This window comes from Megasphaera sp. DISK 18 (genome assembly GCF_001682955.1).
Classification (GTDB): domain Bacteria; phylum Bacillota; class Negativicutes; order Veillonellales; family Megasphaeraceae; genus Megasphaera; species Megasphaera massiliensis.
In genome coordinates, this window is the sequence record NZ_LUGJ01000024.1 from 1 (window position 1) to 57,671 (window position 57,671).

Consider the following 57,671-nt stretch of genomic DNA (forward strand, 5'->3'; position numbering starts at 1 on the left):
CACTGAGCTACTTCCGCATGAAATTTGACTTATCTCACCGAAACGGGGAGACTTGTCGGCACCTTTTGTAAATATTTTTTACAAATCACAAGTGCTTAATCAGTTTAACACAGAGCCAAAGGATTGTCAAGAACGTTTTCGATTCTAAAAAATCTGACGCCCTGCAAAAGGCGGCTCAAAAAGCAGCCCTTTACAGGAACAATCAGAAAGTTTCTCGGTTACAACGGTGACGCTTCACCAATAAACCCGCGCAGGACATTGGGCGTTGCCAAGTTTTTGGTTCCGGCACCATAGGCTACGGTATGGTAGATGAAGTCAGCCGGTCTTTTCCCTGCATGAGCTAAGACCTTCACCAAGGCAGCTCCCGTCGGCGTAACCAATTCACCTTTGATATCCGTCGAATACCAGGGAATACCGGACAAAAGTTCCGCTGTGGCCGGCGCCGGCACAGGCATGATGCCGTGGGCGCAGCGGACAAAGCCGCTTCCTGCATGAAGAGACGAGGTACTGATCTGTTCGATGCCCAAGTAGTTCAGACACCAAACGGTACCGACGATGTCCAAGATGCAGTCGATGGCGCCAACTTCATGAAAATGAATTTCCTCTACCGATACGCCGTGTACCTTGGCTTCCGCTTCAGCTAAGGCCTGAAAGACGGCCAGGCTCTTGGTTTTTATCCCTTCTGCCAAGGGCGACCCTTCGATAATCTGCGTAATCTCTGCCAGGCCGCGATGGTGGTGGTGATGATGGTGACCGGTCATATCGACGAGGTGGCCGGAAGCGTCGTGATGGTGTTCATGGCCGTGATCATCATGATCATGGTGGTCATGATGGTCATGGTGGTCATGATCATCGTGATTGTGATGTTCGTGATCATGGTGGCCATCGTGCTTTTCATCATCTAATATTACATTATAATAAACGGCCTGCACGCCGCCCTTATTCTCACTGCGGCACAGGAGTTCATATCCCGTGAGCTGAAGCGAGGCCATGGCCTTTTGAAAGGCTTCAAATGGGACCCCTGCCTGGACGAGCATGCCAACGAACATATTGCCGCTGATACCTGAAAAACAGTCGAGATGTAGAGTTTTCATCGTGGGACTCCTTACTTCAAATTATCGTTCATCATTTGGACAGCGGCATCGAGCATGGTCAGCCCCATGGCTGAGCCCATTCCCTGGTCGAGATTCTGTTCGAGTTCAACGAAGGGTTTCAGTCCTAGTTTCTTCATCTGCATCTGATGGACCGGTTCCTGGTATTGAGCCGACGGGCAAACATAGTCCTCAACCGTCGGGCACAAGGCGCGAGCCAAGAGGACGGCCGCCCCGGTCACGGCATTGTCAAAGACGACGAGCATTTTACACCGAGCTGCCGATAAAATGCACCCTACCATGGCCGCAATGTCGGGCGATCCGGCGCGGCGCAGCAAATCCAAAGGATTTTCCGGGTCGAAATTCATTTCCTCCATGACGCGTTTCAGCGAATCCAACTTTTTGCCGGACGTCATAGACGCCGGAAGGTCTTCCAATTGACCGCGGAAAAAGGCCGCCGTTATGATAAAAGCTGTGAGGAGAGCCCGTTCGCCGATATTGCCGAGGCCGACGGCCGTATATCCTTCTTCAGCCAGGTTCTCGCCAAGCTGCAGACCGCTGAACAGGGCATCCATCATTTCATCTTCACTCATAGCGTCCCGGCGAGCCCAAAAATGGCTGCCGTGCATGACTTTCAGATTTTGGACCCCCTGCGATTCGGCCAAGTCATCTTCAAGGCCCATGTCGAGGAGCATGACACCGGCTCCGATACGGTGAGCCACCTTATTGATAGCCCCGCGGCCTCCTGCAATTTCTAAAGCATCGGCCTTACTGGTCTTGCCCTGGGTCTTATTTTCCCCGCCGTCGACGGCATGGTCGGCAGCAAAGATTGCAATGGCCTTCTGCAGCGTTTCCGGATGAAGGGTCTGCTGCACGCCGGCAATGCGGCCCGCCAGGTACGATAATTTGCTGTCCTGGCGAATTGTCAGGCTGGCCAAGCGCTGGTAGCACTCCGCAGCCTTAGCCAGATCCATCGGCTCAATGGCCTTAATAATTTGTTCTAATACAGGATCCATACTTCCTCCATAAAAGACAGTCATCGTCTCACCATGCCGGAATATCTCCTATGACAAACGATGTGCATATACGAAATGTTGCTTATAATGACTTACCGAATTCATCGGTATCGAGAATAGCCTGTTTAAAAGCATCCTTGGTCATCGGCGTGGGAACGCAGGTCCATTCGCGCAGAGCCGGAGCGGCATCGACGACGGCGTCGATTTCATCGGCCTTGATGTCTAAGGCTGCCAGGGTCGTCGGGTAATTGCATTTTTTATAGAAAGCAGCGACCTTATCCCGCAGTTCAAACTGTTTATCGTAGGTCAAGAGGACTAAGACACCGAAGGAAACGGTTTCGCCGTGAAGATGGCCTTCGACAACCTGGGGAAGGACCGTCGAGGCATTGTAGAACATGTGCGCCAAGGACGAATTATAATAGTATTCTTCACCGCCTGTCGTGCAGTTGGAAACGAGGCCCGTGCTGATAATGATGTCTAAGACGACCTGCTGCAGTTCATACGTAATCTGGCTGGCCTTGAAGTCTGCCAGTGCCTTTTCCCCATACTGGAGAAGCGGTTCCGTACAAGTCTTTCCGATAGCCCGGCCCAAGAGAACGGTATGGAAGTGTTCTGCAGCCCGGCTGGCCAGTTCCGATTCACATTCCTTACTCATAGCATCGCCAATGCCGGCCCAGAAGAATTTAAAGGGAGAATCAGCAATGACAGCCATATTGATGAAGGTGTGAACCGGCGGCTGATCGAGGTAATAATAGCCGGCGAAGGACTTATCTTCCTTGTACATGACGGAAATAGCCGTCGACGGAGCGCAGTTAGACGCCAGGGTCGGGAAAGCAAAAAAGGCTTTATCGGCCTTATCGGCAACGACCTTCCCCGTATCGATGGCCCGGCCGCCGCCGACACCGAAAACGAGATCTGCATCTTGAACGGCTTTTTCTTTCAGCAGGCGATCGACGTGTTCAAAGGTGGCATCGTCGCCATACCACAATACGTCGAGGACTTCGAGATCCGTTTTGGCAATGGCATCGAGGAGCGGCTGTTTAGCCTTGGACAGAGCCGTCTTACCGCCGATGATGACGACTTTTTTCCCAAAGTGTTTGGTGATCTTACCGATGGCATCATAGGCATGTATCCCGATGGTAAAAGCCGGCAAAACCAGGGTGTATTCAGATTTAGACATTCTAAAACCTCCTATAATATATGATAATAAGTTCAAAAACTATGGTTATTATAGCATTGTCCCTTGCTTATGAAAAGTCCACTCCCACTGGCCGATTTGGTTCGCAATACATATGAAAAATACATATGTAGGTTTCGTCACAAATCACTTTTAGTAAATTTAATCAATATATAGTTTATCGATCCAAATAGAAATCAATATATGGTATAAAAAATTCAAATATACGATATCGTAATTTCATCATGTCTTTTAGGTCATCAAGAATAGTTATTTATTCCCAAGGAGAATCTTGTTTTTAATCCAAAAGGATATATAATGAGAGAGCTACAGAGATAGCAAAAAATTTCAACGTGCCATTTACTTTTTTCCAATTCATCAAATTCGGCATTATGTTGCTTTATAACGGATAAAAATATAGGCACACAAAATTCAAAGGAGGTTCTTTTTGTATGAACGGTTTATATCTCGTCATTATTTCTGCCTTAGTGTTCGTACTGGCTTACCGTTTTTACGGCGCTTTCATCGCCGCCAAGGTATTGACCCTGAACCAGTACAAAGTCACACCGGCCTTCCGTTTCGAAGACGGTCACGACTATGTACCGACGAACAAATACGTCGTCTTCGGCCACCATTTCGCAGCCATCGCCGGTGCCGGCCCGCTGGTCGGTCCGGTCATCGCAGCCCAGTTCGGCTACCTGCCCGGTGCCTTATGGATTCTCATCGGCGGCGTCCTCGCCGGTGCCGTCCACGATATGGTCATCCTCTTCTGCTCCATGCGGTACGACGGCAAGTCCATTGCCGAAATCGCCAAAGCCCAGATCGGTGACAAAACAGGCTTGGCAACGTCCTTTGCCGTCTTGTTCCTCAATATCCTCTGCATGGCCGGCATGGCCGTCGTCATCGCCAACGCCCTGCACGACAGCCCTTGGGGTACATTCACCATCGGCATGACCATTCCTATCGCCATCTTCGTCGGTATCTACATGCAGTTCCTGCGTCCCGGCAAAATTAAGGAAGGCACCATCATCGGCGTCGTCTTGACCTTGCTGGCCGTCGTCGCCGGCCCTGCCGTCCAGGCTTCGCCGACCTTGGCTCCCCTCTTTACCATCAATGCTACGGGCATCTCCATCGCCCTCATCATCTACGGCTTCATCGCAGCTGCCCTTCCGGTATGGCTGCTCCTGGCACCGCGTGACTACCTCTCGACGTACATGAAAATCGGTACCATCGGCGCCTTGGCCCTGGGCATCATCATCGTCGGGCCGAACATTCAGATGCCGGCTATGACCCAGTTTACGGCTGGCGGCGGCCCGGTCATCACCGGTGCTGTCTTACCGTATATCTTCGTTACCATCGCCTGCGGCGCTATCTCCGGTTTCCACTGCATGATTGCAACGGGCACGACGCCGAAAATGCTGATGAACGAACGCTCCATCCTGCCCGTCGGCTATGGCGCTATGGTTACGGAATCGTTCGTTGCCATGATGGCTTTAATCGCAGCCTGCTCGCTGGTACCGAATGATTACTTTGCCATCAACTCTTCGGCCGCTCATTTCCAGGCCCTGGGCATTCAAGTCGTCGACCTGCCGCACCTGAGCAACATGGTCGGTGAAGATGTCGCCCATCGTCCGGGCGGCGCCGTTTCCCTGGCTGTCGGCATGGCTTATATCTTCTCTAACCTGCCCGGCCTCGATCACCTCATGAACTACTGGTACCACTTCTGCATCATGTTCGAAGCCTTATTCATCATGACCATCATCGATGCCGGTACTCGTGTCGGCCGTTATATGCTTCAGGAACTCGTCGGCCGCGTATGGCCTAAGTTCGGCGATCCGAACTGGAAACCCGGCGCCATCATCGCTTCCGCTTTGATCTGCGGGGCTTGGGGTTATTTAGTCCTCAACGGCAACCTGTCCACCATCTGGCCGATCTTCGGCGTATCGAACCAGCTCCTCGCTATCATCGCCCTTTCGATTTCGTCGGTCGTCCTCTGCTCCATGGGCAAAGCTCGTTACCTTTGGGTTACGGCCATCCCCTGGGCTTTCCTGATGGTCATGATCTTCTGGGCTGACTATCTCAACATCTTCGAAATTTACCTTCCGAAGGGTGAATGGACGATGTTCACCGTTTCCATCATCATGGCCCTGTTGGTCATCATCGTTGCCGTCGGCGCCGTTCGCAAGTGCATCTACTTAGCAAAGACGGTCCCTGCCAACTATGACACTTCGGAAATCGTTGAAACGGAAGAACTGAAACACCTCCAGGAACTGGTAAAAACTGATAAAGCAGCTCAGCGTTTCCAAGAAATGTCTGTCGCTCATCATTAATCAACTGCATCAAAGGCACTATCTTCATAGATAGTGCCTTTTTTATTTAACAATTTCCGTTATATATTAAGGAAATACCCCTCCACAAATTATTTTATTCAGTACGTCATGAGTTTTTTTCATATATATATCGTAAACTTTACCATAAGTAACTTGCTATTTTTACTTCTTTAAACTATAGTAGGTGTATAGTAAAATCGTTATGTGATATTTATAAACGACAAAAAGTCAACAGAATTGTAACAAAAACGTTTTACTTGGATGGACTGAGGATGTGGCGTTGCATCCGATTATAATATTCCTCATCAAAGCACCTGCGGCAAAAGTGATGAGATCCATACCCCCATCAAAAGCATGGCATCAGCTTTATATTTCGTACCTATACAACGCCTGTTTTGTAAGCGTCCAGCGCTTCACGAAATAAATATGATAAGGAGGGAATTTTTTATGAATGGTTTGTTTTTAGTTATCATTTCTGCATTAATATTTGTGCTGGCTTACCGTTTCTATGGTGCTTTTATTGCCGCAAAAGTACTGACCGTTAACCAGTATAAGGTTACACCGGCTTTCCGTTTTGAAGACGGTCATGACTACGTGCCGACCAATAAGTACGTCGTCTTCGGCCATCACTTCGCGGCTATCGCCGGCGCCGGCCCCCTCGTAGGCCCGGTCATCGCAGCTCAGTTCGGTTACTTACCGGGCGCCCTGTGGATTCTCATCGGCGGTGTCCTCGCCGGTGCCGTCCATGACATGGTCATCCTCTTTGCGTCCATGCGCTATGACGGCAAATCCATTGCCGAAATCGCCAAAGCTCAGATTGGTGACAAAGTCGGCCTGGCAACATCCTTTGCCGTCTTGTTCCTCAACATCCTGGCTATGGCCGGCATGGCCGTCGTCATCGTCAATGCCCTTCACGACAGCCCTTGGGGTACTTTCACGATCGGCATGACCATTCCTATCGCTATTTTCGTCGGCGTCTACATGCAGTTCCTGCGCCCGGGCCACATCAAAGAAGGTACGGTCATCGGCGTAGCATTGACACTTCTCGCCGTCATTCTCGGCCCGTCCGTATCGGCTTCGCCGACACTGGCTCCCCTGTTCACGATCAATGCTAAGGGCATTTCCATCGCCCTCATCATCTACGGCTTCGTAGCTGCTGCTCTTCCCGTATGGCTGCTCCTGGCTCCGCGTGACTACCTCTCGACGTACATGAAAATCGGTACCATCGGTGCTCTGGCCCTCGGTATCATCATCGTCGGACCTACGATTCAGATGCCGGCTATGACTCAGTTTGTCGCCGGCGGCGGCCCGGTCATCACCGGTCCGGTCCTTCCGTATATCTTCATCACCATCGCCTGCGGTGCCATCTCCGGCTTCCACTGCATGATTTCGACCGGTACGACGCCGAAGATGCTGATGAACGAACGCTCCATTCTCCCCGTAGGCTACGGCGCCATGCTGACCGAATCCTTCGTCGGCATGATGGCCCTTATCGCAGCCTGCTCCCTCATCCCGAACGACTACTTCGCCATCAACTCGACAGCTGAACACTTCCAGGCCCTGGGCATCCAGGTCGTCGACCTGCCTCAGTTGAACGCCATGGTCGGCGAAGACGTAGCTCATCGTCCCGGCGGCGCCGTTTCGCTGGCTGTCGGCATGGCTTTCATCTTCTCCAACATCCCCGGTCTTGACCACCTGATGAACTACTGGTATCACTTCTGCATCATGTTTGAAGCCCTGTTCATCATGACCATCATCGACGCCGGTACTCGTGTCGGCCGTTACATGCTCCAGGAACTCATCGGCCGCGTATGGCCGAAGTTCGGCGATCCCCATTGGCTCCCCGGCGGCATCGTCGCCTCGGCTCTGATCTCCGGCGCATGGGGTTACATCGTACTCCAAGGCAACCTGTCTACGATTTGGCCGATATTCGGTGTATCGAACCAGCTCTTGGCCATCATCACCCTGGCTATCTCGACCGTTGTCATCTGTGCTATGGGTAAGGCCCGCTTCGCCTGGGTCACGGTCATCCCCTGGGTTTTCCTGACCGTCGTCATCTTCTGGGCTGATTACCTCAATATGTTCAACATCTACCTGCCCAAGCAGGAATGGCTCCTCTTCGGCGTATCGGCTATCATGGCCATCTTGGTCATCATCGTCAGCGTAGCCTCTGCACGGAAATGCCTTGAATTGGCAAAGACCGTACCGCCCAGCTACGATACGTCTGAAACGGTAGAAGCTGAAGAATTGAAACACCTCGAAGAATTAGTTAAATCCGATCCGATTGCCAAACGCTTTAAAGAATTGACCGTCGATCAACACTAAGACCATATAAAAAGACTGCCCCTGTGACAGCGCCTGAGATGTACATGCTCTCAGGCAGCTGCCGGGACAGTCTTTTTTATATACATTTTTATCGATACCGAGATCGTCAGATAACGCCGGTTCCGTCAAAATCGGGAATGAAGTCATCGCTGGCGCTCTCTTTTTCCTGAACAAATCCGTCTTCAATACCGCTGTCAAAGAGATACTGTTCCGCCTCATCGTACTCTTCATCGGTCAAGGGACGGTTGATTTCCGGATAGTCTCCCGCCCGGCCGCAAGGCACGTATTGGCGCATCAAACTGAATAAGACCTGGCCGTCGTCGAAATGGTTCCGCACCCAATCGATGACGGCTTTCGTATTGTCGACACAGCCGGGAAGGATGAGGTGGCGGATGATGACGCCTTTTTTCAAAATTCCGTCGTCATCGAGTTCGTAAGGACCTACCTGGTCATACATGCGAAGAATGGCTTCGGCTGCGACCTGCGGGTAGTCCGCAGCACCGCTGTAGCGTCCGGCTAAGGCTGAATCGAGGTATTTAAAGTCCGGCAAATAAATCTGCACCTTATCTTTAAATCGATCGATGGTATCTATCGATTCATAACCGCCGCAGTTATAGACGACGGGCACCGGCAAGGGATCTGCCAAGCTCTCTAAAATGGCAGAGGTATATGGCGTCGGCGTCACCAGGTTGATGTTATGGGCCCCCTTTTCAATGAGCTCACCATAGATTTCCCGAAGCCTTCCGGGCGTAATCGGAACTCCCTTTCGTCCCATGGAGATGATGGAATTTTGGCAGAAGCAGCAGCGCAGATTACAGCTCGTAAAAAAGACCGTTCCCGACCCGCGTGTCCCGCTGATGCACGGTTCCTCCCATCGATGCAGGGCCGCTCTGGCCACGACGGGCTGGAGAGGCGAATGGCAAAAGCCGGGCATTCCCTTCTCATTCCAAAGGAGGCTGCGGACGACACCGCAGCGCCGAGGACAGTCATTACATATCGATTCCATAGTCACGCACCTCAATCAAAAATCTTTCCGGGATTTAAAATCCCCTTCGGGTCCCAAGCCTGTTTCAAGGCTTTCATCAATTCCAACTCGACGGGGTCAGTATATTTTGCAAATAAAGCTTTCCGGGCCTGACCGATACCGTGTTCGCCGGAAACAGCGCCGCCCAGACGATAGGCTGCTTCACAGGCCTTATCTTCAAAAGCCGCAATACGACCTCCTTCATCGGCCTCATCTGCAAAGCTCCGACGCAGGAGGTCCAAGTGAATATTGCCGTCTCCGGCATGGCTGACACCGCGGAATACGACGCCCGTCGCTTCACCGATGGCCTTCAACTCGTTCATGAAGGACAATAGTTTATCCGGCGGTACGACGAAGTCTTCCATAGCGGCGACCGGGCAGTCCGCAGCCGACGCTTCGGTAAAGGCCTTGCGGGCCTTCCAAACTTTTTCGGCATCGGCCATGAAGACTTCGACAGCCCCGAGAGATCGGCAGATGTCATCGAGATTCATACAGTCATCGTCAAGGCCGTCTTCACTTTGACTGTCAAGCTGGATAATCATATAGGCTCCGCCTTCAGGGCAGTTCTGTTTTTCATCGAGCCATGCCCCGACGACTTCGATGACATCGTAATCCATAAATTCCAAACACGTCGGCGTAATACCGGCCTTGGGGAGCGCCGTCACCAGCGATAAGGCCTGTTCGGCCGATGGAAAGACGGCCAGGACGTGTGCCGTCGCCCTTGGCAAGGGCACAAGCTTTAAGGTCAGTTTCGTAATAATGCCCAGCGTCCCTTCAGAACCGACGACGATTTTTTCCAAGGGGTAGCCGGCCGTCATCTTATGGAGGCGCTTACCGAGATTAGCAATTTTCCCGGTCGGCGTGACGACTTCAAGAGCATAGATTTGGTCTCTCGTCGTCCCATACTTCACGGCCCGGTTACCGCCGGCATTGGTGGCCCCGTTGCCGCCGATGCAGCAGCTGTCACCGCTGCACGGGTCACCGGCATAGAGAAGGCCCCTTTTACCGGCTTCCTTTTGTATCGTCTCGGTAATGACGCCGGCTTCTACTACCATGTACATAGCCTCTTCATTGATTTCCAAAATGCGGTTCATCCGCTCCGTACTGACTATAATGCCGCCGCGGCCGTCGACAAGGGCGCCGCCTTCAAGGCCCGTCCCGGTCCCTCTGGGAATGACGGGAATGACGGCCTCATTGGCCAAAGTGACAACAGCAGCCAGTTCCTCCGCCGTTGCCGGTAAGATGACGGCATCGGGCAGAAAAGGCACCGCAAAGGTGCCTTCATCGCGACCGTAGGGAATCCGTTTATCTTCATCGGTCCAAACATATTTTTCACCTACAATGGCCTGTAAGGCCGTTATGACTGCAGGGGTTATCTGATTATACTCCATGTATTCATCCTCATAAGACAGCCCGTCCTGTTAAAAGGACGGGCACAACGCAAAACGAGCAATTCCAGAGAACCTGATTACAGAAAGAGGCCCCGCAGGAACGGCACGAGGGTAAACTGATAGATTTTCAAGATGCCAAAGACGCAAAGACCGATGGAGGCGCCGACGATGGCACCATTGATACGAATCCAAGCCAGGTCTTCGCCGACCTTACTTTCCAAGAACTGGTTGAACCGATTTTTATCGAAACCGGACAAGACGTCTCGGACAGCAACGGCAATGAGGGAATGTTCATGTTCCAAGATGACGTTGAAGGCCCGGCGGATCTGTTCATCAAGCCATTCTTTAATTTCCGGATAGGACCGGCAGTATTCGAGGTAGTGGATGAACTGTTCTTCCAGTAAATCTTTCAATTCTTCCCGGCCCTGTTCGCCGGTCATGAAATAGTCTTTCGTCGAATGTTCGATGTCTGTCAGCCACTGCTCGATAGGCAGGGCATCGACGAATTCATTCTGCCAATTCTGTACCCCAAAGGATAGCTGACCATTCATCGAATAGAGCAGGATTTCCACTTTTCGGCACAGCCATTCCCGCTGTTCGCCTTCAGCATGTTCCCATTGGTCGAGCCAGTTGACGATACCCAGTTTTATATCCTTGGCGATCCGCTGAGTATCGACGATACCGAGAACCTTAGTCAAGGTAATGCTGGACATCGAGGAGTGCTGCGATTCTTCGCGCCACTGGATGATGAGCCGTTCCAACAGTTTGTCAAAATCTTCGCTGTTGACGACGCGGCGAACGAGATTGATCAGGTCCTGGAACATGGGGCTCGTCGGATCTTCGAGCAGCGAAACGAGGCGGTCTTCCAAGAAGCTTACCAAAGGCTGGCGCTTCAAATACATGCGCAGGTGCCCGGCTATGGCCGTCTGCGTTTCGCCGCGCTGAATATGCTGATGGGCCCGTTGAGCGACTTCATAGAGCCCCGTACGGAGTTTTTCCCGCCCCTGAGGGCCGCGCAGCCAGTCGACGGCTTTATCCATAAAGGAAATTTGATAGAGCTTATCCTTCCACATGTCGGGCTGGAGCAGCTTTTCCGATATCAATCGGGCAATCCCGTCAATGATGCGGTCGCGATGGCGATACAAGAGCTCTGTATGATAGGGAAATCCCAAGGGTTTTTCAAAGAGGGCCGTAACGGCAAACCAGTCAGCAATACTGCCGATGAGGGCTGATTGGATAACGAAGAACAAGAGCTCTTCCCAAACCGATACGTCGTGGGTGTACCACCAAAAGAAGATGGCAATGAAGGCGACGAACGACAAGCCTAAAATGAGATTGGCACGCTGTCGGTAAGTCATAAGATAGCCCCTCCTTTCATGGCGTACATAGCAAGGTATATGACGGCCCCTAAGACGGCGCCGACGAGGGAGCCGTTGACGCGAATCATCTGCAAGTCATACCAGACACTGTTTTCCAGTTGTTCTGCAAGATAAGTTCCGTCATATTTAAGGATTTCAGCTTCAGCCGTCTTACCGAACCAAACCTGGAGCCGCTTCAGTTCGCGGGCAGCAAAAGCCAGGGCCTGGCGGTTGATCTGTTCGACCTGCTCCGGATTTTGGTGCCAGCCTTCCAGTTTTTGGACGACAAATTCTGCCGCTGCCGTACAGAAGCGCTTCTGATTGTCCGGATTCTGGACGTAACGCTGCCAAGCTTCCTCGGTATCCGGCCGCAGCATCAAATGATTATACATCTTATCTTTATAGGCATCGATGCGCTGACTCCATTCTTCATTGATTTCGATGTGTTCAGCCTGCTTCCACAAGTAGTGGAGAGCCTGCTGGCGCTGAAGGGAGTTTTCCTCTTTGGTTTCTTCCAAAAGAGCCAGGCATTTTTCCTGCAGCAAACCGGCAACATGGCTCGGCTGAAAGACTTCCATTTTAATGGCCGCTTTAATAGCCCATCCCAATAAGATGTTGTGCTTGGCATACTGCCGCAGGGACTCTTCATAGATTTCGCCGATATAGCCTTTTGTCGTATCACTCTTCACGACTTGTTCCAAGGCAAAGATCATAAAATCGAGAAAATCCTTGCCCGATTCACCGCGAAGGCTGGCTTGAATCGCCTTGCTCATGACCGGCGCCAAATCGATTTTTTCGACGGCCGATCCGCCGATGCCGGCAAAGGCCTTGACGACGGTCTTCATGTCGACGGTGTATAAAAAGGTGTTTAAAATTTGGCCGAAGATGCGCTCTGCCGATTGGAATCCCTTTTCCGTATGGAGATAGTCCAGCGTCGCCCCTAAAATAGGATGGCGTTTGAGGACATTATACATATTGGAAACGGTCAAAATCTCCGATTCAATCATGTGCCGCGCCATTTCGGCAATCCGTTCCTTACTATTGGGAATCAAAGCGGTCTTAAAGGAAATGCCCAAGGGGCGCCGAAACAGCGCCGTAACCGCATACCAGTCGGCAAGGCCCCCGATAAGGGCCGCTCCCGCTAAATGAGTCAAGAGGCCGCCTGCAAAAAAGTCTTGGAACGGATAGGACAATAAGAGAACGATTGCGGCTATAATCAGGATATAATTGGCAATCTGGCTCCGTCTTCCGCCATTTGTGTTACTCGCCATAATACCTCCTATTTATCGATGATGAGGTCATCCCCATCGTGCTTGGGAATCCATAAGGGCACGTCGTAAGCCTTTTTAAATTCATCAGACGGCGTCCACGGCGTTCCAAAATAATGCATGGGAATGAGACACTTGGTTACGGAAACATCCTTTAAAAATGCTTTGACGCCCCATTCACGAGCCCCTTCTAAGCGGGCGTCAACAGGGAAAAAGGTGATGTCGAAGGTCCGACCCACTAAATGCTTCATTTCTCGTTCGAAATTGGCTTTGGCTTCAGCATTGTTTTCATCGGTGTCGCCAAGCCAGTGCCACCAATTCAAGTCCCCGGCATGGAAAATCTTCAAGCCGTCTGTTTCGACGAGGAACGATCCTCCTTCGTCGGTCGATCCGAATTGGGTGATCTTCGTATCGCCAAGGGTCAGCGTATCATAGAGCTTCATGGCATGAACCGCCTTGAGGCCGTCTCGTTTCAAAGGCACGTCTTCATTGATAATGTACTGGTCGCCGTCGAAGTCGGCAATGCGGCCGTTAAAGTGGTCGTCATGCCAGTGCGTAACGAAAAACCAGACCGGTTTCCGACGGATTTGGCTGTAAGCCTTGACCGTTCCTGACGGATCTTTGTAATAATCAAAGACCAGAACCTTGGAATCAGTCTCAACAGAAAAGCCACTATGATTTAAATAGGTAATCTGCGTGCTCATATAATATAACCTCCTTTATCGGTTGATAAATCATTATGCATAGTCTTTATTATACCATATATGCGCTCTCGATGTACATCGTGCCAGCCGTCCTTCCCCGCAGCGAGGCCATTTTTCTCCTCCCTAAACGGAGAAAAAAACAGGTTCATCATCGTCATTTTTAATAAATCACCAAATTTGTCATCTTTTTACAAAAATTCTATTGACAAACGGAAAGCGAAGGCGTATTATGTTCTCAAACCAAAGACATAAATGCAATGATTGAAACAAGTACACACAGGAAACGGTACAGAGAGTAGGGGTCATTGGCTGAAAGCCCTTATCAAAGTCAACTGTGATGGAATGCCTTCAAGAGCAGGATGATTGAACTTAACAGTAGGTCATCTCGGTTGCCGCCGTTATGGGTATTGAGTGGCAGTCTTCGTACTGCAATCAGAGGGGAACCACGGACCATCGTCTCTGTATGACGAGGTCTTTTTTTTATTCATTTTTTCAGACTACAGGAGGGCGCCCAGCCATGTTCAAATCACTTCGCAACGACATTCGCGTCATTAAGGACCGCGACCCGGCGGCCAAAAATACGCTCGAAGTCTTGCTCTGTTATTCCGGCCTTCATGCCATTTGGGCTTACCGCCTGGCTCACTTCTTTTACCGCCGCCAATGGTTCGTCACGGCCCGAATTATTTCCACCATCTCCCGCTTCTTTACGGGAATCGAAATTCATCCCGGTGCTCAAATCGGTGAAGGACTTTTTATCGACCATGGCATGGGAATTGTCATCGGCGAGACGACGATCATCGGCAACAACGTATCCCTCTATCAGGGCGTAACCCTCGGCGGTACCGGTAAAGAAAAAGGAAAACGCCATCCGACCATCGGCGACTACGTCGTCGTCGCCTGCGGGGCCAAAGTCCTCGGTTCTTTTACCGTCGGTGAAGGCGCAAAAATCGGGGCCGGCTCCGTCGTCCTCAAAGCCGTTCCACCGCACTCGACCGTCGTTGGTATTCCCGGACGGGTCGTCGTTCAAAAGGGCAAGCACCTCAAAGCCAGCCACAGCGAACGCGACGTCGACCTCAATCACAATCGCCTGCCTGACCCCATCGAAGATCAGATTGTAGCCCTCAAGCGCCAGGTCATGCTCTTAGAGCATCGCCTCGAACTGATCGACCAGCGGCAGGATGAGCGATGTCCCAACCAAATGAGGCCTCTTAAATAGTCCTCTGTCTTTGTTGTTCCCCTGTACAGGAAATTTTTCCCGGCACAGGCTTACATATAATATATACCCATTCGGTATAGCTTATCATTTACTGTTTATACAATTGCATTCATCGGGGGATGAATCCATACGAAAAGGAGAGATGTATCATGAGTAAAATTTACACGTCTATGTTACAGTTAGTCGGCAACACACCGATTTTGAAACCGGAACGCTACAACAGTGCCGCCGGCATTTCCGCCAATCTGCTCGTTAAACTCGATGCCTTTAACCCGGCCGGTTCTGCCAAAGACCGTATCGCCAAAGCCATGATCGAAGACGCTGAAAAGAAAGGCGTCCTTAAGAAAGGTTCGGTCATCATCGAACCGACCAGCGGCAATACCGGTATCGGTCTGGCTGCCGTCGCCGCCGCCAAAGGCTATCGTGCCATCTTCACCATGCCGGAAACGATGTCCGTCGAACGCCGCAACCTCATCTCCGCTTATGGTGCTGAAATCGTCTTGACTCCGGGGAAAACGGGCATGCAGGGTGCCGTTGACAAAGCCAACGAATTAGCCAAAGAAATTCCCGACTCCTTCATTCCCAGCCAGTTCACGAACCCCGTCAATCCGGAAATTCATCGCCTGACGACAGGCCCGGAAATCTATGAAGACACCGACGGCGCTGTCGACATCTTCTTGGCCGGCATCGGTACAGGCGGCACCATTTCCGGCGTCGGCCAGTATCTCAAAGAAAAGAAACCGTCGGTCAAGATTATCGCTATCGAACCGAAGGATTCTCCGCTCCTCTCCGAAGGCCATGCCGGCCCGCATAAAATCCAGGGCATCGGTGCTAACTTCGTTCCGGAAACCCTCGATACGAAGATTTACGATGAAGTCTTCACGGTCAGCAACGAACAGGCCTTTGAAACGGCTCAGAAATTCACCGAAGCGGAAGGTCTCCTCATCGGTATCTCCGGCGGTGCTGCCCTCTTTGCCGCCTCGGAAGTTGCCAAACGTCCGGAAAATGCCGGTAAAACCATCGTAGCCTTCCTGCCGGATAACGGCGACCGTTACCTCACGACGCCGGGCTTCATCCAGCAAAAAGTAAAATAAATTTCTAAAAAAACTAGCCAACACCATCTTGCCAAAAAAATGAACTGCTTTTATAATTGAAGGCAGTTCATTTTTTCATTAGGCAAAGTCGATATTTGCTTTATTAAATGAAAGTGTTTATTATATATTTTTTATTTTTAGAAGGGGAGTGTCCTCATGTCCGAAGAAGAATTGGAAAAGGAACATAAACACCACGACCATCATGAACATAAACATGATCATGATCATGACCACCATCACGACCACCATCATGATCACGACCATCATCATCATCATGATCACGACCATCATCATGACCACCATCACGACCATGATCATGACTGTCTGGCCGACCATGTCCATCCCCACGATCACAACCATCCCCACGTTCACGGCGGCGTCAATGACTACATGAAGGCCGTTGCCGAATACCGCAAGACCTTTGCCTCCAAGCAGGATGTCCTGGATCATACGCCGGACCCGGCCGTACGAGAAATGCTGCTGCGCATGGAACAGATTGGCTGTGACACGACCTTTGACCGCTTCGACCAGCAAAAACCGCAGTGTACCTTCGGCCTTGCTGGCGTATGCTGTAAAAACTGCAATATGGGTCCCTGTAAGATTACGCCTAAGACTCCCCTCGGCGTCTGCGGTGCCGATGCCGACCTCATCGTATCGCGCAATATCCTGCGCAGTGCCGCTGCCGGTGTAGCCTAGCACGGGGCGCATGCCCGTGAAGTCTTGCTGACCTTGAAATTCATCTCCGAAGGGCGGTTGAACCTCCCCATTCTCGGCGTTGAAAAACTGCATCAGGTCTGCAAAGCCTTCGGCATTCCCGATGACACAGACGATGTCAAAGCCTTGGCCGGCAAATTGGCCGACGTCCTCCTGGCCGACCTCTCCCGCCCGACACCGGATGACTATGAAACGATCAAAGCCATGGCTCCTGCTGAACGGCAAAAAGTTTGGAACGACCTCGACATCATCCCCATCAGTGCTTACAATGAAGTCTTTGACGCCTATCACCGCACCGGCGTCGGTACGGACGGAGATTGGCAGAGCATCATGAAACAGTTCCTGCGCTGCGGACTTGCTTTCTGCTTTACCGGCGTCGTCGCTGCCAACATCGCCACAGACGTCGTCTTCGGCATCGGCCATCGGGCTACTTCAAAAGTAAATATCGGCGCGCTGAAAAAAGGCTATGTCAATATCGCCGTTCACGGCCATCTTCCGACCTTGGTCAGTGAAATCGTCCGCATCGGCCGCACCCAGGAATTCATCGACCTGGCCAAGGCGCACGGTGCCAAGGGCATCCAATTCTACGGCGTCTGCTGTTCCTGCCTGGCCGCCATGTACCGCTATGAAGGGGTCATCCCCCTGTCCAATGCCGTCGGGGCCGAACTCGTTCTCGGGACGGGTGCCCTCGACTTGTGGGTTGCCGACGTACAGGATGTTTTCCCGTCCATTATGGACGTCGCCCGCTGCTTCAAGACGACCGTCGTCACGACCAGTGATTCCGCACGCCTGCCCGGTGCCGAACACTACGCCTACGACCATCACCATTCCAACATCGAAGATACGGAAAAATTAGCCAGAAAAATCGTCACCCGGGGCATCGAAAGCTTCGAAGCCCGCCGCGACGTGCCGGTCTTCATTCCGTCTTACGAAGTCACGGCCGATGTCGGCTTCAATGCTGAAAACATTGCCGAAGAATTCAACGGTTTCGGCCCCTTTGCCGATGCCCTTAAGAGCGGGCAGATCAAAGGGATCGTCAACATCGTCGGCTGCAACAACCCCCGTGTCGTTTACGAACGGGCCGTCGTCGACGTGGCCGAAGAACTCCTGAAAAACAACATTCTCCTGTTCACCAACGGCTGTGCTTCCTTCCCGCTCTTGAAACTCGGCTTCTGCAGTAAAGACGGCGCCGTCAAAGCCGGTGACTCCCTGCAGAAATTCCTCGGCGGCAAGCTGCCGCCCGTATGGCACATGGGTGAATGCGTCGACAACACCCGCGCATCCGTCGTCTTAGGCGGTATCGCCCAGGCTGCCGGCCATGACATCAAGGACATGCCCTACGGCTTTGCCAGCCCGGAATGGTCCAATGAAAAAGGCCTCGATGCCTCTTTGGCCTTCCGCCTGTTCGGCATCAATTCCTATCACTGCGTCGAACCGCCGGTCCAAGGTTCGACGAACGTCGAAAACTTCTTAAAGCGCGATACCAAAGAAACCCTCGGTTCGGTCATGACGGTCAACGTCGATCCCAAGGCACTGGCAAAACAGATTGTCGCCGACATCGAAGAAAAACGCCGCAAATTAGGCTGGGACTAATCCCTTTCTGTCGCTATTAATGATTTATATATGTAAAACGCCCGCCAAGGAAATTCCTTGGCGGGCGTTTGTCGTATATACAGAGAGAGGATATTTTGATGTTGTTTTATACGCTTACATATCGCGGCTGGCTACGATATCGACGCCGAGGCCTAAGATGTCTTTGACGATGACGTCGCCCGTCTTGACCGGAGCCTTGACATGGACGCTGCGCAAGGCCATGGCACAGTCGAGAATTTTCCCTTTCGGCAAGGTCGTCTTGGATACGACCGGCAGGAGCGGAAGTTCGCCGCCTTCGATGCTGACCGTCGACGTCAGCATGCGCTGGGGATCGGTCAATTCCTGGTGGGCATACGTTTCGCCGCGAGGACAGGTGTTGCCGGTGACGTTCGTCACTTTACCGTCTTCCAAGGTAACCGTAAGCAAGCAGCCCATAGGGCAGTTGATGCAGTTTAATTGTTTCGTTTCTACGCTCATATTATGCTTCCTCCTTTACGGAAACAGTCCAATCCGCATGATGACCTTTCGCCTTGGCAGCCGGTACGTTGACGGCAATCATTTCACTCGGTTTGGCAACGGGGAGGACTTTCGTCAGCAGCGTATCGTCACCGCTTTTCACGGTAAGGCGAACTTTTTTCATCGGTTTGCGGACACGCATGAAGAGTCGAATCGTTTCCCCTTCAGCCGTAGCGCGGACATGCTGGGGAACGCAGGTTCTGACTTCGTCAACGGCTTCAACAGCGATGTCGGCAATATCTTCCGGAAGCTGTTCCTGAGCCTTCAGGGCGGCATACTTACCGGCGATTTCCGCTTCTTCCGATACGAAGTCGACTAAGTCGTGGACGTGGACGACATTGCCGGCTGCAAAGATGCCGGGGATGCTCGTTTCACGATGCTGGTCGACGATCGGTCCGTTGGTCAAGGGATGCATAGCGATGCCGAGGCCGCGGGACAATTCATTTTCCGGAATGAGGCCGACAGACAACAGCAGGGTATCGCAGTCGATATCGAATTCCGTACCCGGAATCGGTTTCATATGATCGTCGACTTTGGCTGCCGTAATACCGCTGACCCGATCTTTCCCGTGAATAGCCGTAATCGTATGCGACAGATACAGGGGAATATCATAGTCATAGAGGCATTGAACCATGTTTCGAGTAAGACCGTTGGAGAAGGGGCAGATTTCCAAAACGGCCTGCACTTTACACCCTTCCAAGGTCATACGGCGAGCCATGATCAAGCCGATATCACCACTGCCGAGGATGACGATTTTTTTGCCCGGCAAGTAGCCTTCCATATTGACCATACGCTGGGCAGCACCGGCGGTGAAAACGCCGGCCGGACGATAACCGGGAATGCGGATAGCACCACGCGTCCGTTCACGGCAGCCCATGGTAAGGATGATCGTCTTGCCCTTTACTTTCATCAGACCGTGTTCCGGGCTGACGGCGGTAACGGTTTTATCCTGACCGATGTTTAAGACCATCGTATCGACGAGGATTTTGATTTCCGGTTTATCTTTGACCAAATCATAACAGCGCTGGGCATACCCGGGACCGGTCAATTCTTCTTTAAAATGATGGAGACCGAAGCCATTGTGAATGCACTGCTGAAGAATGCCGCCGGCTTCACGGTCACGTTCGAGAACGAGGATTTCTTTCGCGCCGTTCTGCCAGGCGCTATATGCAGCAGACAGGCCTGCCGGGCCGCCGCCAACGATGATAATATCATAAAGTTGTTCACCCATTATGCCTTACCTCCGCTTTCTTTATTATAGAACATATAAGAATTACGCATTTCTTTCCGGACTTCCGTAACCGGGATGTTCAATTCACGGGCCAAAATCTGAGTTACACGAGGTCCGCAGAAACCGCCTTGGCAGCGGCCCATGCCTGCACGAGTACGGCGTTTGACACCGTCCACAGTGCGGGCCCCGACAGGACGATGGATGGCATCGACGATTTCGCCTTCCGTAATCGTTTCACAGCGACAGATGACGCGGCCGTAACGAGGATCTTTAGCGATAAGGGCTTTTTGGTCCGCATCGAGCATCATGCGGAAGCAGGGCTGGGCCGGACGGCCTTTTTTATAATCGGACTTAGCCGAAGCACCCGTTTCAGATACGATGAGGTCCACCAGCTTTTTGGCAATGGCCGGCGCCGACGTAAGGCCCGGCGACTGGATGCCGGCAGCATGGAGCAGTCCCGTCGTCTTTTCCGAAGGTCCGACGATAAAGTCGCCCGTATTGGAAACGGCGCGGACACCGGAAAATTCGGTAATCGTAGCACCGACCGGGATATTGGGGACTAAGCGGCGGGCTTTGTCCAGAATTTCGTCCATGCCGGGAATGGTAACGGCTGTATCATCCTTGTCATCTTCCGGCAGATCCTGGGCGTTAGGCCCTACGAATACGTTGCCGTGCGTCGTAGCACAGACCAAAATCCCCTTGCCCATCTTAGTCGGCGTCGGGAAAATAGGCGAGTAAACCAAATCTTTCTGAGCTGTCTTGTCGAAGAGAATATATTCGCCGCGGCGCGGTTTAATCGTAAAGCTGTCGTCACCGGCCAGACGGCTGATATCGTCGGCATGGACGCCGGCAGCATTGATGACGTACTTCGTTTCAATCGTGCCTTTATCCGTTTCAACGGCCTTTACGGCACCGCCTTCTACGACGATGTCCGTAACCTTACAGTCACGGATGACTTCGGCACCGTTGATGACGGCATTTTCCGCAAAGGCCAACGCCAAGCCGAAGGGCCAGCAGATGCCGGCTGTCGGGGCAAAGAGAGCCGCTTTGATGTCTTTACTGACATTCGGTTCTTCTTCGCGCATTTCATCGCCGCTGACGATTTTCAAACCGGGAACGCCGTTAGCCTGGCCCCGGGCGAGGAGTTCTTTAAGGACTTCCATCTGTTCATCGTCGAGAGCTGCTACATATGACCCGGACCAACGAATTTCCAAATCTAATTCATCCTTTAATTCATGGTACATCGCATTGCCTTCAACATTCATCAAAGCTTTCATGCTGCCCGTAGGAGCATCGAACCCTGCGTGAAGAATGGCACTATTGCCTTTTGTCGTACCGGCTGCTAATTCCGGTTCCTGTTCAACCAGAACGGCGCGAAGATTATACTTGGATAATTCGTGCAAAATGGCTGTGCCGGTAATACCGCCGCCGATTACGACGACATCTGCTTGTTTTGTCATATTCACAACCTCTTTCTCTGTAAATGCCTTGGAGTACTATCTTTGATGCCCTTATTATATAAGTTCGTGAAAATAATTGCAAGTCTATTTTTACATTTTTTCATTTTATGGTAATGCTAATTTATCATAGTCAAAAAATAAGCTATGATATATGCATTTCCCGATTTGAAACTAAGTTCATTTAAATAAGAAATTTTGTAAATTTCTAAAATTATAGGGACCCGTACCGAGTCCCTATAACCGAAATAACCATCATGAAATTAGAATACGTTCAGTGCTGCAGCGACGACGTAGGCAGCGAAGGCACCGACCATCGGAGCGACGACAGGAACCCAGGCATACCCCCAATCGGAACCGCCCTTACCGGCAATCGGCAGAATGGCATGTGCCAGACGAGGACCGAGATCACGGGCGGGATTCATGGCATACCCTGTAGGACCGCCAAGGCTCATACCCAAAGCCCAGATGAGGACACCTACGATATAGGGCCCGAGGCCGGCAGGAATCTTGCCGACAGCCGGGGAAAAGATCATCCAAATGACGAACATCAAGAAGAAGGACGCGATAAATTCGCAAAGGAAGTTGGCCGGATAGTTGCGGATAGCCGGGGCCGTACAGAAAATGCCGAGCTTCGCAGCCTTGTCTTCCGTTTCAGCCCAATGGGGCAAGTAAGCGAGCCAAACGATAGCCGCACCGAGGCTGCCGCCCAGGATCTGAACGATAGAGGTAACAATAAACTGCGGTACCGAATAGATGCCGATCATGGTTTTCCCTAAGGTGACGGCAGGATTCAGGTCACCTTGTGGGGCGCCCAAGGTCGTCGCCGTAAAGACACCGAGCATTACGGCAAAACCCCATGCCGTCGTAATACAGATCCAGCCGCCGCCCTGGCCTTTCGATTTCGCCAAGGTATTGCAGGCACAGACGCCGCCCCCGAAGACGATGAGGACCATCGTTCCGATGAATTCACCAAGTAAGTTATCGTATATCATAGCTATGCACCTCTCTGTCAGTCTTCATCACTCAGCCAATGCATTGCGTGTTTGACCGCTTTGCGCCAGCCTTTATAATAGGCACTCGATTTTTCAGGATCCATCGTCGGTTCAAAGCGATTCTGAAGTTTCCAGCTCGAGACCAGATCTTCTTTCGAATCCCAGACGCCGACGGCAAGGCCTGCTAAGTAGGCCGCACCGAGAGCCGTCGTTTCAATGACCTGAGGCCGATCGACAGGAACGCCGAGGATATCGGCTTGGAACTGCATGAGCATATTGTTGGCAACGGCGCCGCCATCTACCTTTAAAGCGGCCAATTTAATACCCGAATCGGCTTCCATGGCGCCGAGGACGTCTTTCGTCTGATAAGCCATGGAATCGAGGGTAGCCCGGACGATGTGAGACTTTTTCGTGCCCCGCGTAATGCCGATAATGAGACCACGAGCATCCATATCCCAGTACGGAGCGCCAAGGCCGACGAAGGCCGGAACGACATAGACGCCATCCGAATCGGGAACCCGTTTAGCAACCCATTCCGAATCGGGAGCCGTATCGATGAGCCGCAGTCCGTCACGAAGCCACTGAATGGCCGATCCGGCGACGAAGATAGAACCTTCGAGGGCATATTCGACTTTGCCGTCAAGGCCCCAGGCAATGGTCGTAACCAAGCCGTTTTTAGAAGGAATGGGCGTCGTCCCCGTATTCATCAACATAAAGCAGCCCGTCCCGTAGGTATTCTTGGCCATGCCCGGTTCAAAACAGGTCTGGCCGAAGAGAGCTGCCTGCTGGTCACCGGCAATGCCGGCAATATTGACCATACCGCCGAGGATCGACGGTTCTGTCCACCCATAAATATCGCTCGACGGGCGAACTTCCGGCAGCATCGATTTCGGAACGGTTAAATATTCAAGGAGCTGGTCATCCCACTTTAGTTCTTTAATGTTGAACATAAGTGTACGCGACGCGTTAGAATAGTCCGTAATGTGAACTTTGCCGCCGGTCAACTTCCAAACGAGCCAGCAGTCGATGGTCCCAAAGAGGAGATCGCCCTTTTCCGCCTTTTCTCTGGCCCCTTCTACGTTGTCGAGAATCCATTTTACCTTGGTGCCTGAGAAATAAGCATCGATGACCAGGCCCGTTTTTTCACGGAATTCATCGACCAAGCCGCGAGCTTTCAAGTCTTCACAGATTTCCGCCGTCTGACGGGACTGCCAAACGATGGCATTGTACACCGGGTCGCCGGTCTTCTTATCCCAGACGACAGCCGTTTCACGCTGGTTAGTAATCCCGATCGCTGAAATTTCATTGGCTGTCAGATTCGACTGGGCCAAAGCTTCCCGCATAACTTCAAGCATGGTGTGATAGATTTCATTGGCATCGTGTTCAACCCAGCCCGGCTTTGGGAAATACTGGGTAAATTCCTTTTGGCTGACACTGACGATATGCGATTCATTGTCAAAAATAATTGCGCGATTGCTCGTCGTGCCGGCGTCAAGAGCCATTACATACTGCTTGTCCTGCATAATACATTTCTCCTTCCATACATAACATCTGATTTTTCTTTCGCTTATTGCATAGATTTCTTTACCTGTTCTCATTATACATCTATCGTAATTATTTTCAATTGTATTTTTACATATTTTCAATTCTTGTATAGTATTTGTAAAGTCATGTATTTTATGCAAGATATAAGGTATATAAAGGCAGTCTCTTTTTTATTCTACCCTTTTACCTTGCAAAAGGACCGCTAAAAATGCGATAATAAAGAGAACCTTATTGTACGACTTCTGTTTTGACAACCGTGTTTTTAGAAGCACCATATTGAGGATGAATGCCTATGCAGCACGATAAGAATAAACTGGCCATCAGTGCCGCCAAATTATACTATCAGTCCAATTTCAGCCAAGCTGATATCGCTAAGGAAATGAAATTGTCCCGCCCGTCGGTGTCGAGGCTCCTGCAGTATGCCAAAGACAAAGGCTTTGTACGCATCGAAATCTTCGACCCCATCGAAGACCAGAGCCAGTTGGCTCAAAAAGTAGCTGCAGCCTACGGCCTGCGCGATGTCTGCATCGCCAACGCTCCCATTGAAGATGAAGAAGAAATAAAAAAATACATCGGCCAGCGCGGCGCCGCCTATGTCAATGACATCATTCAAGACGGCGACATCATTGGCGTCGGCTGGGGGACAACGCTGAACAACCTGTCCCATCAACTCATTCCTCACCCCTTAAAGGGCGCCCAAATCGTCCAGCTCGAGGGGGGCATCACCTTATCGACCAGCGAAACCTATGCCAATGAAATTTTAGGAAAGTTCGCCAGCAATTACAGTACCATCGCCCAATACCTGCCCCTTCCGGTCTTATTTGATTCTAAGGAAGTCAAGGAAATGGTCTACCGCGACCGCCATATCAAGCGCGTCCTCGAGCTCGGCCGCAATGCCAACATCGCCATCTTCAGCGTCGGTACCGTCCGCGACACCGCCCTTTTCTTCCGCCTGGGCTATGCCGATTCACAGGAAAAGAACTATCTAAAAACCCACGCCGTCGGTGACATTTGTTCCCGCTTCTTCGACAAAGACGGAAATATATCTAGTCAGGAACTGAATGACCGTACCGTCGGAATCGACCTGGACGATCTGCGCCATAAAGAATACAGTATCTTACTTTCCGGCGGCGATGGAAAAATAGCCAGTATCCGAGCAGCCTTAAAAGGCGGCTATGCCAACGTCCTCATTACGGACCAGTTCACCGCAAAAAAATTATTATCAGAATAAAAGAACGCCCTGCCGTACTACGGCAGGGCGTTTTGTCATAAGTAAGAGCTCATCAGCCTATTCCCAAGCACTGTCAGGAAGGGCTGTAATATCATCCCAAACATTGTTAATGGCCTGGGCCATCAGTTCTTTTCCCGGCGGATCCAGATGAAGTCCGTCTAAGGCCAGCTCGGTCTTGAGTTCGCCGTCTTCATCGGCCATGCCGGGTACGATATCGATGTGAACCTGAGTATCGATATAATCGTTGACCTCGGCAATGGACCGTCGCCAATCGTCGGTCGTATCCTGGTCGAAGGCGGCCTTGATATTTTCCGGGTTGAGAGGCGGAATCGTCAGGAATACCGGTTTTATTCCGTTCTCCAAGGCTTGTTTTTTAATCGACCGGAGATCGCCGATGACTTCCCACGACGGGACACCGGCCCGTAGACTGTTCGAGCCGACGAGGATCAGTACGTACGACGGCTTGAAGGGAAGGACATCTTTTTCAAATCGCTCGGCAGCCATGGCACTCGTATCGCCGCTTTGAGATAAATTAATGGTCGGAAAATTCAAGTACGAAGCGTAGCTGAATTCCCAATCCGTCGGCGAATAGGAAACGCTGCCGCCGCCGTGGCTGATACTGTCACCGAAAATGGCGACTTCCCCGGCTTCGGTCTTGGGACTCAGCTCGAAAGGCACGGCATCGGAATAGCCGCCGATGGCCTTCCCATCTTCATCCAAGGCCCGAACGCGCCAATAAAAAGTCTTATCGCCCCAGCGAGCCTTTTGGTCATACTGCTGGGAATACTCCGGATGGTAGACATCGATGCGGTGGATGGAAGGCCTCGTTCCGTTGGGATTTTCCGGAGCCCCGTCGAGGACTTCTACTTCATAGGACTTGGCACCGGGGACGGCAATCCAATCATACACCGGATAGAGTAGCCATTGACCGGGACCTTGATTAAAAAAAGACAAGGGTATCGGCTTTTCCCTCACCGATTTAAAAATATCGACATAGGTTTCTTCAATATCAGAAAATTCACTGACCGGGCGTCCTTTGAGGTCAAGACCGCGTACCCGCCAGTAAAAGACAGGACCAAAGAAGGTATCGGGCAGCTTCAATTCTAACCCTGTCGCATAGGCCCGCTGATCCTCCATGAACGGCTCATAGGCCGTCGTTCCCGCATCGGAATCACCGTCTTTTTTCAAGATCTGTACATCGTACATCACGGCACCGTCAACACGGCTCCAGCGAAGGATCGGATGACCGGCGGCCGGATTCGACTGCGGATAGTGAAGGGTGACCTGCGGTTTTCCTCGGAGCACAGGCATTTCCTCATTATCGGTCATGGCTCTCTGCCGAGCTTGTTCCAAAATCATATCCACTCCCGGGGAATGCATCGATTGACGAGCTCCGGCAAAGATACCGACACCCAGGGTCAAGGCCATGAGGGCCACGACGCAGGCAATCTGCTTATGCATCTTTATCCTTCTTTACTTGATTTTCCTTGGCTGCAGCCTTTTCTTTCGTAGCCTTATACCCGTACTTCTGTGTCCATTCTTTATCTTTCTGCTGAATATCGCCCTTGCTCAGCATCGCCGCTTTGCTGTCAACGGCTCGCTGCAAATTACCGGCAATACTCGTAACGCTGTCACCGGCAGCTCCGGTCATGATATACTGGCCGTTCAGATAGAGTTCATCGCCCCGGGTACTGATGTTCCAGGACGGATCTTTTTTATTGATGGTTTCCGTCAGCACTTTATTGTCTTTTGGCGCTTCGCCATAGACGTCGTGGAAGGACCGTGCCAAATTACCGGCTACGAGGAAGGCCCGGCGGCGCGACGAATAATCGCCCATAGCAGCCGGCGTCACGACAGGCTGAGCATTGACATAGACCGTATTGCCGCCGACTTGGACGTGGTTTCCTGACCACTGGCTCATACGGCCGGCCAATTTTTGGATACGGCTCGACATCTGGGGATGGTTATTCGGGCTGATGACCCGTTTAAACCCTTCCTGCCACAAATCACCGTACTGTTCGTAAACGTACTGCATGGACGAAGCTGCCCCACCGACATTATAAGCCGTGTTCTTGATGATGTTGAAACCCGTTTCATCGGCCTGTTTTTCTTGGTCCATGGTAACGACTTCATTATCGATATAGTTGACAGCTACACTGCCAAGCAGTATATCGAGGACGTTGGCATTGCCGCCGAGGGCTACGTCGACCAAGGTTGCAATGCCGATACTCTTCAAGACGCCGTTGACGGCATGACGCTTTTCACCGTGCTGCATTTCATGGCTGAGGGTAAAGGCCAGTTCATCATCATTTAAGGCCTCGACCATCCCGCGGTTAATCGAAATAACGCCGCCGACCGTTTCAAAAGCATTGAGTTCCTTCGAAGGATTGACGTATACGTCGTAATTTCGCTTAACGAGTCCCGTCGCCACGAGGTTGCGCTGAATCGTTTCTACTCTCCGGCTGTAGGCTTCGTCGTCAAGAACGCCGGTCTTCGCCTGGGTACTGGCCAGCATCTGTTTCTGATTCTGGTCATCCATTTTCATCAGCTGCTGACGGGCCATCGCCATGGAAGCCGCTCCATAAAGCAGGATCTGAGCTGCCGAAGCAGCAGAAACAGCGGCTACCGGAGCCACACAGAGGGTAAATCCGGCCACCATCGTCGTCAGCCATTTTTTCCATCGATTCATAGTGAGTCATCTCCCTTAGGACAAACCGAAAGTTGGTCACGGCAGAGCTGCTCTTTTTTGTCTTTCGACCACTGCTTGATTTCCCATTCCCAATGCATAGCTTCGTGTTTTGTAGGAAAACCCTGGCACCAGGCCAGGGTCACAGGTCGACGGGAACGGGTATACTTAGCCCCTCTGCCATCATTGTGCGCGGCCACCCTTTTAGATACATCGAGGGTCCAGCCGGTGTATAACGACTGGTCGGCACAGCGCACCATATACGTATAATAAATCATGAAGCCTTACGCTTCAGTCGTGATTTCAACGGTATTCAAAACGACATCTTCGAGGGGTTTATCGGCGAAATCCGTCTGAACGCCGCTGATTTTTTCGACAACATCATAATTCTTAACGACTTTGCCGAAGATAGAATGATGATTCTGGAGCCACGGCGTCGGGACGACGGTGACGAAGAACTGAGAACTTCCTGTATTAGGGCCGGCATTGGCCATAGCTAAGATACCGGGCTGGCTGAAATCGAGGCCTTCACCGAATTCATCGGGAATGGTCTGTTTCGAGCCGCCGCGGCCGGTACCGGTCGGGTCGCCGCCCTGAATCATGAAGTCGGCAATGATGCGATGGAAAATCGTTCCATCGTAAAATCCGTCTTTGGCCAAGGTTACAAAATTTTCAACGGTAATCGGTGCTTTTTCTGCAAAGAGCTCTACCGTAAAGTCGCCGTTATTCGTTTTAAACACAGCATAGGTTTTATTATCTGACATCGTGAATTCCTCCTATTTACATATCTGTCGAATCTATTATAATATAGATTATATACATCTATATTACCGTAGAAAACCTCATTTCGCAAGCATCGTTTTCGTTTCCAAAAGGAAAGATAATTTTCATTTTGTTGTAAATGCAACGGAAATCCACATCGACTCCTGCTATACTCTACGTATACTCGATAAGAGCTGAAGACATACTAGATAACTTACGTATTCATTCATTTTTTATTGTGATAAAGATAGAGGAGGTTTTTTTCAATGACAAAAGAACAACAGATGTTTTGCTTCCAGTGTGAACAGACCGCTTTCGGTACAGGCTGTACGGGTGGTGCCGGTGTCTGTGGAAAATCGTCGGCTGAAGCCGGCCTTCAGGACAAATTGACCGGCGCTCTGATCGGTCTCGCCCGTACCTGTCAGACCGCCGTTCCGACGGCGCAGACCTACCGGGTCATTCTCGAAGGCCTGTTCACGACCGTTACCAACGTCAACTTCAACACCGAAACGACGCAGGTTATGATCGACAAAGTCCATGCTGAATCGGCCTCTCTTTCGGATTCCCCGGCTGACGACTACGACATGAGCGGCCTGTGGAATGCCGATGAAGACATTCGCTCCTTGAAATCACTCATTCTCTTCGGCATGCGCGGCATGGCAGCCTACGCTTATCATGCCCTGATGCTCGGCAAATCCAGTGACGAACTGGGCGCCTTCTTCATCAAAGGCCTTTCGGCCCTGAGCGAAGACTGGGGCATGGACGAACTGCTTCCTATCGTCATGGAAACAGGTAAAGTCAACCTGACCTGCATGGCCCTCCTCGACGAAGCCAACACCTCGACGTACGGCACACCGGTTCCGACGACGGTTCCCTTGACCATCGAAAAAGGCCCGTTCATCGTCGTTACCGGCCACGACCTTAAAGATATGGAACGCCTCCTCCAGCAGACAGAAGGCAAGGGGATCAACGTCTACACCCACGGCGAAATGCTCCCGTCCCATGCATATCCGGAACTGAAAAAATACAAACATCTGAAAGGCAACTTCGGCACGGCTTGGCAGAACCAGCAGAAGGAATTCGACGGCGTTCCCGGTGCTTTCCTGTTCACGACGAACTGCCTCATGCCTCCTAAGAAATCTTACATCGACCGCGTCTTCACGACGGAAGTCGTCTCCTTTGACGGCGTAACCCATATCGGCGAAGACAAGGACTTCACGCCGGTCATCGAAAAAGCATTGGAACTCGGCGGTTATAAAGAAGAACAGCACTTCACCGGCATCAACGGCGGTACGACGGTCACGACGGGCTTTGGCCACGGCACGGTTCTGTCTGTTGCCGACAAAGTCATCGAAGCCGTCAAAGCCGGCGCCATCAAACACTTCTTCCTCGTCGGCGGCTGCGACGGCGCTCGCCCGGGCCGTAACTACTACACCGACTTCGTTCAGCAGACCCCGGCCGATACGGTCATCTTGACCTTAGCCTGCGGCAAATACCGCTTCAACGACCTCGACCTCGGCACCATCGGCGGCTTGCCGCGCATCATGGATATGGGCCAGTGCAACGACGCATACAGCGCTATCCAGGTCGCCGTCTCCTTAGCGAAAGCCTTTGACTGCGGCGTCAACGACCTGCCCTTGACCTTAATCCTCTCGTGGTACGAACAGAAGGCCGTCTGCATCCTCTTGACCCTCCTCTACTTAGGCCTGAAGAACATCTACCTCGGACCGACACTGCCGGCCTTCCTCTCGCCGAACGTCCTCAACTACTTAGTTGAAAACTTCAACATCTCCCCGACGACGACGCCGGAAGCCGACTTGAAAAAAATCTTAGGATAATATACACCAAGGCCCTGTCCCATGCGGACAGGGCCTTTTTGCGTCTACCTTATGGAAAATACAGGAATACGAAAAATCATCCTTCCCATAGATATGGTATAATAAGGAAAATTCTTACGGGAGATGAAATTCATGAACGACATCATTGAAACCTATATACGTCAGCATCAAGACCAATGGCTGGAGCTCCTCAAAACGATTATTTCCATCCCGTCACCGACGGGCCGTGAACAAGTCAAAGGCAAATGGATCTTGCAATACCTCCACAGTCTGGGCGCCGACGGAGCCTACCGTGATGACAGCGGCAACATCCTCTATCCCTGCCGGCTGAAAAAGGGCCAAAAAGCGGCCTTGTATACGGCCCACATGGATACGGTCTTTGAAAAGTTGTCCGAGATACCGATTCACCAATCAGAAAACACCTTGTCGGCCCCGTCGTGTAGCGATAACAGCGCCAGCATTGCCGGCCTGTTATTCATCATCAAGATGATTTTCGACTTAAAGCTGACACCGCCTCAGGGTATCCTCTTCGCCTTTGACGTCGGCGAAGAAGGCTTGGGCAATCTCAAGGGCATTCGCCAAATCATGACCGACTGGGCCGGCCGCATTTCTGAAGTCGTCGCCGTCGACTGCACCTTCGACACCTTCGTCGCCACGGCCGTCGGCTCCCGGCGCTATGAGGTCACCATAGAAACGCCGGGCGGCCACAGCTGGATGGGCTTTGGGAACGCCAATGCCATCGCCGCGGCCGCATCCGTCATCGATTCGCTTTACAGCCTCTCGCTCCCGGCCGAGCCCAAGACGACTTATAACGTCGGCACCATCAGCGGCGGCACGACGGTCAATTCCATTGCCGCAAAGGTTCGCTTCACCGTCGATCTTCGTTCGGAAGACGGAACTTCTCTCGACAGCCTCGACAAGGCCTTCCGCGCCCTCTTAGAAAAGCCGTCCCGTGATGTTCGCATTTCCTTAAAAAGCATTGGCGAACGGCCGTGCAGTCAAGTCGACCAGAATCCCCTCGTCCGGAGGATTACGGCCATCCGTAAACAGCAGGGCCTGACCACAACCTGCATTGCCGGAAGTACCGATGCCAATATCCCTTTAAGCTTGGGGATCCCGGCCATTTCCTTCGGCTTTTGCCGCAGTCACCGCGAACACACCTTAGAAGAGTCCCTTGACATCGATACCTTTATCCCGGGAATGATGCAGATGCTGGCCTTTATGGGCCTATAACGGCGTTACTTTGCCGCCATCCGTCAGTTTTACGGTCTTGCCTTTGAGCCAGGCATTAGCCGCATTGCCCTTATCGTAGTAAATCGTATGGCCATTGCTGCGGATGTTGCCGAGAGTCGTATCACTGTCAGTCAAAGCTGCGACGTAGGAGTCGCCGGTCACGTTCCAAACCGACGAGGCATCGAGAGAAAGGCTGGCCGATTTAGCCGTGTGCTTTGGATTCATAGCCCCGCTCCAATTCGAGCCGTCTGTCAAGCTGACGGAAACGGTACTGATTTTATTGGCGATGACGTCACCGCTGAGAGTTTGTTTGGCTGCCGTAAATTCAAAGTCACCGCCGTTTGAACCTTCCGTTCCCCAGCGGTCGCTGGCGACTTCGATGAGATTCTTGTTCTTCGGCGATTCAATGACGGTGTTGGTCAGGCTGACAACGGCCTTGGTATTGGTGATGTAGAACATAGCTCCGTCAGAATAGTTGCGAAGGGTCGAATTTTTAGCCGTAAAAGAAGCCGTCCCCGTCCCGGCATCGCCGGAAAAGCTCTGGTAGAGCATGACACCGTGGTTCTTATATCCGGTGAGGGTCGAGTCTTCTATGAAGATGGAATTCTTTCCTTCGACGCAGGCGATTTCACTGCCTTTGGCGACGCCATTGCTCTTCGTGAGAACGATGTTGCCCGTCGAATAGATGACCGGACTGCCTTCCCCGCTCGTCGAAAGGGTACTGCCTGTGGCGTAGACATTGCCTTCACCCCGGTCGGTCGCCAAGGCCGCACAGTGAGCCCCTGCCGTCGTAATGTCTACGTTTTCACCGTGAATCGTACCGCCGTACGTCGCATCGAGGCCGCGGGACGAATTGCCTTTGGTGTTAATCTTAATGTCTTTAACAGTGACGACTGCATTTTTTCCCGTCGCAAAGACGGCATTGGCCCCTTCGGCATCAGAAGTGACTGTAGAGTCGGAAAGGGACGCCGTACTGTTCGAAACGAGGAGGACGGCATTCTGACCGTTAAAATTACTGCCGTCTTCACTGGTCGTATGTCCCGTCTTGGAAAGGCGAACCTGCTTCAGGGTCACGTCAGCGCCTTGTTCTGCCAGGACGGAATTTTCATCGGCCTCATCAGCCGTGATATCCTGGTTGACAAGAAGCGCCTCTTTTCCCGTAATCCGCTGCGCAGCGGTAAATTCCGACAAGGATTTTCCCTGCTGTCCCTGAGGCGGCATGCCTTGGGGCGGCATCCCTTGGGGAGGCATGCCCTGCGGCATCGCCCCGTTCGAAAACGGTACATCCAAGGCCGATACGACACCAAATCCTAAAGACATAGACAGGCAGACAGCAGCTGCCAGTTTGGCCATATTCTTCGTCATTTTCATAACCATCATCCTTTCTTGTTTTACCCGATTATATACCTCGTCGATAACACCGAAGTAATGGCCCGTGCACAATACAGTCACAATATAAAAGCATCCGCAGTGAAGATATGGCAATTTTTTCACGTCCCAAAACAATCTCCTTAGCCCATTTCCTCACCGGTAGTGACATAACAATCACGAAATTAAACCCAAAAACAGTCTTTAACGCAAAACTCCCTCCATAAATCAGGCCTTATAAGGCAGACTCACGGAGGGAGTTTTTAATCATTCACGAAGTATTCTTTATGATTTATCGTGCGTTCGCTGCGCCTCGGAAAATCGTGCCGCGGCTGGCGTCAACGGTGACGACTTCACCATTATTCAAGGTATCCGCAGCATGTTCTGCACCGACGACGGTCGGGATGCCGAGGGTGATGGCAACGATAGCCGATTCACTGGTAAGGCCTGCTTCTTCGGAAACGATGGCACTGGCGCGTTTCATGTATTCTACAAAGTCTGCACGAGCGGCGCGGAGAACCAAGATGCAGCCGTCCGTGAAGTTCTTTTTCAAGTCTTCCAACGATTCGGCAACGCAGACTTTGCCGATAGCCGAATTACGGCCGATACCGGTACCGCGAAGGAGGACGTCACCGACGACCTGAACGCGAATCATGTTTGTCGAACCGGCTTTCGCAACGGGAACGCCTGCCGTCAGAACGACGAGGTCACCGGCCTTGATGAGGTCGTTGTCGAGGGCTGCAAAGATAGCATTGTCGACAACAGCATCAGAGTCAACGGCTTCTTTCCCGTTAATGGCCTGAACGCCCCAGTTGAGCTGTAAGCGGCGAACGATGGCTTCGTGCGGAGATACGGCAACGATGGGGCAGTCCGGACGGAATTTAGAAATCATCTGGGCTGTGCCGCCGCGTTCGGTCGAAGCGATGATAGCTGCAGCATGGAGGTCTTTGGCAATCTTAACGACGGCTTTGCCGATGGATTCGGTCGTCGTAGCCGATTCACAATCGTCATCTTCAAAAGGTCTCGACGTAAAGTTGCTTTCCGTAAAGGTAGCGACGCGAGCCATGGTTTCAACGGCTTCTACCGGATAGAGACCGCCGGCCGTTTCGCCGCTGAGCATGATGGCATCGGTGCCGTCGATGATGGCATTGGCAACGTCACTCGTTTCAGCACGAGTCGGACGAGGGTTGTTGCACATCGATTCCAACATCTGAGTTGCCGTGATGACCGGTTCACCGGCTTCATGGCATTTGCGGATGAGGACTTTCTGGAGCATCGGGACTTCTTCTGCCGGTACTTCGACACCGAGGTCACCACGGGCGACCATGATGCCGTCGCTCATCTTAATGATTTCATCAATATTATTGACAGCAGCCTGACATTCGATCTTAGAAATGATCTTCATTTCGCTGTTGTGTTTTTCAAGCAGTTTGCGGATGGTAAGGACGTCTTTGCCGCGCTGAATGAAGGAAGCCGCAATGAGGTCCATATTCATACGGCAGCCAAATTCAATATCGGCCGCATCCGTTTCAGAGACAGCCGGAAGGTTGATGGCGATACCCGGTACGGCAACGCGCTTACGGTCGCTCATCTTACCGCTGTTGAGGATTTTCGTATGAATATCTTCGCCTTCGACGCTGACGACTTCGAGGTTTACCAAACCGTCGGATAAGAGGATATGGTCGCCGGCCTTAACGTCCTGGGGCAATTCTTTATAGTTCATAGAAGCAATCGTTTCGTCGCCTTCTACGTCACGAGCGGTCAAGGTAAATTCATTGCCGGCTTCCATCATGATCGAGCCGTTTTTGAATTTGCCCAAACGGATTTCCGGGCCTTTCGTGTCGAGGAGCAGTGCTACGGGGATTCCCAATTTTTTGGAAGCAGCTCGAACCATGTCGATGCGCTGTTTATGTTCTTCATGAGACCCGTGGGAGAAGTTAAAACGGGCAACGTTCATGCCGGCTTTAATCATCTTTTCAATAATTTCCGGAGTATTAGAACTGGGGCCTAAAGTGCAGACGATCTTGGTTTTTTTTAGCATACAGATATCTCCTTTTCTACTCACATAGACGTAACGATTTACGTTTCTGTTCCCAGTGGTACGATTTTTGTCCCACCAGTGCAATATACGGCTATTGCTCACTTGCGATTGTACCGTATTCCCCCAAATATTGCAAGATAAAAAGAGGGGAGACTTTATAAATTCCCCCTCTTTTTGTTATCTTTTTGTTAGAATTACCAAAGGTGAACCCGCTTCGCGGGTGCCACGTACATTCCGTCTCCCGATGTGATTCCATAGGCTTTATAAAAGCCGTCCGTCGCCGATAAGGCACCGTTGACACGAGCTTCACCAATTGGATGGGGATCATTCTGAATCAAGTACAGCAACATTTGATCGGTCATCTTAGTTGCAAAAATAGCCGCAAAGGAATGGTAGATATCGCGCAGGACGGTTTCATCGCCCTTGGCAAGCTCCGTTGCGACCGACAGGCCGCCGCAGTCGGCAATAGCTTCATTACTGACCAACTTCCCGTTTTCATGGAGACCCTTGCCGACGGTATAGTTATCGTAATAAGGACCAAAAGCAGCAGACAGTTTCTGAAAGGCCTCGGCATCCTTTTTCGTCCACCAGTTTTTTAATCGTCCTTCACTGTCATACTTACTGCCATTGGGATCAAAGGCATGAGATATTTCATGGCCGATGACGACGCCGATACCGCCGAGATTGGCACCGCGCGAAGCCTTAGCATCATAGAACGGAGCCTGGAGGATACCGGCCGGAATGGTGATGCTGTTGTTTTCGGGAATATAGGCGGCGTTGACGTCCTGAGGGGCAAAAGCATACCACTTGTCGGGATTAAAATTCGTTCCCAGAAGAGCATGGACCTGCTGCCGTTCTAATACGCTGTTATGCATGATATTGGTCAGTAAATCACCGCCGTCTTGAGGCGCAATGACGTCGGGCATGCTTTCAATGATCGGTTTGTCATCGTCTGCCGGGCCCCCTACGAAAACGCGCAGACTGTTCAGTTTTTCAATGGCCTTGGCCCTCGTTTTGGGACTGAGCCAGTCGTTGGCCTCAAGGCGCAGTTTGTAGACGTCCCTAATTTCCCGGATCATGTCCTTGACATCGTCCACGACCGCCGCCGTACTGTGATTTTTCATATAAATCTGACCGACCTCATAGGACAGCACGAATTGGACCATACGGCTGGCGCCTTCCTTGTCGGTATGGGCTTTGGCAATGCCGAAACGCTGGCGCAAATAGTCACGCTGAAGGTCTCGCAGTTTGATATGAGCCATAGGGGCAAAGCCGTTATATACCTGGTAAACGGCATAACTCTTTAAGAGGTCTAAATTATCGGCCGTATAGAGCGCATCGAAGTGCTGTAAATAATCGGGATTTGACAGGAAAAACTGTTTTTCTTTTGTCAAATCAAGGCCGGCCAATATCGTTTGAGCCCCCATATGGGGCATGAGTTTTTTTAGCTCACCTTGCGATACGAGCCGATTCTGGACGGTCACGTCATTTCGCTGTTCACTGGTCAAGAGATGGGGCCCCAGTTTTTGTTCCATGGCAAAAATAGCTTCGCTGTGGACTGCCGCCTTATCCGGCGTTTCTCCGGCCTCTTCCAAAACGTGGGCAACGTAATCACGATAAGCCTTCCAGGCGCCGGGTTGAGGTTCTTTTTCCAATTCATCTCGCGTAAAAGACGGCTCTGTCACAAGGATTCGGGGAATATAGCGCAGACCGGTTGGAATGCGGTCTGCCGTATAGTCGATAAAGACACCGGCCCCTGTCTTTTCACTCACCTTCTGAAGGGCCTTGGTCAACTCGGTCAGATTCCTTGCCTCTTTGATCGGTTCCGTCAAAGCCTTCAGCTTCCCCGGAGCCGTTTCATTTCGTTTTTCATTATCCAAGGCGCTGACATAGAGGTCGGCGATTTTCTGTTCCGGAGAGCCTTTCGGATAGGTTCCCTGTTTTTCCGCAATGGCTTCCACCTCTTTCCTTAAGGCCTTTTTATTTTCTAAGGAGCGTTCCGAAAACCACGACCACGAGGCCTCTGTCGGCTCGATTTTCTTTTCCTGTAAGACGCCGTGATTGACAGCCTGATAAAAATTATCCTTCTCTGAGACATCCGCAGCATAGACCGCACCGAAGCCCATGAGACTCATCAAGATGACCGCGGCGAGCTGCCGTTTTATACTGCCTTTCATAACTGCACCATCCTCTCCAAGATTCAAGGCTCTCCTTTGAGAGCTGCTTTTTGCCACCACCAAAACTTACTGCAGTGCCGGATCCGCAACGCCGTTGGCGGCAAAGGCCGCCGCCCGATCACGACAGGTTCCGCAAACACCGCACGGTTTATCGCCGCCTTCGTAGCAGCTCCAGGTCAGTTCATAGGGTGCCCCTAGGCGCAGCCCTTCTTTCACGACACCAGCCTTATTTAAGGACAATAACGGCGCTTCTAAATGGCAGGTTCTTCCTGATCCCTCGTAAATAGCCGTATTCATAGCCGTCTCAAATTCCGGGGTACAGTCGGGATAAGCCCGTCCGGCCGCATCGTCGGCATGGGCTCCGTAATAGATCACTTCGGCGCCGACACTGACGGCAATGGCTGCGGCAAAAGACAAAAACAATCCGTTTCTAAAAGGGACATACGTATCGACTGTCCCTTCTCCTCCCTTTTCTGCTAATTGGTCGGCGTAGGATTCCGCGGCGATTTTCTTGTGACTGCCTTGTAAGAGCGAACTGTCGCTTAAAGAAAAGGCCTGGGATAAATCGACTTCTCGATGAGCGACGCCGTAATGAGCCGCAACGTTTCTGGCCGATTCCAATTCCTTGGCGTGCTTCTGTCCGTAATAGGACGTCAGCGCTAAGACGTCTTCTTTCTTATATTTTTCTAAGGCCATGGCCAGACACGTCGTCGAGTCGACGCCGCCGCTGAGCAATACTACACATTTCATAACATGCCTCCTAATTACAAATCAAGTTTCTTAAATCTTGCCGACTGTCGTTCCGGCCGGTTTCTTTTGACGAACGATGCAGACGATGCCTGCCAAAATCATGACCATGCCGATAAGGGTCATCATCGTCAGCGGTTCATCCAGGACCAAGACGCCGCTGATGACGCCGACGACGGGAACGCCGAGGATGGCGATTGCCGCCTTGGCCGCTTCGATTTGAGTCAACAGATAGTTCCACATGAAAAAGGCCAGGGCCGAAGCCAGGACTCCGTTATAGAACAGACAGCCCACGGCCAAGGGCGTCCACTGAATCGTCCCGTTCTCCATGACAGCCGCCTGAAGCCCCAATGCCAAGGCGCCGATGACCATCTGCCACGTCGTATATTGAATGAGATTACAGTCGTTGGCCTTCATGCGGCGGTCCTGAATTTTAACGATAATCCCAGCTGCCGCCCAAGCAGCTGCGCCGACCAAAGTCAGTACGACAAGGGATACATCGCCGCCGCTGTCGACATTCATGAGCAGACACATACCGGCCATACTGACGATGATGCCCATGACTTTTCGCCGTGTCAAGTGCTCACCCAAGAAGAAATGCGCCATCAGGGCCATCCACACGGGCATGCTGTAATTGAGGACTGCGACCAAGCCCGCTCCGAGGGTTACCATGCCGATTTGAATGGCCGCCGTATTGACGGCAATCTGCAAAAATCCAGTAATGGCAATCCACGGCCAATAGCGACGCGGCGGTATCGGCAGTTTCAACCAAAAACAGACCGCCAACAGTACCAAGGCCCCGATAATGAATCGGTAGCAGGAAAAGGTAACCGGCGGAAAAAAGAGATTGGCTTCTTTCATGACGACCCAGTTGAAGCCCCAAACCAGATAAATGGCAGCTAACAGCTTAATCACCGCACTCCCTCCCATGACAAGTATATATCTCTATTATAACGGTTCGCATCCGATTTGTCGCGGTCAAGATATACCATGTATCTTATAAGTCGATGTATGCCAATAATTTAAATCATTATATGGATAATCTAGTCGTTACCGCAGCCATGTCGTCTCGGGTGTCGACATCGAAGAGTTCGGCCGCATCGCCGGGATGACAGACCCAGGTATGATCCGACTGAATCAGATGACGGCCCCCGACATCACCGGAAAGAGCTAAGAGTTCATCTTTGCAGGAGGCTCGGAACAAGGCCGGGCTGCACCGCCGCTCGCCATTGTGCATACAACCGACAGCCGCACCGGAGGCGATAAATTGACGCAAAAAGAGAGAAATCGTCTGCCCCGTCAAGAGTGGCTGGTCTGCCGGGAAAAAGCCCCACACATCCCGGTCGGGATAAGTGCCGACGCCGATTCGAATCGAAGCAGCCATACCTTCTAAGGCCTCAGGGTTCCAAAGGACGTCGATATGTTTTCTTCGGCAGGCCTCGGCAATATCATCATGGGCGGTAACGACGGCGACGGAACAGTCAATACCGGACAATGGCAAAAAAGCCTGTGCCCCCTGACACAGGCTGGTAAGCCCATAGGAATATAAAGGTCGGCTCGCTGCCACAGCCGATAGTTTATTGCCTCCGAAACGACGGCCAAAGCCCGACGCCATAAGGATTAATTGTATCTTCACGGTAGATTCCTCGCTTCCTCTTCATAGGCCGTCATACGTCCCGGCCGCGACAGATACTGCAAGATTCGATGGCCGCACTGAAAGAGAGCTTCGTCATCAGCCTGATTCAGGATGACCGTCGTCCGGTCCCAAAAGGAGCCGAGGCGGGCCAAGCAGCCCTCTTCAACAATGTGAGTCATGAGAGACTCCGTAATCACCGTATCTTCCGGAAGGCCCAATAAGTCATGACGAAAGCAGGCTTTTCCGGCGGTCTGTCCCAGTGCCGACAGGCCGGCCAGACAGTAAACGGCATCGCTGTTTTCGGGAATCACCGGTTCATGAGGTCCCATGACCTTCAAAGGCATGCGACGCGATCCGTCGCCTTCGACTAAAACGAGGTCTGAAAGCTCGCAAAGAGCCTCATAAACACCATCGCCGGGATAGGTTATTTTCCCATTATCAAGGGCTGTGCCGACGACGATAATGCCGACTTTCTGCCACTGCTCCTTCCAGCCCGCCGGCAGGTCACCGGGGACGAACCCCTGTCGCGGCCGCATCATATGAGTCGTCGTAACGACAGCCACTTTTTTTCCTAATTGCCGCGCCTTCAAGGCCCGAAAAAAAATCGTCGTCGTCTTGCCCCCGGCCCCGACGTAGGTCTCGACACGGGCCGTCATAAGGACTTGAGCCGGTGCTTTTCCCGCCCTTCCCGCCGGGCCCGGACGGCGATCATTTCAGCGGCAATACTAATGGCGATTTCAGCCGGCGTTTCCGCTGAAATGGCAAGGCCGATGGGACCATAGCAGGCGTCGATATCGGCTTCGGAAAATCCGTCGGCCAAGAGTTTCCCTTTAACAAAGGCCAATTTGCGGCGACTGCCGATGACGCCGAGATAGTGGGGCCGAATAGGCAGGATCTGCCGCTGAACGTCGTAATCACCGTGGTGGCCGCGGGTCATGACGCAAACGTAATCATCGGCCGTGATGCCAAGGTCTTCCGGCAATTCCCGATAATCGACCAGACGCACCGCCGCGGCCTGGGGAAATAAATCGCCCTTTGCAAATTCCGGCCGGTCGTCGATGACGATACATGAAAAATCGATGCCCGAAAGAACGGGTACCAGGGCCTGAGCCACATGGCCGCCGCCAAAGATAAAAACCCGCCCCGGCAACGCCAAACGCTCATGATACAGGCAGCCGTCTCCGACATCCGTCATCCCGGCAGGATGACTGCGGCACCAGGCGGCATCGACGGACTGTAAGGACGCCATCTTGCCGCAGCCGATCACCGAATCGGTAAGGAGGGCCATGCCCCAATGACTCACGTCGCCGATATCAAAGACCAGCCACGAAGCGGTCTTATGCTGTAAGGCCGAGATCATCGCCGCCAGTACCTCAAGGACCTTCGGCAAAGCCGGGTCGAAGTACTGGCAAAATACCGTCAATTCGCCGCCGCAGGCAGCATCGATGTCTTCCACGTCATTGGGATGAAGAATAAGACGGCGAAAGTCAGACCGTTTTTCAGCCAAACAGGCTTTGCCGCATTCAATGGCCAAGTGCTCCTGATAGCCGCCGCCGACCGTCCCCATCGTCGTTCCATCAACAAAGACGACCTGATGGCTTCCGATACCGCGCGGCGTCGAACCTTTTCGCTCGACAACGGTCAGGAGAACAGCCGGGCGGCCGGCCTTTAGATTTTCATATAATGCTGTATATATCCGTTCCATAATCATCACCTGTAAAGTAGTAAAATATCGTCACCCCTAAGTGTTAAGCGGTCCGGCAGGATATCGGGCCGATCCGGTTTTGCAAAGCGCCACCAAATATCGGGCGTCGCCAGAGACTGACGGGGATAACGGAATTTAACGATCCATTCAAAAGGCTGTTCAATCTCTTCCGTAATGACGATTGGCAGGGAATTTGCTCCTTCGCCGCCGTGAAATGCGTGCGCTCTGATTCCGATAGCGCAGAGATCGTCCCCGACAGGTCGTCCTTCCGTCTGAAGGGTGACTTGCCAATCGGGGATGAATACCGATTCCGACCCGCTTTTTCTGGCCGAGACGATATTCTTACAGCCCGTCAAAACAGCTGCCGCCTTGGACTGAGGATTGGCAAAGAGTTCCTTTGTCGGCCCGACAGCCGACACCCGGCCGCCATCGAGGACGGCAATGGAATGGCAGAGCTGATAGGCCTCATCGCGGCTGTGGGTAACTAAGATAACATCCTTGGGAAATTCTGCCAAGAGAGCCTTCAGTTCCGTAATGACTTTTTCCTTTAAATAGCTGTCCAAGGCACTGAAAGGTTCATCCAATAGGAGAATATCCGGTTCATTTACCAGAATTCTTGCCAAAGCGACCCGCTGCTGCTGACCACCGGACAGTTCTGCCGGCTTCAGTGTCTCGAGCCCGGTAAGGCGCATGCGTTCCATCATGGACTTCACCTGCTTCCGAGCCAGGTCCCTTGTCGACGAGCGGACGCCGCAGCGAATATTTTCTTCGACAGTCATGTTGGGGAATAAGGCATAATGCTGAAAAAGATACCCTACCCGCCGTCGGGCAACCGGGACGTCGATGCCTCGTTTACGATCAAAGAAGATCCTCCCTCCGACGGAGATGTGTCCTTCATCAGGCGTTTCAATGCCGGCCACGCACTGCAGTGTTTTGCTCTTCCCGCAGCCGGAAGCCCCGAGAATTCCAAGGATACCGCCTTGATGATGAAGGGCTACATCGAGGGTAAAGGACCCCCAGTTTTTATAGACCGAAATATCAATCATGCCGGTCGCCTCCTTTCACGGCTACGCTTTTCAAAGAGGTTGACCGTCATCAAGACGACGGCACTGATGGCGATGTTGACCAAGACCCAAATGAAGGCACTGTACTCATCATTGGTCCGCCATAATTGGTACACCGTCGTCGAAATGGTCGCCGTATGCTTGGGGATATAGCCGATAAGCATGCTCGTCGCCCCATATTCGCCGAGGGCTCTGGCAAAGGCCAGGACCGTGCCGGCCATGATGCCCTGTTTGCAGTAGGGCATGCGGATATGCCAGAAAATAAAGGTGTCCGACAACCCCAAGGTCTTTCCACTCCAGGCCAGTGTTTCATCGAAGCTTTCAAAGGCCCCCCGCGCCGTGCGGTACATGAGGGGAAAGGCGACGACAGCCGATGCCAGGACGCCGCCGTACCAGGTCATGACGAAACGGATGCCGGTCTCATTGAGAAAGATACCGATGGGATGCTGGAGTCCAAAGACCAGGAGCAGCAGCCAGCCACAGACCGTCGGCGGCAACACCAGGGGCAGGGTCAGGACGACGTCGAGAATTCCTTTTAAGCCCCGCGGCAGCCGAGCCACGTAGTAAGCCAAGGCGATGCCGCTGAAAAAGACGATGACGCAGGCGATAGCCGCAATGCGCAGGCTGTTCCAAAGGGGATACCAATCCATAGTCGACCACCTTTAGCCGACGGGGCTGAACCCGACGCGCTGGAAGATTTTCATCGCTTCGGCACCCTTGAGATAATTCAAGAAATCCTGTGCCTCCTGCTGATGCTTACTGTTCTTCATGACAGCTGCCGGATAGATGACCTGGCCGCACATGTCTTTCGTCGCTTCGTCAAGGGGCTTCAAATTAGCACTAAAAGCGTCCGTCGCATAGATGACACCGGCGTCGGCACTGCCTTCCCGGACTTGAGTCGTGACTTCTTTAACGTTGGAACCGTAGGTAATGTGACCGGCCTCGGCAACGGCCTGTTCATCGAGGTTGTAGAATTTCAAGATTTTCTGCGTATACTGACCGACAGGAACGTCGCTGTTGCCCATAACCAGACGGATGGAACCGTCTCTTAATTTCGCGGCCATGTCATTGAAATTCTGAATGCCCTTGGGATTCCCTTCCGGCGTGACCAAGACGACCTTATTTTCCAAGAGGTCGATGCGGCTGTCGCTTTTGATGAAATCGAGTTTATCGGGATTATCCTTGCCGTCTTTGGCGGCATCGAGCTGATTCATCTGCTTCTGCGCCGCTGAAATGAACAAGTCACAGTCGGCTCCGTTTTGAATCTGCGTTTTCAACGTTCCCGACGAATCAAAGTTAAAGGAAATTTCGACATTCGGATGCTCTTTCTGATACTGTTCGGCAATTTGGGTCATCGTTTCCGTCATGCTGGCTGCCGCAAATACCGTCAAATGAACTTTTTCACCATTGCCGGCACCCGGGGCTGCTTGTTTTTCCGCTCCGCAGCCGACCAAGACGAAAGCCATCATCCCAGCTAACACCGCCGCTGCTGCTTTTTTCCATATCATGGTCATGCATCTCCTTTATAAAAATGGCGTTTATGTAAATTTACTTGCGAGCGCAGTCAGAAACACCGCCGCGAAGTAAATCCAACCCGTGAGGAATGGTCGCTAAAAAGACATCCATGCATTCTTGACAAGCCTTAGGACTGCCGGGCAGATTGATGATCAAGGTTTTCTTACGGATCACACTGACGGCCCGGGACAGCATGGCCCGCGGCGTGACCTTCATCGAGGCTGCTCGGATGGCCTCGGCAATCCCCGGCACCTGACGGTCGGCAACGGCAATTGTCGCTTCCGGGGTAACGTCCCGCTGGCCAAAACCGGTACCGCCCGTCGTCAAAATGAGATCGACTTGACGCTGGTCTGCCAGTTGGCGCAGATGTTGCTCCAATTCGTCCCGTCCATCGGGGAGGAGAATCGTTTCGACGACGTCATAGCCTTCCTGTTCCAACCTTTTAACGATGACCGGACCGCTTTCGTCTTGGCGCAGTCCCTGAGAGCCCTTATCGGAAAGAGTAATAACCGCCGCCTGGTACGGTCGTTTTTCCCCACGTTCCACTTCTACCATCTCGTCTCCCGGACGGATGACACCGCCCTCCAGAACTTTAGCAAAGACGCCTTCCCGCGGCATGATGCAGTCGCCAACGGCTTCATATACCGCACAGTGACTGTGGCAGGCCTTGCCGATTTGAGTGATTTCCAGCAAGACGTCCCCGCAGCGAAGCAGGGTCCCTACCGGAAGTTTTGAAAAGATAAAGCCGTCAACGACCAGATTTTCGCCAAAGGCTCCAAATTCCACGTTGCCGCCGCGGCGACGGAAGTCTTCAATGCTTTCAAGCCCCAGCAGACTGACTTGGCGGTGCCAGTGACCGGCATGGGCATCGCCTTCTAACCCCCAATCGACCTTAAAACGCCCTTCAGGGATGACGCTTTTGGCGATTCCCCGAACGTCGCTGCTACAAATGGCCTGTATTTTTCCCATTTTCTTATCCTCCAATCTGACTCATCATTTTATGTTCGCTAATGGCCGCTTTCTCGCCAAAACAGTGTTTCGCCGGCTTTTCATAAACGGCTCTCTCGATGGCTTCCGTCAAGGCCTGCTGCATCTCACGTAGCGGACGTCCGCTGCGGATAATGTTCCGTAAATCGACGCCGTCATCGTAACAGAGACAAGGTTTTAAAAAGCCCGTACTGGTCAGGCGCAAGCGATTGCAGGACGCGCAGAAAGCGTGGCTGTTGGCGGCAATAAAGCCGATTCGCCCGTAAAGATGCCGGCTCTTATAATAGTCTGCTGGACCGTTCCCGCGCACTTCATCGGTCGCTGCAAGGTCCGGATAGGCACGGCGCAGGACTTTCAGGCAATCATCGCGAGTGAGTCCGGCCAGGGTCGTCCCAAAACCAATGGGCATGAGCTCGATAAACCGGACATCGACGGCCAGCGACTGGGCGAGTTCTGCCAATTTTACGATTTGATTTCTCGTTTCAGCCAGCAATACGGCGTTTACTTTGACGTTTACACCGGCTTCTACAGCAGCATGGAGTGCCTTAAGGACGACGGACAAGTCTCCGCCGCCGGTAATCCGTCTGTACTGCTCAGCATCTAAGGTATCCAAACTGATGTTGATTCCGTCAATGCCCAAATCGGACAGGACCGGCAAATCTTTTTCCAGCAGCATACCATTGGTGGTCATCGTGACCGAGCGGACACTGTCGAGGCCTTTCAAGGCTCGTATGAAATCGACGGCACCTCGCCGAACCAGGGGCTCGCCGCCGGTGATCTTAAAGCGGTCGATGCCCAGCTTCAACGCAGCTTTACAGACGATCATCATTTCCTCATAACGCAGGACCGCATCATGGCCGACGCTTTCGACGTCATCCGGCATGCAGTAGCGGCAGCGAAGGTTGCAGCGGTCCGTCAGCGACAGGCGGAGATAATCAATGGTCCGCCCCCATCTATCCTTCATGGTCAGAGCCTCCATCATATTGGAAATGGCCGCTTTTTCCACCTATTTTTTCGACGAGATGAATGTCTTTCAGGCACATTTTTTTATCGACAGCCTTACACATGTCGTAAACCGTGAGCAAGGCCGTCGACACGCCGGTCAGGGCCTCCATTTCGACGCCGGTCTTGCCGTCGCACTTGACGGTGCAGCGGCCTTCGATTTCACAGACATCGTCATGAAAAATAAATTCGATGCCGCATTTTGTAAGGTTTAAGATATGGCAGAGCGGAATGAGTTCACTCGTCCGCTTGGCGCCCATAATCCCGGCAACGCGGGCTACGCCGAGGACGTCGCCTTTTTTCATAGCGCCGGCTTTCACGGCATCATAACACTCACGGCTCATCGAAATACGGCCGCAGGCTATGGCCGTCCGCGACGTCACCGTCTTTCCACTGACGTCGACCATAACGGCATCGCCATTCTTGTCAATATGTGTAAACGGGTTCACAAGAACACCTACTTTCCAAAACCACAGTTCGGGAAGGTACAGACCGGACAGTTCAGACACAGTCCGCCTTCGCCCAGACGAGACAAATCGGAAGCCTTTACAGGAACATCGGCCATGAGCGACGGCAGGACGAGGTCAAAAATCGTCCGCTTAGCATACATGACGCAGCCCGGAAGGCCGACGATTGGCCGATTGTCTTCTGTATAGGCCAGTAAAAACATGGCTCCCGGCAAGACCGGCGCCCCATACGATACGATGCGGGCACCGGTGTTTTTAATGGCCAACGGCGTCTGATCATCGGGATCGACACTCATGCCGCCCGTACAGAAAACCATATCCATGCCGGCGTCGAGCATCTCTCGAATAGCCGCCGTAATGGCTGTTGGGTCATCGGCCAAGACTTTGTGCATAGCCATTTTTGCATCAAATTCGGCCAGCTTGTCTTCAATAACCGGAGTAAATGTATCTTCAATGCGGCCATGAAAGACTTCATTGCCCGTCGTGACGACGCCGGCTCGCTTCTTATGAAAAGGGTGGACATCGAGCAGCGGCAAGGGACCTGCCACGGCCCTGGCCTTGGCCATTTTTTCTTTTTTTATAACCAGCGGAATGACCCGGGTTCCGGCCAATTTATCACCCTTGCGAACGGTAAAGCCGCCGTGGCGGGTAGCAATCATCATTTCACCTACAGAGTTGACGGCTTGCAGTTCTTGACGGCGAACGGTCAGCATACCGTCACAGTCGGCAATGAGTTCGATTTTCCCCTCCTTAGGCTCGCTGCCATGCATGTTGGCCCCCATACAGATGTCCCGCAGAATGGCCGCCCCTTCATTTTCATGGTAAACGGTGTCATCATTTTCCCAAATATAGACATGATCTTTTCCGACAGATAACAAAACAGGAATGTCCTCCTTGGTGATGATGTGCCCTTTACGAAACACCGGCGCTTTGGTAACGCCGCGGATAATCTGTGTAATATCGTGGCAGAGAATATGACCGACAGCGTCTTCCGTTTTCATCATTTTCATAGCGTTCTAGCCTCTCATTTCTCTTAATTTTTGTAATTCTTCATCATTGAATAACTCGCCGAACTGTCGAGCCGCTACAGCTCGGACGGCCTCGTTCATGTGCCGGTAACGCTTGAGTATTTCTTCGGCCTGTCCGGTCAGGACCGACCGTCCCCCGTCTTTTCCGCCGACATAGCGGCGAATGAGGGGAAAACCCCAAATGGCCTCGGCGTCGCGCATGATCGTCCACGCCTTTGAATAAGACATATTCATGTCTCTAGCAGCTCCCTGGAGCGAACCACGGCGGCGAACGCCGTCTAAGAGCTCGGCCACGCCGGGTCCGAAAGCCCGCTTGTCGCCCAACAGACACATGATGACCTTATAGTGAAGCTTTTGCCCTTCCATGAACGCCTCCTGCATCGTTATTCGCAAGTTCAAATAACGGATAAAAAAAGTAAATCCGGCAGTTCATCGACTGCCAGCTTCGACTAAACTCATTATACATTAAAATCTGTTAGCTTTCCATACTTTTTTTGTGGAAACTTCCAGTCAACTTCCTCACCTTATCACATAAAATCATGGTATAATATAATTATATTATAATAAAGGACGTGATAGAGGATGATAAAATATTCACATCGTTTCTCCCTGGGCCTGATTATCCTGGCCGGGGGCGAAAGTTCTCGCATGGGCCACGATAAGGCAACCCTGCCTTGGAACGGAACGGATTTGCTGACCGATTTATTGCTTCGCAGTCAGCGCGCGCCTTTTGCAGAACGCATCGTCTCCATCAACCGGGATTACTCGCCCAAGAACCTGCCGGCCAAGCTCGCCCGTACGGTCCGCACCATCGCCGACAACGTCCAACACTGCGGTCCCCTGGGCGGACTGGAAGCAGCCATGCGCGACGGCGAATGCGACTACTATTTGGTGCTGTCTGTCGACCTTCCCTTTTACGATTTCTCGCCGATTTCGGACATTCTCCGCCCCGTTCGCCGAGCCCCCGAATTGATGGCCGTTATCCCCCGGACAAAAGACGGCCGAGATCAACCCTTAGCCGCTCTTTACAGCCGAGAATTAGTTCCGGCCATTGCCCGACAGCTTCAGACCGGGAACTACTGTCTGCAGGAATTTCTGCAGACGATTCCTACGGCTACCCTGAAATCGTGTCGACCGGCTCTGTACCTCAACGTCAATACCATGTCTGACTACGAAGCTGCCAAAGGCCGTGCCGCCAACAGCCGGCGCAAAGTTCCTGTCGTCACCCTGACGGCCCCGAATTCGGGAGATGGAAAAACGACGGCCGCCGAAACGGCCATTGCCGAACTGACACGCCGCGGATACCACGTCGCCTACATTAAAAGCACGCACCACACGGACTGTCGTCCCAAGGCCGGCTCCGACACGGACCGGGCCAGAAGTGCCGGTGCCGTCTCGGCCTGTCTCTGCAGCCCCGATATGATCGGACCGGAAGCGCAAAAAGAAGATGTCATCTTTAATATGACACAACAACAGCTAGCCGATTTAGTTCTTGTCGAAAGTCACAGCCACGGACCATTTCCACAGATCGATATCCAGCAAGCTGATTCCGCGAATATAGTCAATCATATCTTATTCCTCACGGGATACCGTTCGTCGGAAATATAAGCCCTTAGTGATTATGTAATTGCATCTCGCAGACAGAAGTTCTACTATGGTAACATAGCCCTACATCCTGCCCGTGATGTAACAAAATCAGTTGAACCCAAAAGCGAGGTGTTACTATGAATACTCATAAAAACATTGACACAGTCTGTCCCTACTGCGGGTCAGGCTGTGTCATTACTTATACGGTAGATACAGAAACGAATCGTGTCATTGAAGCAAAAGGATCTCCGGAAGGCGTCAACAACGAAGGCCGCCTTTGCTTAAAAGGCCTTTACGGCTGGGACTACCTGAATGATCCTCAAATTCTTACCAAGCGAATCCGCCATCCTATGATTCGCAAGGGCGGCAAACAAAGTCCCTTAGTCGAAGTATCCTGGCAGGAAGCTATCGAATACACGGCATCGCGGCTCAAAGCCATCATCAAAGAGTATGGCCCCGACGCCGTCATGGGTGCCGGTTCGGCCCGCGGTCCGGGCAACGAAACGGCTTATATTACTCAGAAATTCATGCGCGCCGTCATCGGCACCAATAACGTCGACCACTGCGCCCGCATCTGCCACGGCGCCTCCGTTGCCGGCCTTAGCCAATCGGTCGGTGAAGGTGCCATGTCAGTCAGCATTCCCGAAATCGAAGATGCCGAAGTCATCTTCAACATCGGTTACAATGCCCCGGTCTCACACCCTATTGTAGCCCGCCGCATCGTCAAAGCGAAGAAGAAAGGCTGTAAAATCATCTGCGTCGATCCCCGCCTGACGGAAATGGGACGGTTGGCCGATATTTACCTCCCGCTAAAAGGCGGTACCAACATGCTGCTGCTCAATGCCATGGCCCATGTCATGGTAACGGAAAACTTAGTCGACCGCGATTTTATCGAAAAGCATACGACAGGTTTTGATGTCTATGCCGAAGAAATCGCACAGGACAAGTACGCCCCGGAAGCCGTGGCCGCCGCAACCCAATTAGATCCCGATGCCATCCGAAAGGCCGCCCGCCTCTTTGCTTCCTCGAAGCACACCGTAACCCTGTGGGGCATGGGCATTACCCAGTTTTCCCAAGGCGTCGAATGCGTCATTGCCTGCTCCAACCTCAGTCTCATGACCGGCAACTACGGCCATTACGCCACCGGTGTCGGCCCGGTCCGCGGCCAAAACAACGTCCAGGGCACCTGTGACATGGGACTCCTGCCCAACCAGTACCCAGGCTATCAGCCCGTAACGGACGAAACCGTCCGCCGAAAATTCGAAAAGGCCTGGGGTTGTGTCCTGCCCGACAAAGTCGGACTGCCCCTGACCCGCGTCCCGGCCAAGGTCCTCCGTGAAAAGGACCCGAAAAAGCAGATTCATGCTTACTACATCATTGGCGAAGACCCGGCTCAATCGGACCCGGACCTTCCGGAAATCAGACGGACACTCAATGCCATCGATTTCGTCGCCGTTCAGGATATTTTCTTCAACAAGACCTGTGAACACGCCGACGTCGTCTTCCCGGCCACAGCCTGGGGCGAACACGATGCCGTCTACTCCTCCTGCGACCGCCGCTTCCAGCGCGTCCGCAAACTGATCGAACCGCAGGGCGACTGCAAACCGGACTGGGAAATTCTCTGTCTCTTAGCCACTGCCATGGGCTATCCCATGCAGTACCATAACACGGAAGAAATCTGGGATGAAATGCGGTCTCTCTGTCCCAAATTTACCGGCGCGACCTATGAAAAGTTGGACGCCAATCACGGGATCCAATGGCCCTGTTTCTCGGAAGACCCAAATGATAAGGGAACACAGTACCTCCATAAGGGCGCTCACTTTGCGACAGACGACGGAAAAGGCCGTTTCTATTACTTCCCGTGGACACCGGTAAAAGAAGTCGAAAGCCCCGATTATCCCCTGTCCTTATCGACGGTCCGCGAAGTCGGCCACTATTCCGTTCGAACCATGACCGGCAACTGCCGCCTCCTCGTCGACCTGGCCGATGAACCGGGATACATTCAGATGAATCCCGACGACTGTCAAAGTCTCGATATTGCCGACGGCGACTTAGTCCGAGTCATCTCGCGACGCGGACAGACTATCACCCGTTGTCAGGTTTCCGATCGAGTCTCTCAAGGCGCCACGTACATGACCTATCAATGGTGGATCGGCGCCTGTAATGAATTGACCATTTCCGCCTTAGACCCCAAGAGCAGCACGCCGGAATATAAGTACTGTGCCTGCCGCGTCGAAAAAATCGACGATCAAAAACAGGCAGAAATGAGTGTAAAAGCCCAGTACGCCGCCATTCGCAGCCGCATGGGAATTCAATCTGAAGGAGGCCTCGGCCATGTTTAATCATATTAAGACAGATCCGGAACTCTGTATCGGCTGTAAGACCTGCATGGCAGCCTGCGTCGCCAGTCACACCGGCAAGGCCTTATTCGCCATGAAACCAAACAGCTTCGACTTTACGCCGCGCGTTCACGTCGTGTACACGTCAAAAATCACCAAGGCCGTCCAGTGCCAACAGTGTCCGAAACCGCGTTGTCTCGACGCCTGCCCTTTTAACTGCATCTCCCTCGGGGAAGATTCCGTCGTCATCGATGAAGACGCCTGTCGGGGCTGCGGCAAGTGTTCTAAGGCTTGTCCCTTTGACGCCATCACCATGACCCGCATTTATCACGGCAATACCCAGGGCCGCCCATTCCGAATCGTCGCTTATAAATGCGACCTTTGTGAAAACACCGAGACGGGAAAACCGGCCTGCATCCCTGCTTGTCCGACAGAAGCCTTAAGTCTCTTCGTCCCTAAAGCCGCCGTTTCGGCAGGTTCCAAGAGAACTCCGACGAAGATATAGTCATTCAAACCCGTATAAAAAGGATATCGAATTATGGAAATCGTAACGATTACCGAAGCAAGGCGCCGTCTCCGCGGCGCCTTGTCTTCCTCCCAAAAAGAAATTGAAACAGTCTCCCCGGAAACGGCCGTCGGCCGCATTGCCGCAAAAGACATGACTGCCGCCCATCCCTATCCGCCTTACCGTAAATCGCCCTTCGACGGCTATGCTCTCTGCAGCCATGATCAAAAGACCTACGACGTCGTCGCCACCATCGGGGCCGGCCTCGTCTATGAGGGACCGGTTTTGCCGGGTCAGGCCGTCCGCCTGATGACAGGCTGTGCCGTCCCGGGCGACTGCGACACCGTCATTCCTCAAGAATACACGGTCCTCCAAAATAATCGGATTAAGGTGACAGAAAGCATTCCGCCCGGCAGCAACATCATTCCCGTCGGCGAAGAGTGTCGTCAAGGGGCCGTCATCATCCCCAAGGGAACGAAACTGACAGCCGGCGCCGTCTCCGCCGCTGTCGGCATGGGAAACGCCACCTTTCCAGTCTTCGCCAAAACGAAAATCTTGTTCTTGACGTCAGGAAGGGAGTTAGTCCTCCCCGGTCAGAAGCGACACGACGGGCAGATTTACAACTCCAATGCTTACCTTTTCCGCCCCTTACTGGAAGCGCAAGGCGCAGCCGTTACCTTCTATCATGTTTCAGATGCGCCGGAATGCCTCGACGCCGAAACGGAAAAAGTCCGGGCCTTAAGCCGTGACGCCGACCTCATCATCAGCACCGGCGGCGTATCAGTCGGTCTCTACGACACGATGCCTCAAATCTACGAACGCATCGGTTCCGTCCAGCTTTACAACCGCATCACCATGCGTCCCGGTTCGGCCTCATACGGCGGCGTCATCAAAAGGGATACCGGCAAGCAAACGATGGTCCTCGGCCTATCCGGCAATCCGTCTGCCGCCTTCAACGCCTTCGAGCTCCTGGCCCTCCCCATCGTCCGCCAATTAAATGGTGAAAAAAATAGAGACTTTCCGATCGTCACCTGTCGATTAAGCCATGCCATTCACAAGGAAAATCCCGTCGATCGCTTCGTCCAAGGGCACATTTCCTTTGAAGATGGTAAGGCCGTCTTTACACCGAATACGACCCTCACGTCGAGTGCCCTCTTAGGCCTTGCCCACGTTAATGCCCTAGGCTGCATCAAAAAAGGAACGCCTCCCTTGCCGGAAGGCGCTCCCATCGACGCAATTTTATTATTTTGAGATTACCACATAATCCGTTCCCCGTGAGCAAAGACCTTAAACGAATCGGGACGCAGCCCACAGACGACGGTAATGCCGTATTTCTCTGCCAAAGCCACGCCTAAACTGGTCGGCAGGGCCCGCGAGGCCAAGAAACGGACGCCCAGGCCGTGGACCTTTTCGATAACCGACTGCGGCACGCGGCCGCTGAATACTAAAACGGCCTGACTGACGTCGATATGGCCCAGTTCAACAAAACCGCGCAGTCTGTCTAGGACGTTGTGACGGCCAATGTCTTCCGTATAGACGAGGATTTTATCGTTTACTACCAAGGCCCCTTCATGGACACCGTGTGAGGCATGATGGGCCGTCGACAAGCTGTCTAAAAGACCGCCATAAGAGCAGAGCTGCGGTGCGGAAATCGGGGTAAAGGGTTCGTCTTTGGGAGTCTGTATGACGCCTTCCTTGGTCGTTACCCAGACAGCCTCCTCGTGGAGGCTGACGTCGGATACGGTTCTGCCGTCAGCCACTTTCCCCTCAGCCAAACAGTAGCCGGCTGCCAGAACATCGACATCTTCCGGCGAAGATATGAGGGTGCTGACCCTCACACCATCGAGATAAAGCGGCGTCATGACCTCAATGGCAATGGCCTGCTTTTTGGGCTCCGCCCCCTGATGATAATCGACATAGGATAAATCCCGGCATGATGCAAAATGGAGTGCATCTTCTTCTCTTTTCATTAGAAACCCCTCGATTCTTATTTAAAACAAATCATCTCGCCCCAACCAAAGGAGGGCCGTCAATACGGCGCCGCCCAAGCTTCGTGCCTTATCCGAAATGGTAAAGCAGTTGTGGTACTCATGCTCACGCGGGTCAATATCGGCAATCTTAAATCCCTTAGGCGCGTAATAGCCGTCGCGAATCAAGCCCCTTACGAGTCCCGTTAAGGACGCCGGCACGGGAATGCCCCTCGCTTCAGTAATCGCCATTCCGTCGGGAATCGGTACATCCGTCAGGACAGCCATAGGCTGTCCTGTTTTTACGCGGTCGCCAATGCGGACCAAGCCATAGACGAAACCTGCGGCGTCACTGTGGATGACCCGCTCTTTGCCATAGCCGGCAATGATCCCCGGTATGCCCGTATTGGCCGCAGCCGTGCCTTCACGTATGATGCGCCCTAACCGATGGCCTCGCTTCGTTTCAATGACGGCATCGACATCGCGGCCGGCCGTAAATCCCGGACCTAAGGCCACAGTATGTCGCGCCATACCGCGGTTCGTCCCCAAGTTTTTCTTAGCCAAAATGGCATCGACGACGCCCCAGGGTTGAAGTATTTGAATGCTCTTTCCCTCAGGATCGACGAGAAGAGGTATTTCCTGACGCCCCCAAACCGTCGATAACTTATCGATCGATTGACATCGTCGACAGGTCATATTTTCTACGACAGCCTGTCCGTCATAGACGGCTTCACAAAGAGATACCTGCCGGCGAATCGCCGACGGTCGGTCTGTTTCTAAGATGAGGACGCGAAAACCGGCCTGAAATAAAGATTGGACGACACCGGTTGCCAAATCGCCGCCGCCGCGAACAATAATCAACGTATCCTTCATAACAATCCTTTCTATAAAAGCCCCTCATCCTGCCAAGCAGGTGAGGGGTTTTATTGATTTCTTCCTATTTTAATTATACTGCATTTTAAGCCCATCGTCAGGACTTTTAAAGGCTTATTTCTTTCGGCTGTACGGCGTTCCTTCCAAAGGAATGGCCGTTTGGAACTTACCGTTCCACTTATAGTAAGCGCCGGCAACAGCCGGTGCTGTCGGAATCGACGTGATTTCACCGACGCCGATAGCCCCGTAAGCGACATCGACGCCTTCCTTTTCAATGGCAATGGCTTCGACATCCGGCGCCTTGTCGGCCCGCATCAAGCCCAAGGTGCCGTACTTGGCCGTAGGCTTACAATGATCGAGGGGATACTGTTCACTCAGGGCGTAGCCGCAGCCCATAATCGTCCCGCCTTCGATCTGTCCTTCAAGGCTCTTGCGGTTGACGACGCGTCCCACATCATGGGCAGCTACCATTTTCCGAATCGACCCGTCTTCGTTCAGGATGCAGACGTGGGTTGCATAACCATAGGCAACGTGTGATACGGGATTGGCCACGTCAGCCCCCATCTTATCGGTTTTACCAAGATATTCGCCGATATATTCCCGACCGTTCAGAGCATCCAAATCGCTGCCTGTAAAGCGAACCTGCGCCGTTGTCGGCGATTCCTGCTCAACCGTAACACCTTCCAAGTAATCACTGGGCCGGCTTGTTCCTTCGTAAACCAATCCGTTGACACGGAACAAGTCCCGCCGCAAATCCTTCGCAGCTCGCCGTGCGGCTTCCCCGGTCAGTGTCGTCTGACGGGACCCGGACGTCGTACCGGCATCGGGGGATGTAGCCGTATTTGGCATATGCCATTTAATGGCTTCAATGGGAAGGCCGGCTGCTTCGGACACGATCTGCACCAAAACGGTACCGACGCCTTGGCCGATACATGAGGCCGACGAATAGACATGGACCCGACCGTCGCTGACGGCAAGACGGCAGCGGCCATAGTCGGGAAGGCCGACACCGACGCCGGAGTTCTTCAAGGCGCAGGCGATGCCCACATAAGGGCCGCTCTGATAGTAAACGTCTTTTACGGCTTCCAGCGTTTCGACAAGTCCCGTCGCAGGGTCGGCAATCTGCCCGTTGGGCAGGACTTCTCCCGGCCGGATGGCGTTGCGGTATCGAATTTCCCAGGGATCGATGCCGGCCATTTCAGCCAATTTATTTAAGTTTAATTCCGTTGCAAAAATAGTTTGGGTTACGCCGAACCCGCGGAAGGCCCCGGCCGGCGGATTATTAGTGTAAACGGCCGTTCCTTCGATATCGATGGTCTGGTAATTATACGGGCCGGCAGCATGGGTACAGGCTCTCTGAAGAACCGGGCCGCCGAGGGATGCATAGGCTCCGTTATCGGTGACAGCGACCAGCTTCATCGCCGTCAACTTCCCCTGTTCATCACAGGCCGTCGTCAAATCCATACTGAACTGATGGCGCTTCGGATGTATCAGAATGCTTTCCTGACGGGTCAGCTTCACTTTACAGATTCGTTTACTGACATAGGCAACGAGGGCCGCCAAATGCTGGACCGTCACGTCTTCCTTCCCGCCGAAGCCGCCGCCGACAAAACAATTTTCCACGACTACTTTTTCTTCCGGAAGGCCCAACATCAACGCCGTTTCCCGCCGCGTGTCGTAAATCCCCTGATCCGACGAGTAAATGAAGACGCCGTCATCGAAGGGCATGGCGACGGCACATTCCGGTTCTAAAAAGGCGTGTTCCGTCCAAGGCGTTTCGAAATGATGGGTTACCTTATATTTCGACGCCGCAATGACGGCATCGGCGTCACCGCGAACTAAATGTTCATGAGCCAGTATATTCGTTCCTGCCGAAGGATGGACCAAAGGCGCTCCTTCCGCCAAGGCTTCGGCAGCACAAGTCAACGACGGCAGTTCTTCATATTCGATGTCAACGAGCTTCTTCGCTTCTGCCAGTATCTCCGGCGTTTCAGCGGCCACCATAACGATGGCGTCGCCTAAATAATGAGTCGTCGTCCCGGCGGGAATGAGCGTGTCCCAATCGACCTTTAAATGGCCGACCTTGACCGAACCGGGAATGTCCTCGGCCGTCAGCACGCAGACGACACCGGGCAGGGCCTTGGCCTTTTCCGTATGGATGGCCTTTACAATCGCCCTCGGATAGGCACTGCGAATGGCGCTTCCGTAACACATGCCAGGTAAATCGACGTCATCTAAGTCATCGGTATACTTCCCCGTACCCAGCACCTTGGTCCTGACGTTAATTCGCTGGCAATGATCGCCGACGCCGCGATACCCGCCGACGACGGGAATAGGCGTGTCGTTCCGCAGGATTTCTGCTGCCAGGGCAATGCCATCGATGATTTTCTTATAGCCCGTACAGCGGCAAATATTGTTGCGGATAGCCGCCGTAATCTCCAGACGGGTCGGCTCCGGATTGACGTCGATAAGGGCTTTGCCGCACATGACCATGCCGGGAATGCAAAAACCGCATTGGACGGCACCGGCTTCACCAAAGGCATAGACGAAGACCTCTTTTTCCCTCGGTGACAGTCCTTCGACGGTCACGATGTGCTTACCCTCAAGGCGACCAGCTTTCTGCACACAGGCCTTGGTCGCCTTTCCGTCAATGATGACCGTGCAGGTCCCGCAGGCGCCTTCACTGCAGCCGTCCTTGACGGATTTCAGCCGCAGGTCACGGCGCAGAATATCGATTAATTTACGCTCCGGATCGACGGCCACTTCCTGGCCATTAATCCATAATTTACAAATCCTATCCATAACAGTTCCTCTTTCCGCCCATCCCGGACTTTCAGTGATACGTCTGTCATGGCTGCCATTTCGCCT

47 protein-coding genes, 1 pseudogene and 1 other annotated feature are annotated in these 57,671 nt (G+C 52.5%); of the genes and pseudogenes, 12 read left to right on the plus strand and 36 right to left on the minus strand.

Annotated features, from left to right (window positions below):
* Positions 1 to 218 precede the first annotated feature (218 nt).
* The 3 genes from A0U42_RS05835 to A0U42_RS05845 all read right to left on the minus strand — a co-directional run bounded on the left by A0U42_RS05835 (position 219) and on the right by A0U42_RS05845 (position 3,287).
* The gene (locus A0U42_RS05835; RefSeq protein ID WP_065360239.1) at positions 219 to 1,094 is read right to left on the minus strand and encodes a LarC family nickel insertion protein; all 876 of its coding nucleotides are present in this window, start codon (positions 1,092 to 1,094) and stop codon (positions 219 to 221) included.
* Positions 1,095 to 1,105: 11 nt separating this feature from the next.
* Complete coding sequence (locus A0U42_RS05840; RefSeq protein ID WP_065360240.1) at positions 1,106 to 2,107, minus strand: nicotinate-nucleotide--dimethylbenzimidazole phosphoribosyltransferase; 1,002 nt, start codon at positions 2,105 to 2,107, stop codon at positions 1,106 to 1,108.
* Between the two features lie 82 nt (positions 2,108 to 2,189).
* Positions 2,190 to 3,287 carry an iron-containing alcohol dehydrogenase family protein gene (locus A0U42_RS05845; protein WP_065360241.1) on the minus strand — a complete coding sequence of 366 codons (1,098 nt, stop codon included), beginning with the start codon at positions 3,285 to 3,287 and terminating at the stop codon, positions 2,190 to 2,192.
* Positions 3,288 to 3,736: 449 nt separating this feature from the next.
* Between A0U42_RS05845 and A0U42_RS05850 the strand changes: the two genes are divergently transcribed.
* On the plus strand, positions 3,737 to 5,614 hold the full coding sequence (locus A0U42_RS05850) for a carbon starvation protein A (protein WP_044502922.1): 1,878 nt from the start codon (positions 3,737 to 3,739) through the stop codon (positions 5,612 to 5,614).
* 447 nt (positions 5,615 to 6,061) lie between these two features.
* Complete coding sequence (locus A0U42_RS05855; protein WP_065360242.1) at positions 6,062 to 7,939, plus strand: carbon starvation protein A; 1,878 nt, start codon at positions 6,062 to 6,064, stop codon at positions 7,937 to 7,939.
* A 106-nt stretch (positions 7,940 to 8,045) separates the two neighbouring features.
* Here the strand turns inward: A0U42_RS05855 and A0U42_RS05860 are convergent, their stop codons facing one another.
* From A0U42_RS05860 to A0U42_RS05880, 5 genes are all read right to left on the minus strand, one after another.
* Positions 8,046 to 8,945, minus strand: a complete 900-nt coding sequence (locus tag A0U42_RS05860) for a radical SAM protein (protein WP_065360243.1) — start codon at positions 8,943 to 8,945, stop codon at positions 8,046 to 8,048.
* Positions 8,946 to 8,956: 11 nt separating this feature from the next.
* Positions 8,957 to 10,354, minus strand: coding sequence for an FAD-binding oxidoreductase (locus tag A0U42_RS05865; RefSeq protein WP_065360244.1), 1,398 nt, complete (start codon positions 10,352 to 10,354; stop codon positions 8,957 to 8,959).
* Between the two features lie 77 nt (positions 10,355 to 10,431).
* On the minus strand, positions 10,432 to 11,712 hold the full coding sequence (locus A0U42_RS05870) for a DUF445 domain-containing protein (RefSeq protein WP_065360245.1): 1,281 nt from the start codon (positions 11,710 to 11,712) through the stop codon (positions 10,432 to 10,434).
* Positions 11,709 to 12,983 (minus strand): DUF445 domain-containing protein, encoded by a 1,275-nt coding sequence (locus tag A0U42_RS05875; protein WP_044502927.1) that lies wholly within the window; start codon positions 12,981 to 12,983, stop codon positions 11,709 to 11,711. The genes A0U42_RS05870 and A0U42_RS05875 overlap by 4 nt, the downstream gene beginning before the upstream one ends.
* An 8-nt stretch (positions 12,984 to 12,991) precedes the next feature.
* A complete protein-coding gene (locus A0U42_RS05880; protein WP_044502928.1) occupies positions 12,992 to 13,684 on the minus strand; it encodes an MBL fold metallo-hydrolase in 693 nt (230 codons plus the stop codon).
* Between the two features lie 248 nt (positions 13,685 to 13,932).
* Positions 13,933 to 14,148, plus strand: a binding site (T-box leader).
* On the opposite strand from A0U42_RS05880, the gene cysE reads away from it, so the two are divergent.
* The 3 genes and pseudogenes from cysE (at position 14,148) to cooS (ending at position 18,301) form a co-directional block, all read left to right on the plus strand.
* Positions 14,148 to 14,900, plus strand: a complete 753-nt coding sequence (cysE, locus tag A0U42_RS05885) for a serine O-acetyltransferase (protein WP_071822268.1) — start codon at positions 14,148 to 14,150, stop codon at positions 14,898 to 14,900. It overlaps the preceding feature by 1 nt.
* Positions 14,901 to 15,049: 149 nt before the next feature.
* Positions 15,050 to 15,994 (plus strand): cysteine synthase A, encoded by a 945-nt coding sequence (cysK, locus tag A0U42_RS05890; protein ID WP_065360246.1) that lies wholly within the window; start codon positions 15,050 to 15,052, stop codon positions 15,992 to 15,994.
* Positions 15,995 to 16,150: 156 nt separating this feature from the next.
* Positions 16,151 to 18,301, plus strand: a pseudogene (cooS, locus tag A0U42_RS05895) (anaerobic carbon-monoxide dehydrogenase catalytic subunit).
* 114 nt (positions 18,302 to 18,415) lie between these two features.
* Here cooS and A0U42_RS05900 read toward each other — a convergent pair.
* The 5 genes from A0U42_RS05900 to glpK form a co-directional block, all read right to left on the minus strand.
* Positions 18,416 to 18,778, minus strand: a complete 363-nt coding sequence (locus A0U42_RS05900) for a DUF1667 domain-containing protein (protein ID WP_065360247.1) — start codon at positions 18,776 to 18,778, stop codon at positions 18,416 to 18,418.
* A 1-nt stretch (position 18,779) separates the two neighbouring features.
* Entirely contained in the window at positions 18,780 to 20,048 is a 1,269-nt protein-coding gene (locus tag A0U42_RS05905; RefSeq protein ID WP_044502934.1) for an NAD(P)/FAD-dependent oxidoreductase, read from the minus strand.
* Entirely contained in the window at positions 20,048 to 21,508 is a 1,461-nt protein-coding gene (locus A0U42_RS05910; RefSeq protein ID WP_065360248.1) for an NAD(P)/FAD-dependent oxidoreductase, read from the minus strand. The genes A0U42_RS05905 and A0U42_RS05910 overlap by 1 nt, the downstream gene beginning before the upstream one ends.
* Positions 21,509 to 21,768: 260 nt before the next feature.
* Positions 21,769 to 22,500 (minus strand): MIP/aquaporin family protein, encoded by a 732-nt coding sequence (locus tag A0U42_RS05915; RefSeq protein WP_083122350.1) that lies wholly within the window; start codon positions 22,498 to 22,500, stop codon positions 21,769 to 21,771.
* 17 nt (positions 22,501 to 22,517) lie between these two features.
* Positions 22,518 to 24,023, minus strand: coding sequence for a glycerol kinase GlpK (glpK, locus tag A0U42_RS05920; RefSeq protein ID WP_065360249.1), 1,506 nt, complete (start codon positions 24,021 to 24,023; stop codon positions 22,518 to 22,520).
* 314 nt (positions 24,024 to 24,337) lie between these two features.
* Here glpK and A0U42_RS05925 point away from each other — a divergent pair, with 314 nt between their 5' ends.
* The gene (locus A0U42_RS05925; RefSeq protein ID WP_065360250.1) at positions 24,338 to 25,276 is read left to right on the plus strand and encodes a sugar-binding transcriptional regulator; all 939 of its coding nucleotides are present in this window, start codon (positions 24,338 to 24,340) and stop codon (positions 25,274 to 25,276) included.
* A 57-nt stretch (positions 25,277 to 25,333) separates the two neighbouring features.
* On the opposite strand, the gene A0U42_RS05930 is transcribed toward A0U42_RS05925, so the two are convergent.
* Genes A0U42_RS05930 through A0U42_RS05940 form a run of 4 tightly spaced genes read right to left on the minus strand, consistent with a single transcriptional unit; the run spans position 25,334 to position 28,726 of the window.
* Positions 25,334 to 26,737 carry a GDSL-type esterase/lipase family protein gene (locus tag A0U42_RS05930; RefSeq protein WP_065360251.1) on the minus strand — a complete coding sequence of 468 codons (1,404 nt, stop codon included), beginning with the start codon at positions 26,735 to 26,737 and terminating at the stop codon, positions 25,334 to 25,336.
* On the minus strand, positions 26,730 to 27,965 hold the full coding sequence (locus A0U42_RS05935) for a M48 family metallopeptidase (protein ID WP_065360252.1): 1,236 nt from the start codon (positions 27,963 to 27,965) through the stop codon (positions 26,730 to 26,732). Before A0U42_RS05935 ends, A0U42_RS05930 begins: the two co-directional genes overlap by 8 nt.
* A complete protein-coding gene (locus A0U42_RS11470; RefSeq protein ID WP_044502940.1) occupies positions 27,962 to 28,240 on the minus strand; it encodes a GIY-YIG nuclease family protein in 279 nt (92 codons plus the stop codon). Before A0U42_RS11470 ends, A0U42_RS05935 begins: the two co-directional genes overlap by 4 nt.
* A 6-nt stretch (positions 28,241 to 28,246) precedes the next feature.
* On the minus strand, positions 28,247 to 28,726 hold the full coding sequence (locus A0U42_RS05940) for a peptidylprolyl isomerase (protein ID WP_044502941.1): 480 nt from the start codon (positions 28,724 to 28,726) through the stop codon (positions 28,247 to 28,249).
* Between the two features lie 264 nt (positions 28,727 to 28,990).
* Between A0U42_RS05940 and hcp the strand changes: the two genes are divergently transcribed.
* Entirely contained in the window at positions 28,991 to 30,562 is a 1,572-nt protein-coding gene (gene hcp, locus A0U42_RS05945; RefSeq protein ID WP_065360253.1) for a hydroxylamine reductase, read from the plus strand.
* A 132-nt stretch (positions 30,563 to 30,694) separates the two neighbouring features.
* Complete coding sequence (locus A0U42_RS05950; RefSeq protein WP_065360254.1) at positions 30,695 to 31,795, plus strand: M20/M25/M40 family metallo-hydrolase; 1,101 nt, start codon at positions 30,695 to 30,697, stop codon at positions 31,793 to 31,795.
* On the opposite strand, the gene A0U42_RS05955 is transcribed toward A0U42_RS05950, so the two are convergent.
* The 16 genes from A0U42_RS05955 to A0U42_RS06030 form a co-directional block, all read right to left on the minus strand.
* The gene (locus A0U42_RS05955) at positions 31,790 to 33,166 is read right to left on the minus strand and encodes a hypothetical protein (protein ID WP_065360255.1); all 1,377 of its coding nucleotides are present in this window, start codon (positions 33,164 to 33,166) and stop codon (positions 31,790 to 31,792) included. The genes A0U42_RS05950 and A0U42_RS05955 overlap by 6 nt on opposite strands.
* A 289-nt stretch (positions 33,167 to 33,455) precedes the next feature.
* Entirely contained in the window at positions 33,456 to 35,204 is a 1,749-nt protein-coding gene (gene pyk, locus A0U42_RS05960) for a pyruvate kinase (RefSeq protein WP_065360256.1), read from the minus strand.
* Positions 35,205 to 35,398: 194 nt separating this feature from the next.
* The gene (locus tag A0U42_RS05965) at positions 35,399 to 37,381 is read right to left on the minus strand and encodes a M13 family metallopeptidase (RefSeq protein WP_065360257.1); all 1,983 of its coding nucleotides are present in this window, start codon (positions 37,379 to 37,381) and stop codon (positions 35,399 to 35,401) included.
* A gap of 66 nt (positions 37,382 to 37,447) precedes the next feature.
* Positions 37,448 to 38,131: a 7-cyano-7-deazaguanine synthase QueC gene (gene queC, locus A0U42_RS05970; protein ID WP_065360258.1), complete on the minus strand. Its 684-nt coding sequence runs from the start codon at positions 38,129 to 38,131 to the stop codon at positions 37,448 to 37,450.
* A gap of 30 nt (positions 38,132 to 38,161) precedes the next feature.
* A complete protein-coding gene (locus A0U42_RS05975) occupies positions 38,162 to 39,043 on the minus strand; it encodes a DMT family transporter (protein ID WP_218055527.1) in 882 nt (293 codons plus the stop codon).
* A gap of 115 nt (positions 39,044 to 39,158) precedes the next feature.
* The gene (locus A0U42_RS05980; RefSeq protein WP_065360260.1) at positions 39,159 to 39,764 is read right to left on the minus strand and encodes an NTP transferase domain-containing protein; all 606 of its coding nucleotides are present in this window, start codon (positions 39,762 to 39,764) and stop codon (positions 39,159 to 39,161) included.
* Positions 39,761 to 40,420 (minus strand): selenium cofactor biosynthesis protein YqeC, encoded by a 660-nt coding sequence (yqeC, locus tag A0U42_RS05985; protein WP_065360261.1) that lies wholly within the window; start codon positions 40,418 to 40,420, stop codon positions 39,761 to 39,763. Before yqeC ends, A0U42_RS05980 begins: the two co-directional genes overlap by 4 nt.
* Positions 40,417 to 41,469 carry an XdhC family protein gene (locus A0U42_RS05990; RefSeq protein WP_065360286.1) on the minus strand — a complete coding sequence of 351 codons (1,053 nt, stop codon included), beginning with the start codon at positions 41,467 to 41,469 and terminating at the stop codon, positions 40,417 to 40,419. Before A0U42_RS05990 ends, yqeC begins: the two co-directional genes overlap by 4 nt.
* A 5-nt stretch (positions 41,470 to 41,474) precedes the next feature.
* Positions 41,475 to 42,515 carry a sulfate/molybdate ABC transporter ATP-binding protein gene (locus A0U42_RS05995; protein ID WP_065360262.1) on the minus strand — a complete coding sequence of 347 codons (1,041 nt, stop codon included), beginning with the start codon at positions 42,513 to 42,515 and terminating at the stop codon, positions 41,475 to 41,477.
* Positions 42,512 to 43,183: a molybdate ABC transporter permease subunit gene (gene modB, locus A0U42_RS06000; protein ID WP_065360263.1), complete on the minus strand. Its 672-nt coding sequence runs from the start codon at positions 43,181 to 43,183 to the stop codon at positions 42,512 to 42,514. Before modB ends, A0U42_RS05995 begins: the two co-directional genes overlap by 4 nt.
* A 12-nt stretch (positions 43,184 to 43,195) precedes the next feature.
* On the minus strand, positions 43,196 to 44,041 hold the full coding sequence (gene modA, locus A0U42_RS06005; RefSeq protein ID WP_065360264.1) for a molybdate ABC transporter substrate-binding protein: 846 nt from the start codon (positions 44,039 to 44,041) through the stop codon (positions 43,196 to 43,198).
* 40 nt (positions 44,042 to 44,081) lie between these two features.
* Complete coding sequence (locus tag A0U42_RS06010) at positions 44,082 to 45,017, minus strand: MOSC domain-containing protein (RefSeq protein WP_065360265.1); 936 nt, start codon at positions 45,015 to 45,017, stop codon at positions 44,082 to 44,084.
* Between the two features lie 4 nt (positions 45,018 to 45,021).
* Positions 45,022 to 45,999: a GTP 3',8-cyclase MoaA gene (moaA, locus tag A0U42_RS06015; protein WP_065360266.1), complete on the minus strand. Its 978-nt coding sequence runs from the start codon at positions 45,997 to 45,999 to the stop codon at positions 45,022 to 45,024.
* Positions 45,989 to 46,486: a cyclic pyranopterin monophosphate synthase MoaC gene (gene moaC, locus A0U42_RS06020; RefSeq protein WP_044502956.1), complete on the minus strand. Its 498-nt coding sequence runs from the start codon at positions 46,484 to 46,486 to the stop codon at positions 45,989 to 45,991. The genes moaA and moaC overlap by 11 nt, the downstream gene beginning before the upstream one ends.
* Positions 46,487 to 46,494: 8 nt before the next feature.
* Entirely contained in the window at positions 46,495 to 47,514 is a 1,020-nt protein-coding gene (locus A0U42_RS06025) for a molybdopterin-binding protein (RefSeq protein WP_065360267.1), read from the minus strand.
* 6 nt (positions 47,515 to 47,520) lie between these two features.
* Entirely contained in the window at positions 47,521 to 47,898 is a 378-nt protein-coding gene (locus A0U42_RS06030; protein ID WP_044502958.1) for a winged helix-turn-helix domain-containing protein, read from the minus strand.
* A 216-nt stretch (positions 47,899 to 48,114) separates the two neighbouring features.
* On the opposite strand from A0U42_RS06030, the gene A0U42_RS06035 reads away from it, so the two are divergent.
* The 4 genes from A0U42_RS06035 (at position 48,115) to A0U42_RS06050 (ending at position 53,214) form a co-directional block, all read left to right on the plus strand.
* On the plus strand, positions 48,115 to 49,140 hold the full coding sequence (locus A0U42_RS06035) for a molybdopterin-guanine dinucleotide biosynthesis protein MobB (protein ID WP_065360268.1): 1,026 nt from the start codon (positions 48,115 to 48,117) through the stop codon (positions 49,138 to 49,140).
* Between the two features lie 116 nt (positions 49,141 to 49,256).
* Positions 49,257 to 51,461, plus strand: a complete 2,205-nt coding sequence (gene fdhF / locus A0U42_RS06040) for a formate dehydrogenase subunit alpha (protein ID WP_065360269.1) — start codon at positions 49,257 to 49,259, stop codon at positions 51,459 to 51,461.
* A complete protein-coding gene (locus A0U42_RS06045; protein ID WP_065360270.1) occupies positions 51,454 to 51,963 on the plus strand; it encodes a 4Fe-4S dicluster domain-containing protein in 510 nt (169 codons plus the stop codon). Before fdhF ends, A0U42_RS06045 begins: the two co-directional genes overlap by 8 nt.
* A gap of 33 nt (positions 51,964 to 51,996) precedes the next feature.
* On the plus strand, positions 51,997 to 53,214 hold the full coding sequence (locus tag A0U42_RS06050; protein ID WP_065360271.1) for a molybdopterin molybdotransferase MoeA: 1,218 nt from the start codon (positions 51,997 to 51,999) through the stop codon (positions 53,212 to 53,214).
* A 2-nt stretch (positions 53,215 to 53,216) separates the two neighbouring features.
* On the opposite strand, the gene A0U42_RS06055 is transcribed toward A0U42_RS06050, so the two are convergent.
* The 3 genes from A0U42_RS06055 to xdh all read right to left on the minus strand — a co-directional run bounded on the left by A0U42_RS06055 (position 53,217) and on the right by xdh (position 57,605).
* Complete coding sequence (locus A0U42_RS06055; protein ID WP_065360272.1) at positions 53,217 to 53,933, minus strand: formate dehydrogenase accessory sulfurtransferase FdhD; 717 nt, start codon at positions 53,931 to 53,933, stop codon at positions 53,217 to 53,219.
* Between the two features lie 21 nt (positions 53,934 to 53,954).
* Complete coding sequence (gene yqeB / locus A0U42_RS06060; RefSeq protein WP_065360273.1) at positions 53,955 to 54,803, minus strand: selenium-dependent molybdenum cofactor biosynthesis protein YqeB; 849 nt, start codon at positions 54,801 to 54,803, stop codon at positions 53,955 to 53,957.
* Positions 54,804 to 54,917: 114 nt separating this feature from the next.
* On the minus strand, positions 54,918 to 57,605 hold the full coding sequence (gene xdh / locus A0U42_RS06065) for a selenium-dependent xanthine dehydrogenase (RefSeq protein ID WP_065360274.1): 2,688 nt from the start codon (positions 57,603 to 57,605) through the stop codon (positions 54,918 to 54,920).
* Positions 57,606 to 57,671: the final 66 nt, after the last annotated feature.

Excerpts from the sequence above, each read along its gene's own strand:
- A0U42_RS05955 (WP_065360255.1), bottom strand. The coding sequence starts at position 33,166 with ATGAAAATGACGAAGAATATGGCCAAACTGGCAGCTGCTGTCTGCCTG.
- cysK (WP_065360246.1), top strand. The coding sequence starts at position 15,050 with ATGAGTAAAATTTACACGTCTATGTTACAGTTAGTCGGCAACACACCG.
- A0U42_RS05910 (WP_065360248.1), bottom strand. The coding sequence starts at position 21,508 with ATGACAAAACAAGCAGATGTCGTCGTAATCGGCGGCGGTATTACCGGC.
- modA (WP_065360264.1), bottom strand. The coding sequence starts at position 44,041 with ATGATATGGAAAAAAGCAGCAGCGGCGGTGTTAGCTGGGATGATGGCT.
- A0U42_RS05870 (WP_065360245.1), bottom strand. The coding sequence starts at position 11,712 with ATGACTTACCGACAGCGTGCCAATCTCATTTTAGGCTTGTCGTTCGTC.
- A0U42_RS06045 (WP_065360270.1), top strand. The coding sequence starts at position 51,454 with ATGTTTAATCATATTAAGACAGATCCGGAACTCTGTATCGGCTGTAAG.
- A0U42_RS05995 (WP_065360262.1), bottom strand. The coding sequence starts at position 42,515 with ATGATTGATATTTCGGTCTATAAAAACTGGGGGTCCTTTACCCTCGAT.
- glpK (WP_065360249.1), bottom strand. The coding sequence starts at position 24,023 with ATGCAGGACAAGCAGTATGTAATGGCTCTTGACGCCGGCACGACGAGC.
- A0U42_RS05880 (WP_044502928.1), bottom strand. The coding sequence starts at position 13,684 with ATGAGCACGCAGATTACCTATTTAAATCATAGTGGCTTTTCTGTTGAG.
- A0U42_RS05875 (WP_044502927.1), bottom strand. The coding sequence starts at position 12,983 with ATGGCGAGTAACACAAATGGCGGAAGACGGAGCCAGATTGCCAATTAT.
- A0U42_RS05990 (WP_065360286.1), bottom strand. The coding sequence starts at position 41,469 with ATGGAACGGATATATACAGCATTATATGAAAATCTAAAGGCCGGCCGC.
- yqeB (WP_065360273.1), bottom strand. The coding sequence starts at position 54,803 with ATGAAGGATACGTTGATTATTGTTCGCGGCGGCGGCGATTTGGCAACC.
- fdhF (WP_065360269.1), top strand. The coding sequence starts at position 49,257 with ATGAATACTCATAAAAACATTGACACAGTCTGTCCCTACTGCGGGTCA.
- pyk (WP_065360256.1), bottom strand. The coding sequence starts at position 35,204 with ATGCTAAAAAAAACCAAGATCGTCTGCACTTTAGGCCCCAGTTCTAAT.
- hcp (WP_065360253.1), top strand. The coding sequence starts at position 28,991 with ATGACAAAAGAACAACAGATGTTTTGCTTCCAGTGTGAACAGACCGCT.
- A0U42_RS05935 (WP_065360252.1), bottom strand. The coding sequence starts at position 27,965 with ATGAATCGATGGAAAAAATGGCTGACGACGATGGTGGCCGGATTTACC.
- A0U42_RS06030 (WP_044502958.1), bottom strand. The coding sequence starts at position 47,898 with ATGGAAGGGCAAAAGCTTCACTATAAGGTCATCATGTGTCTGTTGGGC.
- A0U42_RS06050 (WP_065360271.1), top strand. The coding sequence starts at position 51,997 with ATGGAAATCGTAACGATTACCGAAGCAAGGCGCCGTCTCCGCGGCGCC.
- yqeC (WP_065360261.1), bottom strand. The coding sequence starts at position 40,420 with ATGACGGCCCGTGTCGAGACCTACGTCGGGGCCGGGGGCAAGACGACG.
- modB (WP_065360263.1), bottom strand. The coding sequence starts at position 43,183 with ATGGATTGGTATCCCCTTTGGAACAGCCTGCGCATTGCGGCTATCGCC.
- A0U42_RS06055 (WP_065360272.1), bottom strand. The coding sequence starts at position 53,933 with ATGAAAAGAGAAGAAGATGCACTCCATTTTGCATCATGCCGGGATTTA.
- moaA (WP_065360266.1), bottom strand. The coding sequence starts at position 45,999 with ATGAAGGATAGATGGGGGCGGACCATTGATTATCTCCGCCTGTCGCTG.
- A0U42_RS05835 (WP_065360239.1), bottom strand. The coding sequence starts at position 1,094 with ATGAAAACTCTACATCTCGACTGTTTTTCAGGTATCAGCGGCAATATG.
- A0U42_RS05900 (WP_065360247.1), bottom strand. The coding sequence starts at position 18,778 with ATGAGCGTAGAAACGAAACAATTAAACTGCATCAACTGCCCTATGGGC.
- cysE (WP_071822268.1), top strand. The coding sequence starts at position 14,148 with ATGACGAGGTCTTTTTTTTATTCATTTTTTCAGACTACAGGAGGGCGC.
- A0U42_RS06025 (WP_065360267.1), bottom strand. The coding sequence starts at position 47,514 with ATGAAAATGATGAAAACGGAAGACGCTGTCGGTCATATTCTCTGCCAC.
- queC (WP_065360258.1), bottom strand. The coding sequence starts at position 38,131 with ATGAAATGTGTAGTATTGCTCAGCGGCGGCGTCGACTCGACGACGTGT.
- A0U42_RS05860 (WP_065360243.1), bottom strand. The coding sequence starts at position 8,945 with ATGGAATCGATATGTAATGACTGTCCTCGGCGCTGCGGTGTCGTCCGC.
- A0U42_RS05965 (WP_065360257.1), bottom strand. The coding sequence starts at position 37,381 with ATGAAAGGCAGTATAAAACGGCAGCTCGCCGCGGTCATCTTGATGAGT.
- A0U42_RS11470 (WP_044502940.1), bottom strand. The coding sequence starts at position 28,240 with ATGATTTATTATACGTATATGGTGCGCTGTGCCGACCAGTCGTTATAC.
- A0U42_RS06010 (WP_065360265.1), bottom strand. The coding sequence starts at position 45,017 with ATGGGAAAAATACAGGCCATTTGTAGCAGCGACGTTCGGGGAATCGCC.
- A0U42_RS05925 (WP_065360250.1), top strand. The coding sequence starts at position 24,338 with ATGCAGCACGATAAGAATAAACTGGCCATCAGTGCCGCCAAATTATAC.
- A0U42_RS05940 (WP_044502941.1), bottom strand. The coding sequence starts at position 28,726 with ATGTCAGATAATAAAACCTATGCTGTGTTTAAAACGAATAACGGCGAC.
- A0U42_RS05930 (WP_065360251.1), bottom strand. The coding sequence starts at position 26,737 with ATGCATAAGCAGATTGCCTGCGTCGTGGCCCTCATGGCCTTGACCCTG.
- A0U42_RS05905 (WP_044502934.1), bottom strand. The coding sequence starts at position 20,048 with ATGGGTGAACAACTTTATGATATTATCATCGTTGGCGGCGGCCCGGCA.
- A0U42_RS06035 (WP_065360268.1), top strand. The coding sequence starts at position 48,115 with ATGATAAAATATTCACATCGTTTCTCCCTGGGCCTGATTATCCTGGCC.
- A0U42_RS05865 (WP_065360244.1), bottom strand. The coding sequence starts at position 10,354 with ATGGAGTATAATCAGATAACCCCTGCAGTCATAACGGCCTTACAGGCC.
- A0U42_RS05855 (WP_065360242.1), top strand. The coding sequence starts at position 6,062 with ATGAATGGTTTGTTTTTAGTTATCATTTCTGCATTAATATTTGTGCTG.
- A0U42_RS05850 (WP_044502922.1), top strand. The coding sequence starts at position 3,737 with ATGAACGGTTTATATCTCGTCATTATTTCTGCCTTAGTGTTCGTACTG.
- A0U42_RS05845 (WP_065360241.1), bottom strand. The coding sequence starts at position 3,287 with ATGTCTAAATCTGAATACACCCTGGTTTTGCCGGCTTTTACCATCGGG.
- A0U42_RS05915 (WP_083122350.1), bottom strand. The coding sequence starts at position 22,500 with ATGATATACGATAACTTACTTGGTGAATTCATCGGAACGATGGTCCTC.
- xdh (WP_065360274.1), bottom strand. The coding sequence starts at position 57,605 with ATGGATAGGATTTGTAAATTATGGATTAATGGCCAGGAAGTGGCCGTC.
- A0U42_RS05950 (WP_065360254.1), top strand. The coding sequence starts at position 30,695 with ATGAACGACATCATTGAAACCTATATACGTCAGCATCAAGACCAATGG.
- A0U42_RS05840 (WP_065360240.1), bottom strand. The coding sequence starts at position 2,107 with ATGGATCCTGTATTAGAACAAATTATTAAGGCCATTGAGCCGATGGAT.